This is a genomic window from Streptomyces anulatus (assembly GCF_000721175.1).
Classification (GTDB): domain Bacteria; phylum Actinomycetota; class Actinomycetes; order Streptomycetales; family Streptomycetaceae; genus Streptomyces; species Streptomyces anulatus_C.
In genome coordinates, this window is the sequence record NZ_JOEZ01000045.1 from 1 (window position 1) to 48,621 (window position 48,621).

General features: G+C 70.0%; 60 protein-coding genes and 2 pseudogenes. 50 read left to right on the top strand and 12 right to left on the bottom strand.

The genetic code is table 11. The features are described from left to right. The 11 genes and pseudogenes from IG90_RS40085 to IG90_RS0134895 all read left to right on the top strand — a co-directional run. Nucleotides 1-385 (top strand): annotated as a pseudogene (locus IG90_RS40085) (hypothetical protein); the annotation flags it as partial. Nucleotides 386-482: 97 nt separating this feature from the next. Continuing rightward, nucleotides 483-1,424: a hypothetical protein gene (locus IG90_RS0134850; protein ID WP_030593981.1), complete on the top strand. Its 942-nt coding sequence runs from the start codon at nt 483-485 to the stop codon at nt 1,422-1,424. Between the two features lie 247 nt (nt 1,425-1,671). After that, nucleotides 1,672-2,355: a hypothetical protein gene (locus IG90_RS0134855; protein ID WP_051860379.1), complete on the top strand. Its 684-nt coding sequence runs from the start codon at nt 1,672-1,674 to the stop codon at nt 2,353-2,355. 197 nt (nt 2,356-2,552) lie between these two features. Beyond that, complete coding sequence (locus tag IG90_RS0134860; RefSeq protein WP_030593985.1) at nt 2,553-3,176, top strand: hypothetical protein; 624 nt, start codon at nt 2,553-2,555, stop codon at nt 3,174-3,176. Between the two features lie 216 nt (nt 3,177-3,392). Then, entirely contained in the window at nt 3,393-3,857 is a 465-nt protein-coding gene (locus tag IG90_RS40090; RefSeq protein WP_033894938.1) for an RRQRL motif-containing zinc-binding protein, read from the top strand. 29 nt (nt 3,858-3,886) lie between these two features. Then, complete coding sequence (locus IG90_RS0134870; protein ID WP_030593989.1) at nt 3,887-4,360, top strand: hypothetical protein; 474 nt, start codon at nt 3,887-3,889, stop codon at nt 4,358-4,360. Nucleotides 4,361-4,364: 4 nt separating this feature from the next. Next, on the top strand, nt 4,365-4,652 hold the full coding sequence (locus tag IG90_RS0134875) for a hypothetical protein (RefSeq protein ID WP_411572662.1): 288 nt from the start codon (nt 4,365-4,367) through the stop codon (nt 4,650-4,652). 117 nt (nt 4,653-4,769) lie between these two features. Continuing rightward, on the top strand, nt 4,770-5,282 hold the full coding sequence (locus IG90_RS0134880; protein ID WP_030593993.1) for a hypothetical protein: 513 nt from the start codon (nt 4,770-4,772) through the stop codon (nt 5,280-5,282). Continuing rightward, entirely contained in the window at nt 5,279-5,629 is a 351-nt protein-coding gene (locus IG90_RS45355) for a hypothetical protein (RefSeq protein WP_030593995.1), read from the top strand. Before IG90_RS0134880 ends, IG90_RS45355 begins: the two co-directional genes overlap by 4 nt. Further along, complete coding sequence (locus tag IG90_RS0134890; protein WP_030593997.1) at nt 5,626-6,585, top strand: ATP-binding protein; 960 nt, start codon at nt 5,626-5,628, stop codon at nt 6,583-6,585. Before IG90_RS45355 ends, IG90_RS0134890 begins: the two co-directional genes overlap by 4 nt. Nucleotides 6,586-6,798: 213 nt before the next feature. Beyond that, nucleotides 6,799-7,572, top strand: coding sequence for a hypothetical protein (locus tag IG90_RS0134895; RefSeq protein ID WP_030593999.1), 774 nt, complete (start codon nt 6,799-6,801; stop codon nt 7,570-7,572). 226 nt (nt 7,573-7,798) lie between these two features. On the opposite strand, the gene IG90_RS0134900 is transcribed toward IG90_RS0134895, so the two are convergent. Continuing rightward, on the bottom strand, nt 7,799-7,999 hold the full coding sequence (locus tag IG90_RS0134900; protein ID WP_030594001.1) for a hypothetical protein: 201 nt from the start codon (nt 7,997-7,999) through the stop codon (nt 7,799-7,801). A gap of 62 nt (nt 8,000-8,061) precedes the next feature. Between IG90_RS0134900 and IG90_RS0134905 the strand changes: the two genes are divergently transcribed. The 14 genes from IG90_RS0134905 to IG90_RS0134975 all read left to right on the top strand — a co-directional run bounded on the left by IG90_RS0134905 (nt 8,062) and on the right by IG90_RS0134975 (nt 15,788). After that, on the top strand, nt 8,062-8,337 hold the full coding sequence (locus IG90_RS0134905) for a DUF4097 family beta strand repeat-containing protein (protein ID WP_157847100.1): 276 nt from the start codon (nt 8,062-8,064) through the stop codon (nt 8,335-8,337). Between the two features lie 119 nt (nt 8,338-8,456). Further along, the gene (locus tag IG90_RS0134910) at nt 8,457-8,702 is read left to right on the top strand and encodes a hypothetical protein (protein WP_030594005.1); all 246 of its coding nucleotides are present in this window, start codon (nt 8,457-8,459) and stop codon (nt 8,700-8,702) included. Between the two features lie 23 nt (nt 8,703-8,725). Continuing rightward, entirely contained in the window at nt 8,726-9,502 is a 777-nt protein-coding gene (locus IG90_RS0134915; RefSeq protein WP_030594007.1) for an NUDIX domain-containing protein, read from the top strand. 340 nt (nt 9,503-9,842) lie between these two features. Next, entirely contained in the window at nt 9,843-10,331 is a 489-nt protein-coding gene (locus IG90_RS0134925; protein WP_051860380.1) for an ATP-binding protein, read from the top strand. Further along, the gene (locus IG90_RS0134930) at nt 10,328-10,645 is read left to right on the top strand and encodes a hypothetical protein (protein WP_030594011.1); all 318 of its coding nucleotides are present in this window, start codon (nt 10,328-10,330) and stop codon (nt 10,643-10,645) included. The genes IG90_RS0134925 and IG90_RS0134930 overlap by 4 nt, the downstream gene beginning before the upstream one ends. Before the next feature lie 109 nt (nt 10,646-10,754). After that, nucleotides 10,755-11,444, top strand: coding sequence for a GGDEF domain-containing protein (locus IG90_RS0134935; RefSeq protein WP_030594013.1), 690 nt, complete (start codon nt 10,755-10,757; stop codon nt 11,442-11,444). Continuing rightward, entirely contained in the window at nt 11,441-11,884 is a 444-nt protein-coding gene (locus IG90_RS0134940; protein ID WP_030594016.1) for an ASCH domain-containing protein, read from the top strand. The genes IG90_RS0134935 and IG90_RS0134940 overlap by 4 nt, the downstream gene beginning before the upstream one ends. Further along, nucleotides 11,881-12,159, top strand: coding sequence for a hypothetical protein (locus IG90_RS0134945; protein WP_030594018.1), 279 nt, complete (start codon nt 11,881-11,883; stop codon nt 12,157-12,159). The genes IG90_RS0134940 and IG90_RS0134945 overlap by 4 nt, the downstream gene beginning before the upstream one ends. A gap of 52 nt (nt 12,160-12,211) precedes the next feature. Then, complete coding sequence (locus IG90_RS0134950) at nt 12,212-12,760, top strand: WhiB family transcriptional regulator (RefSeq protein ID WP_030594020.1); 549 nt, start codon at nt 12,212-12,214, stop codon at nt 12,758-12,760. Nucleotides 12,761-12,763: 3 nt separating this feature from the next. Next, nucleotides 12,764-13,597, top strand: a complete 834-nt coding sequence (locus IG90_RS0134955) for an Lsr2 family DNA-binding protein (RefSeq protein WP_030594022.1) — start codon at nt 12,764-12,766, stop codon at nt 13,595-13,597. 3 nt (nt 13,598-13,600) lie between these two features. Then, nucleotides 13,601-14,092 carry a hypothetical protein gene (locus IG90_RS0134960; RefSeq protein WP_030594024.1) on the top strand — a complete coding sequence of 164 codons (492 nt, stop codon included), beginning with the start codon at nt 13,601-13,603 and terminating at the stop codon, nt 14,090-14,092. Nucleotides 14,093-14,203: 111 nt separating this feature from the next. Then, nucleotides 14,204-14,599: an HIT family protein gene (locus tag IG90_RS40095; protein ID WP_078585513.1), complete on the top strand. Its 396-nt coding sequence runs from the start codon at nt 14,204-14,206 to the stop codon at nt 14,597-14,599. Then, the gene (locus IG90_RS0134970) at nt 14,596-15,117 is read left to right on the top strand and encodes a nucleoside 2-deoxyribosyltransferase domain-containing protein (protein WP_051860381.1); all 522 of its coding nucleotides are present in this window, start codon (nt 14,596-14,598) and stop codon (nt 15,115-15,117) included. The genes IG90_RS40095 and IG90_RS0134970 overlap by 4 nt, the downstream gene beginning before the upstream one ends. After that, nucleotides 15,114-15,788: a hypothetical protein gene (locus IG90_RS0134975; RefSeq protein ID WP_030594030.1), complete on the top strand. Its 675-nt coding sequence runs from the start codon at nt 15,114-15,116 to the stop codon at nt 15,786-15,788. The genes IG90_RS0134970 and IG90_RS0134975 overlap by 4 nt, the downstream gene beginning before the upstream one ends. A gap of 368 nt (nt 15,789-16,156) precedes the next feature. On the opposite strand, the gene IG90_RS0134980 is transcribed toward IG90_RS0134975, so the two are convergent. Both IG90_RS0134980 and IG90_RS0134985 read right to left on the bottom strand, forming a co-directional pair. Further along, nucleotides 16,157-17,356, bottom strand: coding sequence for a ParB/RepB/Spo0J family partition protein (locus IG90_RS0134980; RefSeq protein ID WP_030594032.1), 1,200 nt, complete (start codon nt 17,354-17,356; stop codon nt 16,157-16,159). Then, nucleotides 17,353-18,507 carry a ParA family protein gene (locus IG90_RS0134985; RefSeq protein WP_030594034.1) on the bottom strand — a complete coding sequence of 385 codons (1,155 nt, stop codon included), beginning with the start codon at nt 18,505-18,507 and terminating at the stop codon, nt 17,353-17,355. The genes IG90_RS0134980 and IG90_RS0134985 overlap by 4 nt, the downstream gene beginning before the upstream one ends. 145 nt (nt 18,508-18,652) lie before the next feature. Here IG90_RS0134985 and IG90_RS0134990 point away from each other — a divergent pair, with 145 nt between their 5' ends. After that, on the top strand, nt 18,653-19,546 hold the full coding sequence (locus IG90_RS0134990; protein ID WP_030594036.1) for a PIN domain-containing protein: 894 nt from the start codon (nt 18,653-18,655) through the stop codon (nt 19,544-19,546). A 334-nt stretch (nt 19,547-19,880) separates the two neighbouring features. Further along, on the top strand, nt 19,881-20,933 hold the full coding sequence (locus IG90_RS0134995; RefSeq protein ID WP_051860382.1) for a hypothetical protein: 1,053 nt from the start codon (nt 19,881-19,883) through the stop codon (nt 20,931-20,933). 107 nt (nt 20,934-21,040) lie between these two features. Here the strand turns inward: IG90_RS0134995 and IG90_RS40960 are convergent, their stop codons facing one another. Next, on the bottom strand, nt 21,041-21,754 hold the full coding sequence (locus tag IG90_RS40960) for a hypothetical protein (RefSeq protein WP_051860383.1): 714 nt from the start codon (nt 21,752-21,754) through the stop codon (nt 21,041-21,043). Between the two features lie 211 nt (nt 21,755-21,965). Continuing rightward, on the bottom strand, nt 21,966-22,271 hold the full coding sequence (locus IG90_RS0135005; protein ID WP_030594042.1) for a hypothetical protein: 306 nt from the start codon (nt 22,269-22,271) through the stop codon (nt 21,966-21,968). A 360-nt stretch (nt 22,272-22,631) separates the two neighbouring features. Here IG90_RS0135005 and mobF point away from each other — a divergent pair, with 360 nt between their 5' ends. The 6 genes from mobF (at nt 22,632) to IG90_RS0135035 (ending at nt 28,639) form a co-directional block, all read left to right on the top strand. Next, nucleotides 22,632-24,581, top strand: coding sequence for a MobF family relaxase (gene mobF, locus IG90_RS42925; protein ID WP_030594044.1), 1,950 nt, complete (start codon nt 22,632-22,634; stop codon nt 24,579-24,581). A 140-nt stretch (nt 24,582-24,721) separates the two neighbouring features. Then, nucleotides 24,722-24,919 (top strand): hypothetical protein, encoded by a 198-nt coding sequence (locus IG90_RS0135015; protein ID WP_030594046.1) that lies wholly within the window; start codon nt 24,722-24,724, stop codon nt 24,917-24,919. Between the two features lie 811 nt (nt 24,920-25,730). Next, on the top strand, nt 25,731-26,144 hold the full coding sequence (locus tag IG90_RS40105) for a hypothetical protein (RefSeq protein WP_030594048.1): 414 nt from the start codon (nt 25,731-25,733) through the stop codon (nt 26,142-26,144). Nucleotides 26,145-26,601: 457 nt separating this feature from the next. Further along, entirely contained in the window at nt 26,602-27,831 is a 1,230-nt protein-coding gene (locus tag IG90_RS0135025; RefSeq protein WP_233436169.1) for a replication-relaxation family protein, read from the top strand. A gap of 111 nt (nt 27,832-27,942) precedes the next feature. After that, nucleotides 27,943-28,227, top strand: a complete 285-nt coding sequence (locus IG90_RS0135030; RefSeq protein WP_030594052.1) for a hypothetical protein — start codon at nt 27,943-27,945, stop codon at nt 28,225-28,227. 109 nt (nt 28,228-28,336) lie between these two features. Next, a complete protein-coding gene (locus tag IG90_RS0135035; protein WP_030594054.1) occupies nt 28,337-28,639 on the top strand; it encodes a hypothetical protein in 303 nt (100 codons plus the stop codon). 10 nt (nt 28,640-28,649) lie between these two features. Here IG90_RS0135035 and IG90_RS0135040 read toward each other — a convergent pair whose 3' ends face one another. Continuing rightward, nucleotides 28,650-28,874, bottom strand: a complete 225-nt coding sequence (locus IG90_RS0135040) for a hypothetical protein (RefSeq protein WP_157846380.1) — start codon at nt 28,872-28,874, stop codon at nt 28,650-28,652. 87 nt (nt 28,875-28,961) lie between these two features. On the opposite strand from IG90_RS0135040, the gene IG90_RS0135045 reads away from it, so the two are divergent. After that, nucleotides 28,962-29,573 carry a hypothetical protein gene (locus tag IG90_RS0135045; protein WP_030594058.1) on the top strand — a complete coding sequence of 204 codons (612 nt, stop codon included), beginning with the start codon at nt 28,962-28,964 and terminating at the stop codon, nt 29,571-29,573. 39 nt (nt 29,574-29,612) lie between these two features. Here the strand turns inward: IG90_RS0135045 and IG90_RS46410 are convergent, their stop codons facing one another. Next, nucleotides 29,613-29,753 carry a DUF6233 domain-containing protein gene (locus tag IG90_RS46410; RefSeq protein ID WP_233436170.1) on the bottom strand — a complete coding sequence of 47 codons (141 nt, stop codon included), beginning with the start codon at nt 29,751-29,753 and terminating at the stop codon, nt 29,613-29,615. Nucleotides 29,754-30,145: 392 nt separating this feature from the next. On the opposite strand from IG90_RS46410, the gene IG90_RS40965 reads away from it, so the two are divergent. From IG90_RS40965 to IG90_RS44530, 4 genes are all read left to right on the top strand, one after another. Next, nucleotides 30,146-31,213, top strand: coding sequence for a hypothetical protein (locus IG90_RS40965; RefSeq protein WP_051860384.1), 1,068 nt, complete (start codon nt 30,146-30,148; stop codon nt 31,211-31,213). Nucleotides 31,214-31,464: 251 nt separating this feature from the next. Next, on the top strand, nt 31,465-32,325 hold the full coding sequence (locus tag IG90_RS0135055; protein WP_030594062.1) for a TIGR02391 family protein: 861 nt from the start codon (nt 31,465-31,467) through the stop codon (nt 32,323-32,325). A 72-nt stretch (nt 32,326-32,397) separates the two neighbouring features. After that, nucleotides 32,398-32,865, top strand: a complete 468-nt coding sequence (locus IG90_RS0135060) for a hypothetical protein (RefSeq protein WP_233436171.1) — start codon at nt 32,398-32,400, stop codon at nt 32,863-32,865. A gap of 5 nt (nt 32,866-32,870) precedes the next feature. After that, entirely contained in the window at nt 32,871-33,059 is a 189-nt protein-coding gene (locus tag IG90_RS44530) for a hypothetical protein (protein WP_030594066.1), read from the top strand. Between the two features lie 84 nt (nt 33,060-33,143). On the opposite strand, the gene IG90_RS46415 is transcribed toward IG90_RS44530, so the two are convergent. Continuing rightward, nucleotides 33,144-33,815: a hypothetical protein gene (locus IG90_RS46415; protein ID WP_233436172.1), complete on the bottom strand. Its 672-nt coding sequence runs from the start codon at nt 33,813-33,815 to the stop codon at nt 33,144-33,146. Nucleotides 33,816-34,115: 300 nt separating this feature from the next. On the opposite strand from IG90_RS46415, the gene IG90_RS0135075 reads away from it, so the two are divergent. From IG90_RS0135075 to IG90_RS0135095, 5 genes are all read left to right on the top strand, one after another. Next, complete coding sequence (locus tag IG90_RS0135075) at nt 34,116-36,017, top strand: pRL2-11 (RefSeq protein ID WP_030594070.1); 1,902 nt, start codon at nt 34,116-34,118, stop codon at nt 36,015-36,017. 134 nt (nt 36,018-36,151) lie between these two features. Next, nucleotides 36,152-36,964 (top strand): P-loop NTPase family protein, encoded by an 813-nt coding sequence (locus tag IG90_RS0135080; protein WP_030594072.1) that lies wholly within the window; start codon nt 36,152-36,154, stop codon nt 36,962-36,964. 180 nt (nt 36,965-37,144) lie between these two features. Next, the gene (locus IG90_RS0135085) at nt 37,145-37,423 is read left to right on the top strand and encodes a hypothetical protein (RefSeq protein ID WP_030594074.1); all 279 of its coding nucleotides are present in this window, start codon (nt 37,145-37,147) and stop codon (nt 37,421-37,423) included. A gap of 30 nt (nt 37,424-37,453) precedes the next feature. Further along, entirely contained in the window at nt 37,454-37,936 is a 483-nt protein-coding gene (locus IG90_RS40110) for a hypothetical protein (protein WP_033894942.1), read from the top strand. Between the two features lie 277 nt (nt 37,937-38,213). Next, the gene (locus IG90_RS0135095; RefSeq protein WP_030594076.1) at nt 38,214-39,272 is read left to right on the top strand and encodes a hypothetical protein; all 1,059 of its coding nucleotides are present in this window, start codon (nt 38,214-38,216) and stop codon (nt 39,270-39,272) included. Nucleotides 39,273-39,372: 100 nt separating this feature from the next. On the opposite strand, the gene IG90_RS0135100 is transcribed toward IG90_RS0135095, so the two are convergent. Then, the gene (locus IG90_RS0135100; protein ID WP_233436173.1) at nt 39,373-39,942 is read right to left on the bottom strand and encodes a hypothetical protein; all 570 of its coding nucleotides are present in this window, start codon (nt 39,940-39,942) and stop codon (nt 39,373-39,375) included. A 162-nt stretch (nt 39,943-40,104) separates the two neighbouring features. Here IG90_RS0135100 and IG90_RS42935 point away from each other — a divergent pair, with 162 nt between their 5' ends. The 7 genes and pseudogenes from IG90_RS42935 to IG90_RS40970 all read left to right on the top strand — a co-directional run bounded on the left by IG90_RS42935 (nt 40,105) and on the right by IG90_RS40970 (nt 43,867). Next, nucleotides 40,105-40,383, top strand: coding sequence for a hypothetical protein (locus tag IG90_RS42935; protein WP_078585516.1), 279 nt, complete (start codon nt 40,105-40,107; stop codon nt 40,381-40,383). Next, nucleotides 40,340-40,894 (top strand): DUF6879 family protein, encoded by a 555-nt coding sequence (locus tag IG90_RS0135105; RefSeq protein ID WP_030594080.1) that lies wholly within the window; start codon nt 40,340-40,342, stop codon nt 40,892-40,894. The genes IG90_RS42935 and IG90_RS0135105 overlap by 44 nt, the downstream gene beginning before the upstream one ends. 10 nt (nt 40,895-40,904) lie before the next feature. Further along, nucleotides 40,905-41,753 carry a helix-turn-helix domain-containing protein gene (locus IG90_RS0135110; protein ID WP_030594082.1) on the top strand — a complete coding sequence of 283 codons (849 nt, stop codon included), beginning with the start codon at nt 40,905-40,907 and terminating at the stop codon, nt 41,751-41,753. A gap of 99 nt (nt 41,754-41,852) precedes the next feature. Next, on the top strand, nt 41,853-42,035 hold the full coding sequence (locus tag IG90_RS0135115) for a hypothetical protein (protein WP_030594084.1): 183 nt from the start codon (nt 41,853-41,855) through the stop codon (nt 42,033-42,035). Then, nucleotides 42,032-42,400, top strand: a pseudogene (locus IG90_RS42940) (DUF6415 family natural product biosynthesis protein); the annotation flags it as partial. The gene IG90_RS0135115 and the pseudogene IG90_RS42940, both read left to right, overlap by 4 nt. Before the next feature lie 232 nt (nt 42,401-42,632). Next, complete coding sequence (locus IG90_RS0135125; RefSeq protein WP_030594088.1) at nt 42,633-43,346, top strand: adenylate/guanylate cyclase domain-containing protein; 714 nt, start codon at nt 42,633-42,635, stop codon at nt 43,344-43,346. Continuing rightward, nucleotides 43,343-43,867 carry a Pycsar system effector family protein gene (locus IG90_RS40970; RefSeq protein WP_030594090.1) on the top strand — a complete coding sequence of 175 codons (525 nt, stop codon included), beginning with the start codon at nt 43,343-43,345 and terminating at the stop codon, nt 43,865-43,867. The genes IG90_RS0135125 and IG90_RS40970 overlap by 4 nt, the downstream gene beginning before the upstream one ends. Before the next feature lie 260 nt (nt 43,868-44,127). On the opposite strand, the gene IG90_RS42945 is transcribed toward IG90_RS40970, so the two are convergent. From IG90_RS42945 to IG90_RS0135140, 3 genes are all read right to left on the bottom strand, one after another. Next, nucleotides 44,128-44,841 (bottom strand): adenylate/guanylate cyclase domain-containing protein, encoded by a 714-nt coding sequence (locus tag IG90_RS42945; RefSeq protein ID WP_078585515.1) that lies wholly within the window; start codon nt 44,839-44,841, stop codon nt 44,128-44,130. Between the two features lie 412 nt (nt 44,842-45,253). Further along, entirely contained in the window at nt 45,254-45,646 is a 393-nt protein-coding gene (locus IG90_RS0135135) for a hypothetical protein (RefSeq protein WP_030594092.1), read from the bottom strand. Continuing rightward, complete coding sequence (locus IG90_RS0135140; protein ID WP_030594094.1) at nt 45,646-48,057, bottom strand: DEAD/DEAH box helicase; 2,412 nt, start codon at nt 48,055-48,057, stop codon at nt 45,646-45,648. Before IG90_RS0135140 ends, IG90_RS0135135 begins: the two co-directional genes overlap by 1 nt. Nucleotides 48,058-48,621: the final 564 nt, after the last annotated feature.

Below are 48,621 nucleotides of genomic sequence, written 5' to 3' on the forward strand. Positions count from 1 at the left end.
GCGCAACGCCGGGGAGCGCTACACCTACGACCCCGACCGGTTCGACGACACCCCGGCCGCGCCCGCCGCGCCGCCGGTGAGCACCAGGAAGAAGGCCACAGTGCCCGCGCAGGCAACCGCGCAGGCGCCGGAGCCCGTGCCCGTCGCCGTCGAACCGGTCAAGCCGGGCCTGTCGGCGACCGGGAAGAAGGTCGTGGCGTTCCTCCAGCAGCACGGCAAGCCGGTCTCCCCGGCGATCATCGCCAAGAGCCTGGGGATGCCCGGCCCGCAGGTACGCACCGCGCTCAAGCGGATGAAAGACGACCCGACCATCCCGGTCGTCAACGTCGGCCACGGGGCGTGGGTCCACCAGGACCACGCCGCCGACTACATGGCCGCCGCCTGACCCGCCCGCCCTCGACCCACACCACGGCGAAGGCCGGCCCCGTACGTACCTGGGGCCGGCCTTCGCCGTGATCCCCCAACCCACCCTGGAGCCCCGCGTGAATACCGAGCAGCACCCGGTCGGCCAGGCGGCCGCCCACCTCACCCGCACACCCGCCGTTCCCACCGCGATCTGGCAGCCCGCCCCACAGGCCCCCGCCCCGGCGCCGGCGCTGACGCTCTACCAGGTGCCGGTGCCCGGTGCCGTCCAGGTCCAGCTGCCCGACGGACGCATCGCCTGGGGCCGCCCCGTCGACCACCACCTGGACCCCGTGCCCGCCCAGGCCGCCCCCACCGAGGCGATGCCGGGCTGGGCCAAGGCGGTCTCCCTCATCGCCGGAAGCCTCACCGTCATGGCCCTGGGCAGCGCCACCGCCCTCCGGATCGCCGCCCCCGCCCTCGGAGGACTCGTGGACCTGCTCGACATGCTCTGGAAGGTCGCCCTGACCCTCGCGGTCATTCTTTTCGGCCTCTCCCTCACCGGCCGGTTCCTCTTCACCGCCGCGCGCCGTACGGACACCGCCACCCCGGCCGCCGAACAGCAGCAGCCGATGGTGTTCGCCCCGCAGATCGACACCGGCGGCACCCGGGTGTTCGGCCGCAGCGGCGACGTCAACATCCAGTTCGGCGACCGCAACCACATCGTCCCCGCACCACGGGGCCCGGGGCGGAGACCGGGCAGGCCGCCCGGCCCCACCACCACCTGTCACGAAGGAGTCCACCTCTTGTCCCCCAACAGCGCTGCGGAGATCCGGTACTGCGAGCACGCCGCCCGCGTCATCCGCATCGAAGCGCCCGCCATCACCGAGCTCGTCGCCGCGATGGCCCACCTCGACAAAGCCCTCGCCGCCGACCCCGCCCGGACCACCGGCCACTACACCCCGCAGAACCGGCAGCACCTCGTCCCCGACTGGATCCACGGCAACGCCGACCAGATCCGCGCCCGGCTGGATGCCCTCACCAGCCGCTACCCCCGCCCCGACACCCCGCCCGCCTCCTGACCCGTCCGCACACCCTCACCGCACCGTCCGATCACCGACCCCTCGAAGGAGAGCAGTCGCTTTGGCGAAAGCCGCACCCAAGGTCATAGGCGTTCTGACCGCGCCCGCCCCGCCCACCTGGTGGGGCGCCAACCGCCTACCTGGGCACCCACAACGCCTCCACCGACGCCGCTTCCCGCGAGGACCGGCCCCGCCCGGCCCACACCGCACCCGACACCCGCCCCACCGCCCCGGAAGGCACCCGCCCATGAAGACGTCCACCCTCGCCTACCGCGGGCTCCAGATCCTCGGCTGGCTCCGGGACCGCGCCGACGACATCAGCAGCGCGTTCACGCTCGGCTGGTCGCACACCGCCCTGTGGCTCAAGGCGGCCGCAGTCGTCGGCGGCCTCGCCACGGCGGCCCTCCTGCTCGGCTGGGCCGGCGGCCTGGGCCTTCAGGCGGCCCACGCCCTGCCCTGGCCCACGCAGAAGGTTGCCGATCCCACCGGGCTGCTCGCCACGGTCGATCAGCCCGTGCGGCACTACCTGAACACCCACACCGCCCAGCTTCCCGTCACCGCCACCACCGCCTACGCCCTGTGGCAGGCCATCGGGGCGCTCGCCCTGGTCCTCGGCTTCTGCCGCTCCAGCGGCGGCCGGATCCTCTGGCTCCTGTGGGGCGCCTTCACCGTCGCCGCAGCCTTCACCGGCACCCCGGCCCCCGGCCGGGAAGTCGCCGCCGGGATCGCCGCCTTGGGCTGGGCCGCACTGAGCCTGCTCGCGCTGCGCGGCATCAGCCTCTCCCCGACCGCTCTTATCCACGTTCACGTCCAGGCCCCGCCGGCCCCGCCCGCACCGCAGGTCCACACCGCCATCCACGTCCCCCACCCGGCCCCCGCCTCGCCCGTCCTCAAGCCCTTCGACCCCCAGCAGCCTCCCTCCCTCAACTGACCGGACGCTCCGCCTGGTCCTCGCCCACCCCCACCCGGGGGCCGGGCCAGGGCCGGACAGGCCGCCCGGCCACCGCGCCCGCCCGGCGCCCGGCACCAAGTACGGCCGCCCCCCATTACCTGCCGCGCCCCGCAGACGGACCGTCTGCGGGGCGCGGTGCTGCCCGCACACCTCCCGCATGCGAAGGAGCACAACCCATGGCACTCAGCGACCTCTTCACCCGCAGGCCCGCCGCCCCCGCGCCCGCCCCGCCGACGGAGGCCCCCGAGCCGAGGGCGTGGCCGGAGATCGGCGAGACGTGGAAGCCCGAAGGTCTCCCCGTCGCCGAGCGGTACTACAACCAGGCCAACGCCGTCGTCCTCGTCGCCAGCACCGGCCACAACCCCTACGGCACCACCTACTACCTGGTCGCCTGCCTGGGCTGCCACTTCCTGAGCACCCGCACCAAGTACCACGACTCGCACATCCAGTACACGCTGACGACGGCCGCGGGCGCCGCCAACGATCACGCGGCAACCTGCCGGGCACTTCCCCGCGAGCTCCCGGCCCGCCCCGACGAGAGCGCGGCCCGCCGTCTCCTGCACTCCTGGGTGCGCACCATGCTGCGCCGCCGGGACCTGCAGTACACCGACTTCGACGTCCACGACCTCGACTCCGGACGCCTGGAGCTCCAGCGCACCAACGAGTGGATCCAGACCGAGCTGGAAGCGCTCGCGATCGAGGAGAGCGGCCTCCTGTCCGCCCGACCCGACGAGCACACCGGCACCGTCCGCTTCCGGATCCTGCCCCAGCTGCCCGCCGCCCGCACCGCGGGCCACTGAACGCCCGGGGCGGCCGCCGGCACTTGGCCCGGCCGCCCCGGAGCACCCCCCGCCCGGGGGCCGCGTCACCGCCTGCCCGCACCACATCGCGCTCTCTGGAGGTTTCTTCGTGCTCATCCCCCGCCCGCGCCGCCGGATCGGCCGTCCCCGCCCGCAGCGCCCCGGAACCCGCTACCCGCTTCCCCAGCGCCGCCTCCCCGGCACCTGGAGCCGGTAATGGGGCGCACCCGCAAGCAGCGGCGCGAGGTGGTCCGGGTGCCGCGCGGCGAGACGCTCCTGCCCGAGTACGACCGCGGCGCAGTGCCCGAGGGCCTCGTCACCCGGCGCACTTTGCGGGATATGGGACTGAGCCCCGGTGACAACGAGGGCCCGGTCGCGATCCTGCGGTGCCGACTGTGCGCCACCCGCCCGAACTGGTCCTGCCGCCACCCCACCCGCGGCTTCCTTCTCCGGGTCGACCTGGCCCGCCCCAAGCGCGTCCCGACGCTGGCTCAGGAGCTCGCGCTGGACCGTGCGATGGCCGCCAGGAGCACCTGCTCGAAGTGCTCGCGCCGGTACTACTACTGCCTCCCCCTGCACACCGTGGGCTCCTGTGACCCCTGCGCCCAGGGATACGAACCCACCCCCGGCACCTACGTCCACACCACCACCACGCCGGTCACGCACCGCCTGGCCGCCTGAACAACCACTTCTTGAAGGAGCAGCACACGATGACCGAGACCCTCACGCCGCCCGCCGCCGGCTCCCCGCTGGCGCTGCTGTTCGGCATCACCACCGCCGCGCAGCTGGCCGCCCGCGTCGTCCAGGACGAGGAGCGCGACATGGCGGCGACCGCGGCCGCCGACCACGTCTACGCCGCCTACCCGAACACCCTGGGCCGGGCGGTCGACCACGACGCGTGGACCGGCTTCCCTACCCTGCGGGACCACGGACTGCAGCCCAGCGCGGTGGCCTACCTTGACGGCGGGCTTTGGCTCCACCACACCATCCCCGCCCTCGGCGACTTCCGCGACGTCCTCACCCTGCTCGTGCCGTGCGACTGCGGCCACGGCTACGTCCCCTCGCTCCTCGAGGACGAGAACGACCTCCTGGAGCTCCTCAGGGAACTGCGCCTTGCCGGCGGGCGCGCGGTGCACCGTGGTGACACCGGCGGCCCGTACTGCGCCAGCATCCCGGCCCGCTGAGCAGGTGCGCACTCCGCCCCGCTCGCTGATGGCGGCCGTTGCGGTGCCTCTGGCGCTCGCAGCGGCCACCGCAGTCCTCAAGGCCGGTCACTGGAAGCTGTACGCCGACCGGCACCGCATCCACCTCACCCCCGTCGCCCGCCGCTCCTGCCCCGACTGCCGGGGCACGGGCGGCTGGTGGACCGGCGGGCCGTTCCCGGAGATGGAGGCGTGCGGCTGCTGGGCCGAGCGGCCCGAGCTCTGCATCCGGCTCCTGCCCCTCCCGGCCCCGGCCGACGAACCGCCGTTCTGAAACGGCCTCCGCCCCGGCCACCAAGGCCGGGGCGGAGGTTCGCGCCCGGGCGGCCGCAGCACCGGCAAAGGCCGGCCGCCCGCTCCCTCACCCCTTCGAGATCAGGAGAACCCCAGCATGCACGCTCACCGTCCCGCCGTCTTCGCCGCCCTGCTCGGCCTGGGCCGCGCCGGAAGCGCCATCGGCGATTTTTGGATGCAGAACGATTTCTGCGCCCGTGTGAAGGGCGCCTCGGATGACCACCCGGTCACCTACGAGGACCCGGCCACGAAGGAGAAGACGACCCACGGCACGGCTGCTGGCCGTTCCGCGTGCCTTCACCACTGCCTGACCTATACGGCCACGCAGGCGATCGTGGCCGGGGCCGGGGCCCGCGCGCTCGGCATCCGGGTCCACCCGGCCGCCGCCGCGGCCGCGCTCGCCCTCTCGTTCGGCACGCACTACGCCGCGGACCGCAGGGTCCCCGGCAAGGGACTGCTGGAGAGCATCGCCACCAAGACCGGCAAGGGCGGCTTCTACCAGCTGGCCTCGCACGGAATCAACGGGGCGTTCCAGCTCGACTCCGCCTGGCACCACGGCTGGGAAACGGTCGCCGCGCTGATCGCCACCACCAAGGCCACTCCGCGGTGACCGGCCGCTCCCGCACCCGCCTGGAGCGTGTCCGCGGCTCGCTCGGCATCGCCCAGCTCGCCCTCCAGCAGATCGAGGACGACCTGACCGCCGACGACATCGACGCCCCCGAGCTCGCCGCGATCCTGCACGAGCTCCAGGAGGACATCGACGTCCCCGGCGGCCTCTTCCCCGCGCTCGCGCAGCTGGTCTCCACCGCCGCCCACAAGGCGGAGCAGATCGAGCCGGACCGCGACGGCAACGCCTCCTGCTCCCTGCACGAGGCAGCCGCCCTGCTCACCGACAACGCCGGGCAGCGCATGAACTGGGCCGCCCGCGCCCTTCACCCGCAAGGAGAGCTCGCATGACCTCGCTGACCTATCCGGACCTGCCAGAACGCTGCCTCGTGGTCCTCATCGGTGCCTCCGGTGCGGGCAAGTCGACGCTGGCCGCGACCTGGCCCGCCTCCCAGGTCCTGTCCCTGGACGCACTGCGCGAAGCGGTGAGCGACGACGCCGGCGAGCAGGACGCGACCGGCGACGCCGTCGACGCCCTGCACCTGATCCTGGAGCGACGGATGGCCCGGCGCCGCTTCACGGTCATCGACGCCACGAACGTCTCCAGGGCGGCGAGGGAGCCCCTGATCGCCGCCGCCAAGCGGCACAACATGCCCGCCGTCGCGGTCATGGTCACCACCCCCGCCTCCGTCTGTGTCGAGCGACAGGACCCGCGGCCGGCCAACCGGACCGTCCCCAACGACACGGTCCACCAGCAGCACAAAGCCATGGTCCACTCGCACCCGCAACTCAAGGCGGAGGGCTTCAACGAGGTCGTCTTCGCCGACAGCCTCTACCGGCTGCTGCCCTTCCTGGAACGCCTCAGCCAGACACGGAACGCCGCCCTCGGTCTGGACGGCGGCGACGGCCTGGGCGACCTGCTGCTCGTACGCCGGACGTTCGGCGACGAGATCCTGCCGCTGTGGCAGTGGAAGCCCGGCTCGGACGTCGCCGGCGGCGACCGCGTCGCGGAGATCCGCCTCGGTCAGATGTACCTCACCCTCGCTCTGCGCACCGACGTGGACGGCGAGGGCGACCTCGGGTTCGACGTCATGCTGCCCTGCCCGCACGACGACGAATGCACCGGCTACGCCTGGGCGCCCGCCTACAGCATCAGCTGCCTCTTCCGGGCGCTGAGCGGCGGACTGGACGACGACGAGGACATCGTCTGCACCGTCCACGGCCCCAACGGCGAGGACGACCAGGACGACGACCCCGAGGGCCGCGCGGACCTGGAAGAGCAGTTCGCGGCCGCGGTCCGCGAGTGAGCCGCGCTGCCGACGGTCCGCACCCGCTCACCCCGGCCGGTCTCCCGGCCGGGGATGAGTGGGCGCGCGGGTGCCCGGACTGCCACCTTCCGATCCAGGGCGGAAGCGCCGGCCTCGCCGCGCACCGCCGCACCAGCGCGGGCGACCCGCGCCGCCAGATCAACATCCAGTTATGAGCGGCCCGGCCGCTCTCACCCCTTCACGGAGGCCCGCATGGCCCGCAAGCCCATCACCTGGTACATCGCCACTCCCGCCGACGGCATCATCGAGAAGTCCCGGCACGCCGGAACCCCGGTGAACCTCGCCGCCAACATCGGCCAGATCATCGACCACCCCCAGCCCTGCACCAACCTGTGGTTCGACGAGAGCGAGTTCTCGTACTTCCGCATGGTCAAGCGCGTCGGCGAGGTCCTGGAGGACACCGGTATCTGGCCCGGCACCTGGCCCGTGCGGCTGTGGATCGTGGAACCGCTCGGTGAGACCGGCAACTGGAGCCAGCGCTACTACCCCTACCGGCTGCTCTCCCACCAGATCCGCGTCCTCGAGGAGACCGACGCCCACCCCGCTCTCGGGGCCGCCGGCCGCGACGTCCTGAACGTCATCCAGCAGGAGATCCCCGAGCGCGCCGGGCGCTGGGCCGCGGACTGGGACGCCGACCCCGAGGGCATGCGCGACCGGACGTGGAACTGGGAGCAGTGCGGCGGCCCCACCTGCGGCAGCGGCCGGTGGGCGGACTCCATCGCCATGGCGGTATCGCACAACCGCCGCGAGTCGGCCGCCCAGACCTGGATCGAGCACCTCGCACGGAACACCGTCGACCAGGCCCTCGCCGACACCGACGCCAGCATGATGGCCCGCTGCTACGCCTACGGCCGCGCCACCGGCTGCGCGGTCGCCGCCCAGCACCAGGCCCGCTTCGAGCCGTACGTCCTGGACGCGCTGCGCGGCATCGGCCTCGACTCCCCCGCCCCGGCCGTGTCCGCCTGACCTGCACGAACAGAAAACGCATCCTCAGAAGATGCCAAACGCTTGAAACGCATCCTTCAAGGATGCATTATTGGTTGTGCGGGGGTCATTCGGCCCCCGCACTCTCCGACCAAGGAGCAGCTTTGAGTAGCGAGAAGATCCACCTCATGACCACCCGCGGAGCCGTCGATCTGGACCTCTCGGTCTCGGACGGCACGGTCAACGTCACCGTCGACCCCAAGGCCGTCTACGGCCGGATCCGCGTACACACCTGCGACACCGAGGGCCCCGTCGCCGACGCGGTGAACGACACGAAGATCACCGAGCGCGGCAACGAGCTCACCATCTCCGTCCCGGACGGCGGGATCAGCGGCACCAACGTGGTGCAGGTCAACGGCTCCAGGTACAGCTTCAACAGCGTCGTGAACACCGGGACCATGACCGGCATGACGATCAGACCTGGAGACCATCCGCTTCGACGCCCGCAACGGCTCGTTGCAGGCGGGCGGGATGAAGGTCCTGGAGGCGGAGACCCACAACGGCTCGGTCCTGGTCGACACCGTCGACGAGGAGATGGAGGCATCCACGCACAACGGCTCCATCACCGTCGGCGCCTACAACGGCCGCCGCGGCTCCGCCCGCACCCACAACGGCGGCGTAACCATCAGCGCCACCCCGGCCGCCTCCGGCCGCCTCGCCGCCCGCACCCACAACGGCAACATCCAGGTGCGCGGGGCCGGCCACCTGGACCTCAAGACGTCCACCCACCACGGCCGGGTCTGGTAGCTCCGCCCCGGGGCGGCCGCCAGGTCGCCAAACTCAACCGGCCGCCCCGGGCCTCCCAACCCGCTCCACGTGAAGCAGGGGGCAGACACATCGTCCCTCAACTCCCCCTGGAGCCCAGCATGAGCCCCCGCCCCGACGACCAGGCCCGCACCGAACTGCGCGACCTGGTCGCCAAAGCCGCCCAGCACCGCGACGCAGAACACGAGCGCATCGAGGCCGAGTTCTGGCAGGAGATCGACCGCCTGCAGAAGCGGTACCACGGCGCTCAGCAGGACGTCGCCGACGTCCTGGACGTCAAGCGCAACCAGGTCCTGCGGCAGACCAAGCGCTACCGGCCTGCCGCCCCGGACACCACCAACGACTGACAACGACTGACGGAGAAACCCGCATGAGCAAGACCACCGAGACCGTCGGGGCCGTCCCCGCCGCACTGCGTGACTGGTCGGTGAGCTGGCCGCAGTACACGCCGACCGACGCCACCCCCTCCGAGCTGCTGCCCGCGGCTCTGGCCCGCCACGTGCCCGACTGGGCCGAGGCCGCCCCCACCCCGGCCGACGTCCCGGACTGGGACCGCCGCCAGGCCAACGCGCTCGTCCCCTACCAGCTGGATGGGCGGGGCCGGCCGCTGAACCCGCACGGGCGCACCGGCCGCACCGGCCGGAACCTGGGCCGGTGGGGCGAGAACGCGGCCGCCGACCCGATCGTGGTCGCGGGCACCGGCCGGCAGCGCCAGGTGCTGCTGATCACCCGCGACGACATCCACGTGGAAGCCATCCCCGGCGGCATGGTCGATCCCGGCGAGACCGCCCCGGCAGCCCTCATTCGCGAGCTACGGGAGGAGACCGGGATCGACCTCTCCAACCACGTGCCGGAGATCCTCGGCCGGCAGCTCGTGGACGACTGGCGCAACACGGATTTCGCCTGGGTCGCCTCCACCAGCGCGCTCTACCAGCTGCCCGCCACCGTGACCGCGACCGCCGGAGACGACGCGCTCGACGCGAACTGGTGGCCGTTCGGCAGCCTCACCCAGCTCGACGCCGCGGTCACCGGTGCCGGGCGCACCCTGTACGACGCGCACCGGCCCCTGCTGCAGCGCGCCTTGGACCACCTTGACCAGGCGGCGGCCACCGCGCCCGCCACCTCGATCGCCGAGCTGGTCGCGTAGCACGCCCCGCACCTCGCCCACCTCACCGAGGAGCCCCTCGCCGCGACCGGGTCCGACCTCATCGACCAGCTGCGGGAGGGCGAGGAACGCCTCGTCCGGGCCGGTATCCAGGGCGGCGACGCGCTGGGCGTTGCCGCCGGGCTGCTGGACCAGGCGCTCGATGTGGAGCTGGACGGAGGTACCCAGCTGGACCAGGAGGTGTCCGTCGTCCACGCCGCGAGCCTGCTGCGCGGCCTCGCGGACATGACCGCCGAATACCGCCGCACAGCTGCCTGACCCCGGACCCTGAGCGGCGCCCCCGCCTTCCGGCCGGGGCCGCCCGCCGCACTGGAAGGAACCGATGAACCGCCTGACCCTCGCCGTCGGCACTATTTGCACGCTGATCGGGCCGCCTGGCTCCGGCAAGTCCACCTTCGCCGCCCAGTGGCCCGACTCCTGGCGCGTATCGCTGGATCTCTACCGCAAGCTCGCCGCCGACACCGAAACCGATCAGTCCGCGACACCGGTCGCCGTACAGATCCAGGCCCTGCTCCTGGACGCCCGCCTGGCCCGAGGACTGACCACGATCGTCGACTCCACCAACCTCCGCGCACCCGCCAGGGCCGGGCTGCTGGCCCGCGCAGCCCACTGGCAGCGCCCGACCGTCGCCGTCCTGTTCGACGTACCCCTGGCGACGGTGGAGGCGCAGAACGCGGGACGCGACCGGGTCGTGCCCGCCCACGTCGTGCGCGAGTTCCACAGCCTGATGCCCACCGCGGACCAGCTGCACGACGAGGGCTGGGACACGGTCCACCTCTCCTCTGCCTTCACTACCCGGCCCACCCGATGACCGGCACCGGCACACGCGAGGACCCTGTCGTCACCACCCCTGACACCGTGCCGCGCGGGTGCTCCTGGTTCACCGACCCCGACGGAGCGCTGTGCCTGGCACCGGGCTGCATGGCTCGGATCCAGGACCCCGACGCGCAGTGCCTGTGCGACACCCTTACTGCCCGCCTCGACCTGCTTACCGAACAGCTGCGGGACCTGGAGGAGCGCCAGAGGTACGCGAACGTCTGGTGGCACGCACTCACCTCCGTCGTACGCGACCACCCCGACGGGCGGGCCATCGTCACCGAGACCCGCACCCGCACCGGCCGCTGACGGCACGAAGACCAGCCGCACCACCACACCAAAACGCTCGGGACCGCCGACGCAACGGCGGTCCCGAGCTGACCCCACCCGTGTCTCAGACGAGAGAGGGAACCTCAGTATGAACTCCACCCTGCGCTTACCGGGCCGGATCGGCCCGAACGCCCTCCTGATTACCACCGCCGCCGTGCCGCTGACTGGCTGGGCCGTCCACGCCCTGACGCTCCACCGGCGCCTGGCCGACGCCCGCCGCGACCTGCTCACCGGCCTGCCGTGCCGACCGGAGTTCGTCGCCTACGGCGAGCGGCTCCTGCGAACCCGCCGCCGGCACGCCGACGTGAATGTCCTGATGCTGGACGGGGTCGGCTTCAAGGCCGTCAACGACACCTACGGGCACGCCGCGGGCGACACCGTCATCCAGACCCTGGGCCGACGCCTCGCCCGGTGGAGTTCGACCCGGCAGGCGCTCGCGGCCCGGATGGGCGGCGACGAATTCGCCGTCTGCGCCGTCATCCCGCCCTCTGCCGCCCTCGCGGAGATCACCGCGCTGCGCGAGCACCTGCGACAGCCCCTCCAGCACGAAGGGCACACCCTGCGCCTGGACGTCTCGATCGGCATCGCCCGCGCAGCGGACCTGCCCGGCGAGAGCATGAGCCAGATCCTGCGTGGCGCGGACACCGCCATGTACAGGGTCAAGACGGGCGGAGCTTCGTTCCCGTACTGCGCGACGCGGGACGACGCCTACGCGGAGACGGTCAACGGCCGCCGCGCCGGCCGCCGTGGGACACACTTTCTGGCGAGTGCCGCGTGAGCGCCGCCGGACTCGAGGGCGGCGACTGGATCCGGGGCATCACCATCCGCCAGCCCTGGGCGACCTGCATCCTGGCGGGCAAGTCCCCGGAGAACAGGCCCAAGCCCTGGAGCTGGCGAGGCTGGGTTCTCCTCCACGCCGGGAAGGCCAAGCCGCAACCCGCCCTGCTGCGCGACCCGCTGGTCGCCACCGCGATCTGTGGCCGCGAACTCCCCCTCGGTGCGGTCATCGGCCTTGCCCGGCTTGCCGACTGCCACCTGGACCAGGGGCCCGCCCGCTGCTCCAGCCCGTGGGCACAGCGCGACGTGCACCACCTGGTCCTGACCGACGTCCACCAGCTGCCGCTGCCCGTGCCCGCCACAGGCGCCCTCCCGGCCTGGAAGCCGACACAGGACCTCGTGGACCAGGTCCTCCAGCAGCTGCCCGACTTCCGGCCGTGACCCGCACCCGAGGCAAGAAGCCGTCGGTGGAGCCGGGACTGATCCCGTCCCCCGGCGGCCTGCTCGACTGGCGCGACGCCAGCCACTTCGACCGCTGGCAGGACCGCCCCTGCGCCCTGTGCGACCAGCCCACACCGATGCGCTCCCACGCGGGAGAGCCCGTTCACAAGTGCTGCGCCGAAACGTGGATCGCGGCCAACCCTGTCGAAGCCCGCCTCGGGCGGTTCGCCTCCGACGTCCAGGCCGGACGCCGCCGCGGCGACGACCACGCCTGACCCGCACCGCGCACACCACACCTTGTCTCGCTCCCCTTTGAGGAGGCTCCTCATGCCCGGCTCCCGTACCGGCACGGCGACGCTCGTCCCGGCCGACACCCGGATCCCCTTCCCCATCTCCGACCAGCCCCTGGCCTGCCGCACCAAGCCCGCCCTGTTCGCCATCGAGGACGTCAGCACGGCGGACGACCCGCGCGCCCGGGAGAAGGCCACCACCGAGGCCAAGCAGGCCTGCTCCGGCTGCCCGGTCGTCACCGAGTGCCTCAAGTGGGCGCTCGCCAACCCCGACCTGACGCCGACCGGGGTGTGGGCGGCGAGCACCAAGCGCGACCGCACCCGGCTCCGCAAGCAGCTCGTCGCCCGGCTCGGTGCCGACTGGCCCGGCGTCGTCGCCGAGCAGGAGCGCCGCCGACGCGAGCGTGAGCGCACGGTGCGCGTCGCCCCGCCGACCGTCCGGGACCGGGCGTTCGCCCGTCTGGAGCTGGAGCTCGTGCCCACTCGACCCGAGCCCTACAACCCGTGGAAGCAGCCGATCACCCCTCAGCAGGCGGCAGCCAACCGGCGCGTGCTGGAACTCGCCCTCACCGGCAAGGCGGCCTGAACGGTGTTCACCGACTGGTCCGAAGCCCTCGAAGCCGAGTCCCTGCCCCTGGACCCCACCTCCGCGCAGCAGCTCGCCGCCGCGGCCCGGGTCACCGCCCGCCACTCCCACGACAAGGACGACCTCGCGTTGCTCCTGGACGTCCTCGGGCTGCCCACCGGCCCCGACACCCTCACCGCCCTGCTCCCCCTCATCCCGGAAACCGGAGACGCACCCACCATGACGACCACCCCCGCCGCCCCGGCCGTGTCCGCGCACGAGGCCATGGCGATCTCCATGCACACCAACGGCGACACCGACCAGGCCATCCGCGAGGCCACCGGCCTCAGCGAGACCGAACTCAGCACCCTCATCGCCGACCAGGCCCTCACGCTGCCCCGCACGGCCGCCGCCACCCCGGCCATCGACGTCCCCGTCATCCGGCTGCCCGTCTCCAGCCGGGTTCAGGAGCTCCTCGACTGGGCCTCCGCCCACCCGGCCGCCGCGCTCCGTAACCGTGCCGTCCGCATCACCGCCGACCTCGCCGAGCTGACCGAGCGCCGCGACAGCGAGGCAGCCCAGCGCGAGGCCGAGGAGAAGGTCGCCAGGGCCAAGGCCGAACTGGAGCGGGCGCAGGAGGAGCTGCGCACCGTGAAGGCCGGCACCCGCACCACGACGGCCGCGCCCACGCCGATCCGGGCGGGGTCGGGCAGCGGCCGCACCCGGGAAGAGCTCGCCGCCATCCGGGCCTGGGCGCGGGAGACCGGCCACCAGGTCGCCGACGCGGGCATGGTGCGCAGGTCCGTCCTGGAGGCGTTCGACGCCGCGCACCAGGCGCCGGCCCGGAAGGCCGGCTGACCCATGACCACCACCGAACCGCTGGTCCTGGACGGGTTCCTGGACGAGGAGACCGTGCCCGGCGACCTCCACGGATCGACCGCACGGCTCCGCCTCACCGTCTCCCCCACCGACGAGCGCACCGACGAGATGATCCTGCCCTGCACCGTCACCGACCCGGAGCTGGCCCACGTCGTCATCCACGACCTGGTCCCCGGCGACAAGCTCCGCGTCACCGGCTACCTCCAGCTCCCCCGCACACCGGACGAGCCGATGTGGCTCGTCATCAGCACGCTCGCCGTACTGGAGACCGCACCGGTGCTGTCCGACCCGGCCACCGCCACCACGGCCGCGCTGGAGCGGTACGGGCCGTACGTCTGCTGGCTCGACGCCGACACCCCCGACGTGGAGGTGTTCACCGCAACCGGCGCCTGGGTCGGCACCGCACCCGAGCCGAACGCGATCAGCGAGCTCCTCGAAGCCTTCGAGCAGCGCCAGGCCACCAACAGCAACTGACCCGGCCACACCCACAGGGCGCCGCGACCACGTTCAGCGCGGCGCCCCGCTGCCCCGGTCTTCCGGCCGGGCAGCGCTCCTCACCCCATCCCATTTCGACCTGGAGGCACCGTGACAACCTCTGACCCGAACTGTGTCTTCTGCGCCATCGTCTCCGAGCGGGCGCCCGCCACGATCCTGCGCGAGTGGGACGACGCACTAGCCATCAAGCCGCGCGGCGGCGTCAACGACGGGCACACCCTCGTCATCCCGCGCACCCACGTCGCGGACGCCATCGAGGACCCGGAGATCACCGCCGACACCGTGCGCCGCGCCGCCCAGTACGCGGCCGAGACCGGCGCTGACCTGAACCTCATCACCAACGTCGGGCCGGACGCCACGCAGACGGTGTTCCACCTGCACTGGCACATCGTTCCCCGGGCCAAGAAGGACGGCCTGCTACTCCCCTGGACGAAGCCCGCCGCCTGCACCGCCTGTGCCACCACTCGAGCCGGAGGGACCCGATGAGCGCCGTTCGCCTCGTCATGGCCCGCGAGCCCATCCCCGCCGGCCCCACGGTGTTCCTGGCCGGACCCACCCCCGACAAGAGCACCCCGGCCCCGTCCTGGCGGCCGGAAGCCACCCGACTCCTGGCCGAGCAGTGGACGGGCCAGACACCGCTGACCGTTCTGAGCCCCGAATCCCGACACGGCGAACGCGCCGACCGGTACGAGACCCAGGTCGACTGGGAGACCGCCGCCCGCGCGGAGGCGACGGCGATCCTGTTCTGGATTCCCCGCGACCTGCGCACCCTGCCGGGCATGACCACGAACGTGGAATTCGGGCTGGACGCCACGACGGGGCGGGCGATCCTCGGCTGCCCGCCCGACTGCCCCAACCCCGAGCGCAACCGGTACCTGATCTACGTGGCCCACCGCCACGGCGTCCCGGTGTGCGAGACCCTGACCGACACCGTGGCGGCGGCCCTCGCACTGGTTACAGCAACCACCCCGGTAATCCGCCCCGAGCAGGAGACCGCCCGATGAAACTCCCCTCCTTCCGCCGCTGCGGCCACGCCCCCGGCCCCCTTACTCCCCAGGACCAAGCCGCCCTCGACACGTTCCGCGCTAACCTCGCGGCCATCGCCGCCGTGCGCGACCCGGAGCCCTGGACCCCCGGCCGCTATCAGGCCCTCGCCGTGAGGGTCGGGCCGTTCATCGAGCGGGCGCGCACCCGGCCCGGTGACGACCACGGCCCCGACCTCATCGCCGTCTCCCTCGAGAACTCGGGAGGCCCGTACGCGCCCTACGGTGCCCGCTACCGGAAGCTGGGGTGGCTGCGCTGCGAAACAACCAAGATCCTCGGAGTCTGGAACTCCGCCTACACGCCGCTCACCCACGCGGCGGCGGGACTGGACCTCCCCGACGACATCGGCATGGAACCCGCCCACTACGCCCTCTACATCGAGGCCCGCCGGCGCGACGGCAGCCTCGACGGCCACACCCTGCTGCGCCTCGGCCCGTACACCCAGACCCGCCACGCCCAGCAGGACGGCGACCGGCTCACCGCCGCACTGGACGGACGGGAGACCACCCTCGCGCCCGGGTTCCGCGTCACTATGAGGTTCGGGCCGTTCAACGTGAGCGACCACCAGTTGTTCACCGACCCGTACGAGACCGATGTCGTCGCGCTCCTGAACGCCGCCGTCGCGGAGTGAACGGGTGACCGCTCAGGCGCCCCGATGCTCACTCTGAAGGCCCGTACCCCGCCGCGAAAGCTGTGGCGGGGTACGGGCCTTCTTGCGTTTCCGTGCGGCTCCAGAACCTCTCTGAACGGCACCCAGGTGGCTGCAGCCCCTGCGGTGCCTGGTGTGCGAAATTTCCGACACGCTTTCCGCATACGTCAGCCGACGACCTCAGCGTCCACGAGATCCTCGGAACAGCAGCAGCCGTACCTGCGATCCGTTTTCCGGCCGCCACCATGAGCTTGTTGACCGCGGTCAACGCACGTGGACTTGTTGACCGCGGTCAACACACCGTGGTGCCTGTCATGACCAGGCCCATGATGTACGGGTCACGTCGTCCGCTAGACGTGCTCTCGAAGCGCCTCGATCAAGGCAGTCAGTTCGGTCGCAGAGAGAGCCGAAGCGATCGTTGCCGCTTGAGCTGCCGGAGTCTCCCCGAGCTCCTTCATAAGGACCTGCGCGTACTCCTCAGCCTCCCCGGTGTGCTGCGCCGAGCGGCCCTGGGACGGTACGGACGACTGAGCGGGCGGTTCGGAGACTGCGGAGCCCGAGTCGGCCGACCCCTTCCGCTCGGGCACCGGCGGGGGAGCGGAGGTGTTGACCACGGTCAACACCTCGGGCGTCTCCTCGTCTGGCTTCGCGGGTTCTGCCAACGGCTCCGACGTGTTGACCGCGGTCAACACTGATGGCTGCCCATTCGCGGGGCCACCCTCGCCGACGGTCTCCGTGTTGACCGCGGTCAACACGCCTCCGCTCTTGGCTGCCCGCAACAGCTTCTTCTCTTCGTCCCGCTTCTTTGCTTCCGCCTCCCGGTGCGAGGCCAGGTACTCCATGAGGGCAGAGATGCTCAACCCCGGGTATGCCTTGAGGTGACGAGCCAGCAGACGGCCTTCTCTTTCGGGCAGGACGCCAGCACTGAGCTTCTCCTGAATGCCTTCAGGCAGGGTGAGCAGGGCCAGCTGGTTGGTCACCCAGGCCTTGGACTTACCCAGCCGCTCAGCCGCCCGAGTCTGGGCGCCGGCATCGCCCTCCCCAGCGCAGACCTCTACCAAAGCTTGGACACCACGAGCCCGTTCAACGAGATCGAAGTCCTCCCGGTCGAGATTCTCCTTGAGGAGGAAATCGACGAAGTCTTCCCTCGACGAGGCGAGGTCGTTCCGCACGACGAAATCGAGCGCCTCGAGCCCCACGTGATCCGCACTGCGGTAGCGGCGCTCCCCGTTAACGAGCACGTAGTCGGCCACGCCGACGTGATCAGCGTGCTCGGGCCACAGAGACAGGTACGCATCGCGCGACACAGCGACACACGCTGCGAGCTGCACAGCCCGCAGCTCCTCACCGAACCGGGCCTTCTGATCGTCCGTACCGAAATTCCGGCGAGGGTTCAGGGGAGTGGGCGTCACCTCGCTCAGGCGGAGCCGCACCAGCTCGTAGGTCGGCACATCGCCCTGCGCAACAGCCTTGGCCCGCCCTCGGTCACTCCGACCACGCGGCACCTTGTTGAACGACGACCCATTCCCCAGGCGGTCTGCGGCCTTCATCCCTTCACCGCCCGAGCAACGGCGCGCATCGCCTCAGACTGCTCACACTCCGGCGCCGAGGACAGCAGCGGAGCTTTGAGACGGTTGGCCTCACGCTGCTCCTTCCGTTCAGGGACCACCGCCAGAACCGGCGGATCACCGATGCCCTTCCAGCTTTCGAGGGATGACGTAGCGATGAAGCCCTTGCGGCTGTCGTACATGTTGACGACGAACCCCAACTTGGTGATGGCCACGTCCAGGTCCTCCGAGAGATCCTCGATCTGGTCGTACAGCATGTCGTAGGCGTCAGCCGAGCTGTCCTCTGCCAACACCGGGATCACCACGCCTGACGCACTGGGTTCCTCACCGCCCCGCGTACGGGCGTAGTAGAGGGCCGTGTCCATGGAGTAGCCCAGGCTGGGCGGGCAGTCGATGACGATGAAGTCGAACTCGCTCTCCAAGGGCTCCAGCGCCTTCTCCAGGGCGATCTCCTTGATACGGACATGACGTGTCGTCGCCAGCTTCGCATCGAGCAGGAACGCGTCCTTGCACCCAGGCAGAAGGAATAGCCGGCCGCCGAAAGCACCCTCCTCTATCGGCACCAGCAGGTCACGCAGCGCGCCCTTTCCCTCGCCCAGCATGTGCTTGGCCAGACTGGGCTCATCGATGGCGAGCATCTCGTAGCCAAGCTGCTTAGTCAGGTGGCACTGGGGGTCGAAGTCGACGAGCAGGACGCGCTGGCCGATCTCCGCGAGAGCCTCCGCCACGCCGGCTGACGTCGCCGTCTTGCCGACACCACCCTTCTGGTTCCCGAACACGAGACGCCTCGCACCGGTTGTGCGGGGGACACGACGGGGCGAAGGGTGGCTGTCGAGCCACAGCCGGATCGACTGGGCGATGCCCTGGTTGAACGGGATACCCCGGGTCTTGCAGACGTCCTTGAACTCCCCGTACAAGCCCGTCGGGAGGTACGTAGCGAACGAACCGCCGCCCGACGTATCGACTTGAGGGCGAGGCGTGTCTGCGCTACGCCAGGCATGGACGCCTTCCGTGACGGCATCCTTGATGTCCACGCCCAACTCTGCGGCTCGGACCTTCAGTTCTTGCCGCAGTGGGGCTGGGAGCTTAGCAACTACCTTTTCCCGATCATCGGGACTGTATGGGGCGGTCATGCGGATACCTTACTCACCCATGTGCGGGTCCGATCGAGCAACACTCGTCAGGAACCGGCGATGGCCGCAGCACCCAGGAAGAAGCTCGCCTACGACTTCAAGCGAAGCGATGGCCCTCACCAGCTCAAGGGAGGACCATCAGCAGATGCCGAAGAAGTCCCCGCCGCCCACCTACGTCGACCAACTGCTGTCCGAGCTGGCCGCCATCGAATCCGCCTACGCCACCGTCCTGAGCAACTCGCAGGTGCGTGAACGGCAAATGGACCTGGGGGCGGTACAGATCTTCGGACATCCGTGGTCGTGGGTGCCGAGCACGCCCGAAGTTGAGGCCAGCCGGATGGAACTTCTGCGGCAGGTACGCGACTGGGCTCCGCGGTTCCGGCTGCTCTTTCCTCACCCCACACCAGCTGTGCAGCGAGGCATGGACGACGGACTCCGACTGCTGGAGGACTGGCTGGTCCGCGAGGGCCGGGTGAAGCACCGTGCACCCCAGGACATCCCGGAGGCGGTGACGCAGTTGAAGAACTCGCTGACGGCGCTGCGTGAGCTGGTACAGCTGCTGCCACAGGACGACTGGGCGGTGCGCGTGGTCGTCGACACCAACTGCTTGATCGACGACCCCGACGTCACGGTCTACCGGGACGCGCTGGGCAGCCCGCGCTACATGGTTCACCTCCTGCCTGTTGTGCTACGCGAGATCGACGACCTCAAGCGCGGCCACAACCGCCTGGAGGGCCGGGAGGCAGCGCAAAGGGCAAACCGGAGGCTGAAGGCAATGCGCGACAACGGGGACGTCCGTAAAGGCGCCCGCATCGCCGGCGACGTCTATGCCGTCTTCGAGCACACCGAACCCCGCGGAGAAGGCCTCCCCACCTGGCTGGACCTGGACGTCCCTGACGACCGCTTCATCGCCTCAGCGCTCTTGCTGCAGTCCGCCCACCCTGGCTCCAAGCTGTACGCCGCGACCAGCGACATCAACCTGCAGACCAAACTTGCGGCGGTGGGCCTCCCCTACGTCGAAGGCCCCGACGCCGTGTGAGATCGATGTCTGAGCATCTGCCACTGGGTGGGGCTGCGGTGGCGAGCACTGCTCACGAGACCACGGTGGCGACATGTACGCGCCTCGCCGCGATCAGGGCGCGTACACGAACGGGTGACGGTGGCACCCAACACGGCGGTCACTGGCTAAGCTCTGTCCAACGGCCGTGGTTGGGCCGGGCCCCCTGGACTGCTCTCGGCCCATTCGAGCGTCCCAAGAGGGGGTAAAGGAGGCCAGCTTCACACCACGGCAGTGCACGCACACGCATGACTCCGGTAGCGGCTTCGTCTCGCCGTACCGCAGGGCCGACGGTACGGGGAAACAGGACCTCCTCATGCGCCGTGACCGAATCAGCAAGCACACAAAACGCCGCACCCTCTACACGAACGAGACCTACACCCAGGCGCGCTCCTCCCTGCGACCTAACCAGCCGCCCATCCCGCCCGCAGAAGGCGATGAGCAGCGTCACTTCGAAGCCGACCTCTTCCACGAGGTACTCGAATCGCACACAGACTTCACGGAGTTCGCCTTCGGAATCCGCCGGGTGCAGCCGCAGCCGACCACCATCGAGCTGGTGGTGGAGAGCGACCAGCGTGCAGGCCGGCTGCTCAGCCGGATCCTGCCGTCGTACGAACCCGACGGCGAAGTCCACTGCATGCCAGGGCTGCGGATCCGGAAGTACACCCAGCGCGGCATCGAGATCCATGTCGCAGGACGCCGGACCTCCGCCTGGCTGACGGGCGTGCCGTCAGGGGCCTGGAAGCGGCATGAACTCTCTGCTTTGGGTCACCTGTCCGACATGGGATGGCGTCCACTGTGGCGCGGACCTCAGCAGTGGTCAGACGAAGAACTTGCTTTCGAGCAGCGATGGAACACAGGAAGCTGGAATCAGTACTGGCAAGCCGGTGCCTGGTGTAGCAGCGGCTTGCTGCGGCGCCTGGGGATCTTCCAAACGACCACCCCAGCTGACGCGGTCACCGGATACAAAGGACTCGGCATCAACGGGTACGAAGGACTGGGCCCCGTGCGCTGGTGCATCGACATCATCCACCGGAGCGGCATCCCGTACCGCAGGGAACCACTGGTGGCTGCACTCACTGACCCCGAGTTCGGCTTGCCGGTCGCCCCCGCGCGCCACCTCGACGCGATCTACGCAGAGCAGAAAGACACCTGCATCCGCTTGGACGACGAAATCCGCACGGGCCTGATCGAGCTGCGCTTCCAGACCTTCAACTACCCCGAGCTGCAGCTCCATTTGTGCGCGCCTGAGCATCGGAAGATCGCGGAAGGCATCGAACGACGTATCGATCAAGCCCTGTCCCACGGCACTGAGGCTCGCTGGTCAGTGCTACCCGCACTCGAGCCAGCTGCCGACTACCGAAGCTGACGTCCAGTATCGGATTCCCCGATCGCAGCTGAGCGCCGTTTCCAATGGAAACGGCGTGGGGCCCGGCCACCCCTCGGGGTGGCCGGGCCTTTCCGCGTTCCACCGGGTCAGCGTCCGGCGTCGATTCCCTTCCACCCGTGCCCGAGCCCGCGGCGCTGTGGCCGCGACGCCGGGCCGGAGGGGGGCGGGCGAGTATTCAGCGCGTCCGTTACCTGCCGGGCAGCCGTCAAGGTGAGCCCTGCGGTTACGTGCCCGGAGGCGAGAACCCGGGCGTACGTCCCCGGCCCGTAGGCGGCCAGAGCCACCGCGAGCGCGGCCGCAGCCGTCTCTGCCGGCCCGGCGCCCCATCGGGGTTCGTCTTCGGCGGCGGGTGCCTGGCGGGGGAGTTCGCGGCGTGCGGCGAGGAGTACGGCGAGGGCCTGGGCGCGGGCTGCGTCCAGAGTGACGGTCAGCAGGGCGGGGCCGAGCTGGTGGACCCGGTGCCCGGCGAGGTTGTGCGCGGCCAGAGCCCGCCGCAGGCCAGTGCTCAGCACCGCCGGGTGCTCCTCTGTGCGCTCGGTCAAGCGGGGCGGTGCGGCTGCGTCCGGCGTGGACTCGACGCGTTCACGAAGCGCGGCGACGGCGGCCGGAATGACCTCCAAGAGCTCTGCGGCCTCCGGGCTGAGCTCGGACAGCGCTCCAGCGAGCACCTCCAACGCCGTGGCCGCGTCCTCAACGGCGCCGTCGCTCCACCGGTCAGGACCGGAGGCGTCGGCAAGAGCACACGCGGCGACAACCGCGCTTTCGGCCAGCGGTTCCAGGAGGGTGGTGGAGAGTTTCATGTCCCGCCCAACGAGTACGGCCAGTCCGCGTGATGCTGGCACTCCATGATCGCGGCTGGTCCGGCTCGACGGCCACAGCGGCCCACCAACCACTGAGTGGTGGGCCGCTGGCGCGTGGGCTCATCGCAGGGGCGAGGTACTTCAACGCAAGCGCTCCCGCTCGATTCGGCCCGAACGCTCGCGTGCGGATTCGCACGCCGCGCCATCCGGATCAGGGCCCGGTGAGGATGTCGTGAGTGCCGATGCGGCGCCAGATCACGTGGGGGGTGTTGGGGCGGAGTGCAGGCCCGTATTGCCAGGTAGCGCGTCCTGCGGGTCCAGTGCCCATGGACCAGGTGAGCTCGTAGATGCCTGATGCGCGTTGGACGCGCTTGATGCGGAGGCCGGTGCGGAAGCGTCCTCCGGTGCGCAGGTCGTCGACGAAGGCTGTCACGGTGCGGCGGAAACGGTGGCGTTGTTCTGGGGTGAGGCGGTCCAGGTCGGTGGTGAAGCGGGTCGTGGTCTCGTAGGTCGGCACGTCGGTCCTCCAGGAAGCACGAAGCCCCCGGGGCTGCCGGGGGCGATGGGTGGCCTACTCGTCGTGAAGGGAGTCGGTGACGTGGTGCAGTGCGCGGCGTTCTTGGCAGTTGGGTGGGGGAGCGGTGCGTAGGTGTACGTGTTGTGGCGGTAGAGGCGTCTGCTGTCGAACTTCGGGGCGTGTGAGGTGTGTGTGACTGGGTACCGCGCAGCATTTACATGGCCTTGGTGGTGTCCGCCGGGCGGGCACGACGTCGCCGCGAGTGCCCGCCGTAGGGGATCGGCCGTGAGGTTCCGGTGAACTCTCCCGCCCCACGGGATCGGTCTTTTGTGCAGGTCAGAGCCGGTGTCCTCTGTGGGGATGCTGAGTGTTGCGAAGGTGCAGAGGCGGAACGCGTGGCGGTACTACGTGCGCGGGGTGGCGTACGGGGACGGTCGCCGTCCGGTGGGCCAGTCGTTGAAGGACGCCCAGGCGGTGGCCGGTCTCCCGCCCGGGAGGTGGTGGGGACGCGGCCTGTCCGGCCTCGGGCTGACCGAGGGCGCGGAGGTGTCCGAGCGGCAGCTGGAGCTGCTGTTCGGGCAGGGCCGGCACCCGGACGCCGACCGGATCGAGCGTGGCCTCCTGGACGACGGAGCCGACCCGGCCACGGCACGGCTGGCCACCGTGCTCGGGCAGCCGATCGAGGAGATCGAGGCCCGCAAGCAGATCCCCCTGCTCGCTCTCGACTTCAGCTACCGGCCGCAGGCGTCCCTGATCGTGCTGTGGGCGCTGGGAGATGCTCACACGCGGCGGGTCATCGAGCGGGCGCACGAGCGGGCCGTCGCCCAGGCGCTGCGCTGGCTCGAGGACGAGGTAGCGGAGACTCGGTGGTCCTCGGGCCGCGGCCGCGCGAAGACCCCGGCCCTCGTGGTCGCCGCGTTCCGGCACTACGACAACCGGGACGGATTCCCGCTCCTGCACGACCACTGCCTGATCCTGAACCGCGTGCAGCGCAGGGACGCTGACGGCGAGCCGGTGTGGGGCGCCCTGGACACCCGCCGCCTCTACCGGCATGTGGTGGCCGCCGGAACGCTCTACACCCTGACGATGACGACGGAGGTGTGCGAGGAGCTGGGACTGGCAACGGCCCCCAGGGAAGTGACGCCGGGCCTGCGCCCGGTGATGGAGATAGCCGGTGTCGACTCCGAGCTCATCGGCTGGTCCTCCACTCGCCGCCAGCGGATCGAGGACGTCCTGGAGGGCCTCACCTACACCTACGTTCAGGAGCACGGGCGGCTGCCCGGCGAGAAGGCCCGGCACGGTCTCGGGTGGTGGGCGGCGCAGGACACCCGCCCCGAGAAGAAGACCTCGCGCCCCCTGGAGCAGCTGCTCGCCTGGTGGAAGGCGTCCGCGCTCCTCAAGTTCGGCCGGCAGATGGTCGACGGGCTCCTTGAGCGCTGCCGTACGGCGGGAGCGGCGATCCGGGCCCGGGTCGATCCGCACGTGGACGCCGTACTCGCCGCCGTTGACGTCGCGGCGGTCGTCTTCACCGTCCGAGGTAAGTTCGCCCGCCGCCATGTCCTGGCCGAAGCCCGCCGGCATCTGCTGGAGACTCTGCGCGGCCAGGAGTTCAGCCGCGGCCTGGACGACTACATCGCAGACCGTGCCCTGGCCGCCCACGGCCGTCAGTCCACCGTCGTCCAGCCCGGCCGCCGGACCCCGGCCGCCGACCAGCTCTTCTACACCGCCGACTTCGCCGAGCCCGACCGGTGGTGGATCGCCGGGACCGACGGCAAGCCGCCCCGGGAGTCGAGCCGGTACGAGCGGGCCCGGGTCGCCAGCCTCGCCGTCCAGAACGCGATCCGCGCCGCCCGCCCCGCACCCGCCGCACAGGACGACGCCCCGGCCGCGACGGCCGCCGCGCACTCCGGCGACCACCAGCACGACCAGACGTCGGACGCGCCGCACGCCGTCGACCTCACGGCCCGGGATGCCGCGCTCACCCCGGCGCAGCGGGCCGCCGCCATCCACACCCACCAGCAGGCCGCGATGCCCGAGGAGTACCTGGAGGGCCGTACGGCCGCCCCGGCGACGTCGCGCACACCGCAGGACCCGGAGGGCCGTACGACCGACCCGGAGACGTGGGCGCGCACACCGGAGAACCTGGAACGGTTCGCGGCCTTCACCCGAGAGGCCAACGCCCGCCGCCGCGCCATCGAGGAGCGGGAGCTCCCGGCCGCCGCCGATCCGCCCGGACCGGCCGACCAGCGCCGCCAGGAGCACGAGCAGCAGCACCAGCAGCCCGGCCAGGGCCAGGGCCTCCAGCCGTGACAGCCCGCCTGGGCCCGTCGGGCGGGACGGGCGGCGAAGTCACCGGGCCAGACGCCGGGACGCAACCGGTCCGCCACCGCCGAGACCACGCAGGAGCAGCGAGGGTGAGGGGGACCGCTCCCTTCGAGCACGGAGACCTCATGGTTGCCCCGACGCTGCCGCACCTGTCACCGGCGCAGCGTGAGCGTCTGGAGCAGCTCGCCGAGGCGGCCCGGCTGCACGCGGCGCTCTACCCGGTACCGAAGCCACCAGCCGTCCAGCGCCGTTCCCGCTCACGGCAGTACCCCGGCGGCCGGCCGAGCCCGTGGCGCACCGCACGGGGCCGCCGCCGGGGATGAGTGGCCACGGTGGAGTTCACCGCGCGCCCTGTGAGTGGATCGTTGGCCGGGGGAGTGGAGACCACGGTGGAGCGCATCGGGTGGCCCACTTGGTGCGCTCCACCCGGTGGGGGAGTGCGGAACAGCCCGGCATCCGGTGCGCTCGGTGCGGTGCATCGGGCGCACCGGTGCGCCCGCCGACGATGCCGTGCACTCCCACCCACCGCACCGCCGCACCGCACGCTCCACCGGCGCGCGTCGGAGTGGCCGCCACTCCCGCTCGCTCCACCGGATGCGTGCACAGAGGGTGACGGCGAATCGGATGCGGTGCACTCGATGCGGACCCCTTGACCAGGTCCGCCGCCGGATTCCACCCAGCCCATCGGGTGGAAAGCAACCCTTGTCCAGCTACGAGTTCCCGAGCGATCTTCGACGTTTCTCCTTGACCACGTCCGCTACCCCTTCGCGGGCGGCACGCACCGAGCCCACGATGCACGGTGGCGGAGGGGAGATCTCTCCCTCCCGGCACGCCGCTCACCGTCACCGTCCGTAGGAGCGGTGCGCGGCGCGAATGATGCCGTGCGCGGTGCGTTCCACCGGGTGGAAGCGCACGACATCGTCCGCATCGAGTGGAGAGTGGAGGCCATCGCGAAGCGCACCAGAGCGGGTGGAGTCCACTCGGTGCGCTCCTCTGGGTGGGGGAGTGCGTTACATCGCGCGCAACTCAACGCACCGTGCGCGCGCCGGTCCGCACTCCCATGCCACCGCCTGGGACCTCCGGTGCGCGTGGCGCGTGCCGCCCACCGCACGGCCCGGCCTCTACGATCCGCGCGTGGGACAGACCCCGGCACAGAAGGCCGCCAAGGCGGCACGCGGGCAGCAGCCGAAGAAGCGGCCCGGCAAGGCGGAGCGCGAGGCGATCAAGCGGGCGCAGGCGGCGAAGAAGAAGACGGGCGGCGGGAAGCCGGCGGCGAAGAAGACGGTGCCGCTGCCGCGCGGTTCGGTACGGGCCGCGTACCCGGGCACCTGCCCGGCCTGCTTCAAGGGCTACGCCAAGGGCGAGATCATCACGAAGGTGACCGACGGCTGGGGACACCCCGGCTGCGCGCCCAGGAAACTGTCGGCAGCCGAGCGCGAGTTCGCCCGGAACAAGGCCCGCATCGAGAGCGGCGAGACATTCCGCGGCCAGAAGCCCTCGGACTGGCGGCGTGGATCCTCGCCGTCCAGCACCCGGCCCGCCCGCTGAACTCCAGCCGGAAGATGTGGCGTCGGTCACGGATAAATCGCCAAGGGCAAGGCGTTTCTGGGGCATAGAAGACGCCGATCGGTGCTGAGCGTCAGACAGCGGACAAGGGGGTCTTTCCGACGGTGGCTTCGGCTCGTGCGCGCATCGGCGTGCGGGCCGGACGCTCACCGTCCCGGCCAGCCGGCCGGAGAAATGCGAGGACACCGTGCCCGCTGACTTCATGCCCGACCCCGCCCGCGAACCGCACGACACCGGCCACCAGGCGCCCGCCGGCGACGTCGACCAGGTCCCGCAGGCCCCCTCCACGGGCCCCTCCATCACCCCCTCCACGCACTCTTCGCCCGCCCGACGTGTATCCGCAGGTCAGCCCCGGCGGAACAGGGCTCGCGTCGCGTTCGACAACCCGTCTAAGTCTTCTAAACAGACATGGAAGCCAACCCACACCCGAAAGAAGGAAGTGCTGAAGGCTCTCGGGATCTTCCAGAGGGCTACCGCTGAACACCTGTGGCGGATGCTGCGCCCCGGAGACAGCCACGACCGGATCACGAGGGACACCCTCAACGCCCTCAAGGGCGACGGGAAGGTCCGGGTGGAGACGCGGCTGGAGTCGAACCACCAGCTGTGGGTGCTTACCGAGCGAGGACACAAGGAAGCCAAGCAGCTGCTGCCGGGAACCGTGCGGGTCTCCGCGCTGCGCAAGCTCGAGTTCGACGACGACGGGGAGCCGGTCACCGGCGAGGGCTTCGACGAACACGCGGCCGCCGTCACGATGACCGCAGCCGTCCTCACCGGGGCCGGGTACGGCACACCGCTGTCCTGGCAGACCGAGATCGCCCACCGCCTCCCGTACGGGTACACCCAGTACGCCGACCTGACGATGCGCGCCCCGGACGTCGACGTGCCCGCGATGCTCCTGGAGGTCGACCGCGTGAACGAGCCCGTCGACGTCCTGGTGGCCAAGGTGCGCCGCTACACCGAATGGTTTGAGCTCCTGGTGCCGAAGGCCGACAAGGCCAAGGCGCACGCGGCCCGGCGCGACGGGGCGACGGTGCATGACTTCCGGCTGTGGTCGCGGATCTACCCGGCGACCGGCCGCGAGGGCTATGTGCCCCTCGCGTTCGTGTTCACCGGTAAGACCAAGGCGCAGCGGGCCAGCAGGATGCGACGGCTGGAGCAGGCCGCTCGTTCCTACTTCGCCGGCGCCAAGTACGCGGGCGGTGACATCACGGCCGTCGACTACCACCAGGCGCTGCCCGTGGTCGTCACCGAGTTGGAGCGGATCACGGCCGATCCGAAGGGGGCGGCGGGGAAGGTGTGGCGCAGGCTCGGGCGCGAGAAGTGGCAGACGCTGACGGAGGCCCTGGACAACCCCGACGGTGACCGGCTGTACGTGGTGCAGGCGGAGCAGTCCCGCGAGCGCCAGAAGGAGCGTGAAGCCGCGGCACGTGAGGCGCAGCGGCCCGTGTGCAGGCGCTGCGGAGCGAAGTTCACCGACGTCCGGTGGCAAATGGTCCGGCAGTACCGGGCTGAGCAGTTCAACGAGCTGTGCGGGCCGTGCCTGACCGAACACCATCAACAGGAGAAGGCGGAACAAGCCGCGGAACGCCGGGCGGAGGAAGCCGCCGCCCGGGAGGCGGCCGAAGCGGAGGCGAAGAAGAACCGCGGCCTGTTCGGCCGCCGCCGGTAGGCGCAGGACGCGACGCTAACGAACTCGGTGCTCTACGTTCTCGCCCGCTTGGTCCCGCGACCGCGTCTCCAACCGGGAGACCAGCGGGGCCGGGCGGAAAGGACCGTCACCATGACCTTCATTGAGCCCGGCCTGTACGTACGCAACGGCTTCGCCGAAGGGCCGCTCGCCGACGCCGCGCTGTCCCGCGCGGCCCGCGCCGGGCAGCTCCTCGACGAACTGCAGGAGCGGGCGTCCACGATGACCGACGGCCAGCTGCGCGACGGCGTCTACCGGGCACTGCGCCGCTTCACCGAGGAGCAGCCGTCCACGTGCCAGGTCGACAGCATCACCGCGCTGATCCGCCACGGGGTGCGCATCGACTGGCCCGCCTCCGACCGTCTGCCCTGCGCCTGACGCCCGCCCTGCGGGAAGGGCACCCCTGCACCCTCCCGCAGGGCGGGAGGGGCCGGACTGTCGGTCGCCGCCGGCCTTCCGCTGTCGGGGTGGCTGGGAGGCTGGTCGGATGAACGCCGGTGATGAGCAACTGCTGCGCGGCCGGGTGTACGGCCACGACCACGACGACCCCAACCCGGGCCCGCTGCCGCACCAGACGTACGCCGTGCTCGTCGGCGGGCCGCTGGACGGCCTGCTGCTCGACATCACCGGCTGGCGGCCGGAGGAGATCCAGGACGGCGTCGCCCTGATGACCGAGCTGGGGCGGTGGCCCGGCGGCCGGGCACTGTACGACCCGCTCTCCGGCGAGCCGCGCCCGCCGGGCGGCCCGGGTGTGGTGTGCCGCTTCCACTACTCCGGCGACACACCCTGACGCCCGCTGTCTACGGCTTGCCTTCGGTCAGCGGGCCGGCGGTGTTCTCGATCCACAGCAGCGTCCACTCGACTCCGGCCCGCCACCCGGGTTCCGCGCTGTCGTAGCGGCCTTCGGCGTCGGCGCGGATGTTCGCGGCGAGGGCGCGCAGGTCTTTCTGCAGGGCCTGCCGCTTGGCGGTGTCCATCGCCTGGATCATTTCGTCGGTGATATCACCGGGTCGCAGTGTGCTCATCGCCCCACTTTGGACGACGTCCCCCGCTGATGGCCACATCTTCAGGGCGCTGACCTGTGACGTGCGGTGGCGATAGCGTCCTGCCTCATGACCACCACCGACACGATCGCGGCCCTGGCTCTGTCCGTCGCGGTCGTCGCTGCCGTTGCCGCCATCGGTTCCTGGAGGGCAGCGCGCAACTCCAACGGGGCCGCGCAGACCCTGTCCCGGATCGAGCAGCAGCGCCTGCACGCCGATCTCACCCCGCACTTCCGCTGCATGGTCGTGGCCAACGAGGCCCGCTCCACCGCCATGCTGCGGGTCCACCTCGAAGGACCGCCCGGCCTGCTGTCCCACGGCGCCATCGAGATCACCACTTCCCTGCGCAACGACAACCCGCACCGGGGCGATGGACCTCACCTCGCAGGCACCCCGACTCCCGAAGAGGTCCGCGCCCACATCTGGGGGCCGTGGAAGTTCAGCGCGGACGGCCGCGACGACACCGGCCGCACGGTCGCCCCGCAGCAGCTGACGATCGGTGAGTGGACGCGCTACGGCCTCACCCCCACTACGCCGCCGTCGTGGTCGGCGGACACCGCGGACGCCTGGCGCCGCGACTACGCGAACGAGCCGGTACGCCTGAGCATCACCGCCAGGTCCAAGGGCAGCGAGTGGACCGTGCCGCTGGAGGTCCCAGTCACCATCGAGGCCGCTTCCTGAGCACGGCGGGCCAGGAGTCGGTGATGTGGTCGAAGCCGCTCATCGTCGGCGTGAGATCGTGAGCGCACCCCACAGCGTGCACAGCCGCGTCCCCGGGTTCTCCGCGAGGTTCAGCGCCTGCTCCACACTGAGCAGCGGCGCGCCCTGCGGCGCTTCCTCGCAGTCTGGCGCGTGCAGCACCCCCGGGCCGGGCCCCGCCCCTCCCGTACCTTCGCCAGCACCCAGTCCGAAGGCCGATGCTCCCCGAGGACCTCACGGACCACCGACTGGGGCGCTGGCGGAAGGTGCTCGCGCCTGGTCGTAGTCGACGCTGTCGACCGGCTGCACATGGTCGGGAGTTCTCACCCAAACCCGGTACTCCGCCGTCTCTAGGCTGCCGTCCTACTGATGAAGAGGCGGAACTGCGTCCGTGCATAATTCGGCCTTCCGTGGTCATCGGCGGCTGCTACGGTTCCGGCCTGAGCGAAGTGGCTGGGGGTGCCCGTGTCCAAGACTTCGGGTCGATCGAGCTTGGCATCGGCTCATCGTGCGGTGCGTGCAACTGCGGGAGAAGACGTTAGAGAGGGGTGGGTATGAGCGGCACCCATCTGCCGGGCGCACGAAGTGGCGAGGACCCGAAGCTCCCCGGCGAGCGGCAACAGAACGAGGAACTGATCCGGTTGGTGATGAGCGACCCTGGCCCGGCGGCCGAGCTTGCTTACCCTGCCCTCCTGAACGGCATCGACTACCTCTTCAGTGTTATTGACCTGCTCGACGGCCCCGACCCGGCGCCTCGCGCGCTCAAGTTCGCCGTCCTCCACCTTCAGGCTGCGACGGAGGTGCTGTTGAAGGCGTGCCTCGCGGGCATCGATTGGCGACTCGTCTTTACCAAGCCTGAGGAGGCGGACGAGATCAGCTACAAGACTGGGGACTTTGCGAGCTGTGGAATCGCCGACACCGTCAAGCGGCTGCGCCAGCACGGAGTGACCATCTCGCCAGAGGAGAAAGGGGCGATCACCGCCTTCTCCAAAGAGCGCAACAAGCTCCAGCATTTCGGCGCCACGCTTAGCGCGGCCGCGATCGAGGCCCGTGCCGGCGTCGTCCTCGAAATCCTCATGCGTTTCATCGACACTCACCTGTGGCGAGGGATCGACGCCGATCATGTCGATGCGTACTTCGAAGACATGAAGACGATCCGTGCCAGTGTGCCCCGGATCCGGGGCTACGCCACCGCCCGGATGACTCAGCTCACTCCCGAGCTGGAGCCCTTCAAGAGCACCACCCTGCGCTGCCCCGCCTGCGGCATGTGGGCAGTGGTCGCGGAAGTGGATGAGAGCCACTGCCGCCTCTGCTTCACCCACTGGGAGTACGACACGGCGCTCCTCGTCGACTACGCGGTCGGCGTCCTCGGCCTGTCGGTGAAGGACTTCCTTGACGACGACGGGGGCGCCCAGGCTTGCCCGGAGTGCCAGAGGCACAGCCTGCTCACCGAAGCGTACTTGGCCGACGCGCCGGACAAGCCGCGCTCCTTTTGCTTCAACTGCGCGAGGCCCTTCGACGGCCTCGTCACGTGCACCCGCTGCACCCTGCCCTTCCAAATGGAAGGAAACGGCGACCTGGTGTGCAGCAACTGCTTGACCGCTGCGCTGGCTTCGGACTGATCAAGGACACAGAGAAGAAGAGTCATTCCTTGTCACGTTCGGGCTGCGAGGTAGAGGGTCCAACTGTCCCGGAACGACGGCAGCCCCCGCGAGGGACGCCCAGCCCGTTTCGCTGCCGCCGCCTCCACAGCCGCGCGACGATCTCCTGTGCCCCGGGCGGTCGGCAGGGGGCGTCACGTTCCTACCGTAAGCAGCTGCTGTGTGCAGCCTTCTAGGCTCCAGGCAGACACGATCCAGAGGAGGGGGTAGGCGTGACGACGTACAGCGCTGACTATTTGAAGCGGCTGTGGGCCGCTGTGGAGCGGTTCGAGGAAGTCTTCGGGCGTTGGACGGAGACCCAGGAGGAGTTGGATCACGCCCAAACGCGCGGGCTGTTCCCCACGGTCCGGCCCAAGGACGGGCAGGACCAGGCGGTCATACGCAGGCTCGAGCTGGACGTGGCGGAGGCTGCGGGGGCCGCTGCCCGAGCGGTCAGCGTCACGGGGGCGCAGATCGCCGTGGCTGGGGTCGGCGTCCTTGACCCGATCGAGAACTGGTCGCTGATGTCGGCCCCCAAGGCGCTCTTCACACCCCAGGAGGTCCGCACCACGGCGGCCAGAGTCCGGGGCCGTCTGAGCATGATGATCAGCGAGGCGGAGGCAGCGGCGGAGTCAGCGACGCCAGGATTCGCCCCCTCCGAACTCCATGAGGTCATCTGGACGGCGGCAGCTGCCCACTGGACGACCCACCAGTACCGGGTCGCGGTGCGCGAGGCGTCGGAGGCGCTGACCGTGCACTGGAAGAAACGCCTGGGTCGCAACGACGTGGACGACACCGTGTTCTGGCAGCAAACTCTCTGTCCAGGCGAGCCTGAGCACGGTAGGCCCAAACTCGCATGGCCGGGCGACCCCACGGACAAGACGAACAGAAGCATGCGAGGCGGGCTGGAGCCTCTGGCCAAGGCACTCAACCATTTTGCGACCGGACTGAACCTCACAGTCAGGAACGTCACGACGCACACCCGCGATGAGCTCACTGAACAGGAAGGGATGGAGCGACTCGCGGCGTACAGCTACTTCGCCCGCCTGCTCGATCAGTGCGAGATCCGTCGGAGCGAGGAGGCGGGCACCTGACCCGGCCTTTGCTGGCCACGCCCACCTCCTATGAGCCGGACGGCGCCCCCGCTCGGCTCATAGGCTCTCGGCATGACGATGACACCGGCTGAAATCGAAGCGCAGACGGACACCCTGGAGCTCCTCAACAACGAGGTGACTTCGCGTCTGGCGCGGCAGTCGGAATCGCTGGCGAAGATCGACACCAAGGCAGTTTTCCTCATCGGTTTTGCTGCGACCGCCGCGCAGTTCCTGGCGACGCACCAGCGCCACGAGGTCCTCGCCTACTGCGCCTTCGCCGCGTACGCCATCGCCTTGGTCACGGGTGTGCTGACGTTCCGGGTAGCGGAGCACAAGGATCTGGAGCCCCGCCCGATGCTGGCGGCACACGTCGGGTCCCCCAAGGGGCGGGTCATGGCTGAGCTGGCGGCGTCCCGGGCGGTCATCTTCGAGAAGAACAAGGAACGTCACGAGGAGAAGGTCCGGTACTGGGCGGTCAGCCTCTGGTCGCTGGGCGCAGGCCTTTGCCTGTCGACTGTCGCGCTGCTGCTGCACACTTGAGGACCATGAGCAACGAACCGAACCAGGGGAGCGGCCAGCCCGACCCCGCGCCCACCGCACCCGCCCCGGCGCCTCAGCCGGACTTCGTCGACGCCTTCGCCAACCAGGCGCTGATCGGCACCGACAAGAAGAGCGACACCAACCCCACCTTCACCACGGCGGTGCGGCCGCAGGGGAACACCGAGACCCGCTGAGACAGCACCTCAAGATCGTCGGGCCCGGACCTCCACAAGGAGGCCCGGGCCCGACGCGTGACCGGCAGTTCCGGCCTGCCGCTGTCAGAGCAGGCGAGTGATGTGCCGCTCCCACCGATGCTGCCAGTCGCCGTGCTCACCCTCGCCGGGGGCCGGTACGGACTCCAGGTCCTCGGGCAGGGTGATTTCTTCCGGTGCGTACGTGCCGTCGTTGAAGTAGCAGGCCCATACGGCCTGGCGGCCGGAGTTGATGACGACGGCCGCCACCGCACCGTCGTCGGTGAGGCCGCCTTCGTCCACGGCGGTGCGCCCGGCCTCGATTGCCTTACTGCTGCTGCGGAACACCTGGACGGACCTGCCGTGCGGGTGGCGCTTGCCGGTCAGGAGGTAGAGAGCCCAGTGGGTGCCGACAGCCTCCGGCCACCGCTTGCGGGCGGCTTGCCGGGTGATCCCGGCCGCTTCGCCCAGCTCCGCGTAGGAAGCAGCAGCCCGGCCCGCACGGGTCGCGGCGTCGTTGGCCAGCTCCCGCGCGGAGATACCGGCTTCCGTGGCGACCTCCAGGTAAGCGAGGTGCAACACCTTGGCGGCCGCAGATGCAGGGGCGAGCGCATTCGGGCTGGTAGGTCCCCCGTCTTCGCTGAGACCCAGGAAGCTCACGCGCCGCCTCGTCTCGTTCCACACCAGATCACGCACCTGCGCCCGGAAGGCGACCTGCGCCTCGAAGGACTCGCTGTCGAGCTCCCACATATCAACCATGCTGAAACTATACGGCACGTAAGTCTGATGCGACAATTAAAGTTTCGGACAGGTTGGGGCGGCAGTAAGCGAGGAGCACGTCGGCAGGGCAGGAGTCGGTGTGCGATGCACACGCACCGAACGGCCACCACGGACAGGCATTCGCCGTGGCCGTCGCCCTGCTCCTTGCGGGGCCGCCGTCCACAGATCTGCAGCTCAGGGCTCGCCAATCGCCAGAACTTATGCACAGGGCGGAGCTTCTACGGTCGGTGTCCGCTTCCGGGTGTGAGGTGCCGGGACGCAGACCGAAAGGGCACGGCCATGGCGCAGACGAAGTTCGACAAGCAGGTGGATGAGTCCGCCGATTCCCTCGCGCGCGGGATCGCCCGGGTGCTGGCCGGCCGGGACCTGGACGGGGTCCGCCGTACGGATGCGACGTTCTGGCGGTCGGGTACCCGGGTCCTGCCGAAGGTGGAGGGCAAGGTCCGCCGCCGCTCCTACAAGCCGGGGTGGCGCCGGTTGTCTTTCCGGCTCGCTCTCGGTGGCGGTGTCGCGGAGAGCGGCTACCTGACCACCCGGGACCTGGACGCCACCCGCGAAACGCTCCAGGAGTTGTGGGAGAACCGGGAGACGGCGCTCGCGACGCTGGAGCCCGGCGGGATTGCCGCGGCCTCCGTCCTCACGGTGGGCACCGCGACGTACATGGTCCTGACCCGTGAGCGCCGGGAGCTGATGCGCGAGTGGGTGGGCCCGCTGCATGAGGCCCTGCATCAGCCGCTGGGTCTGGCGGAGCAGACCGACCCGCGCCGCTACCTCCACATCCCGAAGAACTTCTCCGACGACGACGCGCAGATACGCATCGACCTGCCCACCCGGCTCGGGTTCTCCCGCGACGTGGTGGCCGACCTCATCACCCAGAAACTCGCCCTCCAGGGCGTCACGTTCTCCTGGCACCCGGAGGGCCGCAAGCCGTACGTGCTGGTGAAGAAGACCCGCAAGCCCCCGGCCACGGCCCTCTTCAAGGACCCCAAGATGCGGGACCTGGTGGCCAAGGCCAAGGAGTCCGCGCCGATCATCGGGTTCGGGGCCGGCGGGCGGATCGTCTCCGTCGACCTGGACGCCGAATCCCCGCACATCCTCGTCAACGCCAGTACGGGTGGCGGCAAGTCGGTGGTCCTGCGGTGCATCGCGTGCCAGATGCTCCACCACGGCTCACGCGTGTTCGTCCTGGACACCAAGCGGATCTCCCACCTCTGGGCGCGCGGCCTGCCCGGCGTCACCTACTGCGCCGACGTCGCCGACATCCACGACCAGCTCATCGCCCTCGGCAGGGAAGGCCGGCGCCGCACCCAGGTCGCCGACGACCTCGGTATCGGCGCCGACCCGAAGGCCATCGGCCCCCGGCTGCTGATCCTCCTCGAAGAGGTCAACGCGACGATGAAGCAGCTGGCCCGCTACTGGGAGAAGATCCGCGAGTCCGGCGACCCGAAGGTCTCCCCGGCCGTCGACGCCCTCAACGAGATCCTCTACATGGGCCGCCAGCTGCGCATGCACGTCCTCCTGGTCGCCCAGTCGGCCACCGCCCGCGCACTGGGGGGCCCGGAGGTCCGCGAGCAGTTCTCCACCCGCATCCTCGCCCGCTACAGCGTCAACGCCTGGCGGATGCTCGCCCCCGAGGTCCACCCCGCCCCGAAGTCCACCAAGCACGCCGGCCGCGCCCAGGTCGTCACCGGCGGCAGCGCCACCGAGACGCAGGTGCTGTTCTTCACCGAGGCCGAAGCCCACGAATGGGCCAGCACAGGCAAGACGACCGCGGCCGAACCGCAGCACCCGGGCCTCCCCGAACAGCCTGGTCCACCCGTGTTCCACAAGCCTGCCCCGCCCGCCGACTCCCCGCCCCCCGACGTCTGGAGCAGCGACGCTTCCCTGCCGCCGATCGCCCCCGACCCGGCCCTGGCCGCCGAGCCCTTCACCGTCCCGGCGACGCCGCCCGCGGATCCGGCACCTGATGACGACGACCAGGCGGTGGGACTGCGCCAAGCCGCCGAGCACCACCTGCCCGGCATCACCCTGGCCGCGCTGCGCTTCGCCCGCGCCAATGACCCGACCTTCCCCACCTCGGCCGCCAAGCGCGGCACCGAACTCCTCTACAGCGTCCACGACCTCAAGAGGTGGGCCCGCAACCGGCCCCGCGCCCCCACCGGCACCACCGACCTCGACTGACCCCCGGGACCACGGCGGGTCAGAAATCTGACCCGCCCCTCGATCCGGACCTGTCCGCTTTCACCGACACGATCCCCAGGACCCGGAAGAACCCCGGGCTCTCCCCGGCACCACACAGAATGGAACACCGCCCCATGAAGAAGACCGCGCTGCTCACGATGCTCAGCTTCGCCGACCCGGACCTGCGCCAGCAGATAGAGGTCATGCCCGAGGGAACCGCCCTCATCGGCATCAGCACCACCGGACAGGCCATCGCCGTCGACCTGGACGGCGAATCCCCGCACGTCCTGGTCTGCACCGCCAGCGGCGGCGGCAGCACCACCATGCTGCGCTCCCTGACCGCCCAGTTCCTCCACCAGGGCGCCCACGCCCTGGTCCTGGACACCAAGCGGATCTCCCACCTGTGGGCGAAGGCCCTGCCGACCGTCACCCACCGCGGCAACATCGCCGGCATCCACGACGCCCTGGTCCACCTCGCCACCGAGCTGGAGCGCCGCCTCGACCTCGACGGCGACCTGGACACCGTGCCCCGCCTGATCGTCGCCATCGACGAAGCCAACGCCACGCTGCCCCGCCTCGCCCGCTACTGGGAGACCTTCCGGCAGAAGGACGACCCGAAGACGTCACCGGCCATCGCCGCCCTGGAGCAAGCGCTCTGGGTCGGGCGCGCGGCCCGCGTCCACGTCATCTTCGACGGACGCCCCCAGGCCACCGTCCTCAAGGGCGCGGCCCGCGAACTGTTCGCCACGGTGATCCTGGCGCGGTTCACGACCGACACCTGGCAGGTCCTCGCCCCGGACGCCGGACCCGCCCCCAAGCAGCGCCACCCCCAGCAGGGCCACTTCCACGTCATCCAGCACGGCGAGGTCGACGAGACACAGGCGATCCGGATGACCGACGCCGACGTCGTCACCTGGCTTACCGACCCGGACGACCCCACCGCCTGACCGAACGACCGAAACACCACGGGCCCCGGGGGATCGCCACGACACCCCCGGGGCCCGGTCGGGTTCGCACGGTTCAACAACAGTGGAGCTCCCCGCCGGTCACGCGTTCCGCGACCGCCTGCGACACGGCCGGACCGGAGCAGGGGGAATGAAGCGCCGAACCTGCTGTACACCAGAACCATGGAAACCACCCAGGAAGTGTTCTGCGTCCGATGCGGCAGCGCAGACACCCGAGTTACCCGCCTTGACCCCACCAGCGCGGAAGGCACCTGCTTCCGCTGCGACAAACCCTTCCACGCCACCCCGTGCCAGAACTGCGGAGGCTTCCGCATCGACGGCTCCTTCGGCGTCTCCGGCACACGATTCGAGAACCTCCCCGAAACGGTGCGGTGCTGGGACTGCCCCCACCCCAACCCGCTGCGCGACCCCGGCCCGGAGGAGACGGCGGGCGCACGGTGACCTGAGAGGAGATAAGTCGGTTAGCCCGGCGTGACGATCACGCACCTGCCCGCCGGGCCCACCGACGATGTTCCCTACCAGCCGTGGGACGGCGAGGAAGAAGCACTCGCCGCGGCCGCAGCAGCCGGCCGCCGTACGGCGGAATGGATCCGCTCCCTGCCCCAGGCCTCTGCCCCCGGCCCGGTCGGCACCTGGCTCCTCAGGGACCTGCCGGAGACGATCGAGACGGCGACGGCCTCCCTGGACCCACAGGACTGCGACCGCATGGAACCCGACGGCGTGATGGTCGACGGCACGGGCGGCATCGATGAAGAGACCCGCAGCGCGCTGGCGGCCGTGCCGTGCGCGGTCCAGGACGCGCGGTGGCTCACCGCGGACCAGCAGATCCGGCTCGTGGCGGTCGCCTCCCTGATCACGGGGGCGGCACGGCTGCTCGCGGAAGACCCCGGCACCGCCATCACGACCGGCGAACTGTCCCGGATGTGGGACCTCCTGGATCACGCCATCGCATAGGCCCGGCGCCTGAAATGTTGTGCCCAGATCCGCACCCGTCCGGCCCTCAACAAGCGGCAGGGAGACATCCACGAGGCAGGATCTGGATAGCCGACGCGAACGTCGTCAACCCGCTCATCGGCCCGGAGGACACCGAGCGCTGACTTCAGGCCGGGCCCCCGCCGGGGGAGGCGCCCACCCCCACGACGGGCACCCCCACGGCGTACTGGAAAACAAAAGACCCACTGTCGGACCCGGTCCGTACCCTTGGCTGAGGTACCTGAGACAGGAGGGCAACGTGGCCCGCAACGGCATCAACAAGCGCGAGCTGGACAAGTGGGCGAAGAACTTCGTCAAGGAGTCCAACAAGAGCCTGGAGCGCGCTCAACGGCAAAACCCTCTTCGTGTGTCTGCCCAGCTGAATGCCACTGCCAGCGTCAGCGCGGGCCCCGGCGGCGAGGCGATTGAGGGCAGCGGGCTCCTGGCCCGGCTGCTGCTGTGGCTGGACGTGCGGGCACAACAGAATCCGCACTACATCAACGTGAGCCAGTTCCTCGCAGAAGCACAACTGCCTGACGAGGACCCTTCGGTGCTCGCCTTCGAGCTGGAGCAGCGCGATCTCGTCAAGGTCCTGCGGAACTGGGGAGGGCCGCCCGAGGTCCATCTCACCGACGCCGGCCGCGCCGCGATCCACCGGATGAAGAAGCTCCGTCTGGACCGAGCCGCCCGCCTCCGATACACCATGGACGCCTTCCACCGGTGGCTGTTCGACACCGCGGCCGACCAGGCACCCGTGACCCCGGAGCTGTTCCTCACCACGCACGCCGCCTACTTCGCCGGATCCGAGATCACCGAGACCGAGCTGGACGAAGCGCTCGCCCACCTGACGCAGTACGAGCTGGTCGAATACCTCGACACCGAACCCGTCACCGTCGCCATCACACCCCAGGGCGCCAGCTGCGCCCTGACCGGAGGAAGCGTGCAGGACCACATCAACCAGCCCCGCACCGGCACCACGTACAACAACTACCTGCCGAACGCCAAGGGCGTCATCATCGGCGAGCAGCAGCACTTCACCCAGAACAACACCGACGGCATCGACCCCACGCTCTTCGTCCAGCTCGCCGGATACATCGGCCAGGTCAGCCCCATCCTGGGCCTGCCCGAGGCGGACCGCGTGGAACTGGAGCGCGTCGCCCAGGACCTCCACGATGAGGCGACCTCCGACAACCCCGAGCAGGGCCGCCTGCGCCAGTTCGCCACCCAGCTCAAGGACAAGCTCCTGGAGGGCGCCTCCACCATGGCGGCCACGCAGGGCATCCAGATGGCTGAGCAGGCACTCACCACGCTCATGTAGCCGGCGGTTCCACACCACCACGGGCCCCGGGGAATCAGTCATGACTTCCCGGGGCCCCACTTACGGGTTCAGACGGGTCAACGACGCCGCGCCCCAGGCACTACGTCGCGGCCAGCTCCGGCACTTCGAGAACTTCCGCCACCCGGCGAGCCATCAAGGCCACCTGCGGCGGCAGATAGCTGTCCAGCGAGTCGACGTCCTCGCACAGCCGCGCCTTCAGCCCGTGCAGGACCGCCTCGGTGAACAGCCTCTGCGGGTCGTCCTCCGGACGCTGCGCCCGCTCAGCCTCGAGCTGGCCTTCGCGGTGCTCCTCACGGTTCGTCGACGCTCGCATCGCCTCGTACGAGAGCGCCTCGCCCAGCAGGCCCGCTACGTGCGCGCGGCTTTCCTCCTGCGGTCCGGCGGAACGGAGCTCCTGCTGACCGACCTGGAGGTAGCTCTGCAGCGTCTCGGGAGCCATACCGGTGCGCTCGCAGTACGCCGCGATCAACATGGCCACGAAGTTCATGGTGTCGGCCGCGTCCGTGGCGCGGTACAGCGTCATCCGCTTCCAGGTGTGCGCCTGGTCGGGCTCGGTGTACCGCAGCACCTCCTGGCAGTTCTGCACGCCCTCGGAGACCAGCTGGTGGATCGCCCGGCGCAGCGGCTCAGGCATCGGGGTGGTGTTCATGGCCGCACGGTAGGGGGAGTGCCTCTCACCTCACGGTAGTTGCGGCCCCCGGTCACCCGGACGGATCAGAAGCACCGGGCAGCCGACGCGCTCTTGACGTCCGCTGCCCGGCGCGGGACGGTCGGCGCAACTACGCGCAACTGAGTCCCAGGGGAGTACGTGATGACGTTACGGTTCGTCGGGATCGACCCCAACACCGGCGGTGAGGGATCAGCGACGGTGTGGGTGGAAGAGGAGAGCGCGGACCTGGTCCTCCAGGGCGAGGAAGCCGACGCCCTCCTCAAGTCCCTGGTCGGCTCCACCGAGTGGGTGCCCGGCCACAAGACGGGGATCCCGCCGCACGAGCGGGTGATCCGGATTCCGTTCCACATGGTGCAGATCTTGAGGGAGGCGTGCGATGCCGCTGAACGCGCAGCAGCTGAACACCGCGACGTTCGCTGAGCTGCTCGCCGACACCCACCACACGGCGGTCCACCTGGAGATGCGTGACCTGTACGCCGTCGGTGACGAGACGGACGACTACGCCGCCTTCCTGGCCACCGGCGTCCCCAACCTCGACCCGGCCCGCTCCTTCTGGCCGCAGTGGATGCCGCTCGTGAAGGACGCGGTCGCCCGCGGCGTGGTGATGCGCCGGGCCCGGATCGTCTCCGAGCCGGTCACCGACTACATCCGCTACGAGCACGCCATCACCCCGCTCAACCTCCAGGCCGGGGAAGACGTGCGCTGGCTGCCCCGCCGCCGCGCGAGCGACATCGCGCTGCCCGGCAACGACTTCTGGCTCCTGGACGACCGGCTCGTGCAGTTCCACCACTTCACCGGCACCGGCGACTGGGCCACCGACGGCAAGGAACGCACCACCGACCCGGCCGCCGTCGCGCTCTGCCGCGCCGCCTTCGAGACCGTGTGGGAGCGCGGTGTCCCGCACGAGAAGTACACCGTCCAGAACCACTGAGCAGAGCACCGTGAGCGCATCCCCATCGTCCAGCGCACAGGCCGCCCGCGAGGCCCTGGCCGTGCGCCTCAGCCACCTGCGCAAGGACGCCGGCCTTTCCGGGAAGGACCTCTCCGCCCGGTGCGGCTGGCACCCGGCGAAGACCACCCGCATCCAGAAGGCCGACGCCCCGCCCTCCGACGCGGACATCCGCGCCTGGTGCGCGGCGTGCGGCGCGGACGACCAGGCCGACGACCTCATCGCCACCGCCCGCGCCGTCGACTCCATGTACCTGGAGTGGCGCCGCCTCCATAAGGACGGGATGCGCAAGGTCCAGCAGAACTGGAACACCCTGCACGAACGGACCCGCCTCTGCCGGGTCTACGTCTCCAACGTCTTCCCGGGCTTCTTCCAGACCCCCGGCTTCGCCACCGCCCTGATGAGCCAGATCACGACGTTCCAGGGGACGCCGAACGACGTCTCCGAAGCCGTCGCCGCCCGGGTCGCGCGCTCCCGGTACCTCTACGAGGGCGGGCACCGCTACGTCGTGCTCATGGAGGAGTCCGTCCTGCGCTACCGCACCGCCGACCCCGAGGCGATGCGCGGGCAGCTGCGCCACCTCCTGGCGGTGATGCCGCTCGCCTCGGTCTCGCTGGGCATCATCCCGTTCACCGCACAGCGCACCGTCTGGCCGCTGGAGGCGTTCTACCTCCACGACGACACCGTGGCCGTGGTGGAGACGCTGACGGCGGAGATCAAGGTGACGCAGCCGCGCGAGCTCGCTGACTACGCCAGGGCGTTCGCCGGCCTCGCGGAGTTGGCCGTGTACGGCGACGCCGCCCGTGACCTCATCGCGGCCGCGACCGACGCCCTGGAGTGAACTTCCGCAATTTCCAGCAATTTTCTTGAGGCCGGAGCGGCAGCCTCCGTAGCGTCGAACGACACCGACGCGACCACTCAGCACACGGAGGCGGTGCCCATGAGCGCACCCACACCCGCCGGACCCGCACCCGACGGACCCGGCCTCCAACCGCCCGACTTCGGCCGACCTTCCCCCGCGCTACTCGAGCGCGCGGTACGTGGCTACGCGCGCTTTCTCACCGACTCGGCCGCCGGCCCCGGCGACTACGACCAGGCCGACGACGCGGCGGACATGCGGTGAGCGGGGCCCACGCCGCGCTCCACGACCCCCAGGGCCTGCTGGACGCCGAACTACCGCTGGACCGCGCCCCGCACGAGGCACTCGTCACGGCCGTCCTCGCCTGGAAGGCCCCGGACCTCGCACCCCGCGATTATGAGCAGATCGCCCTCCAGCTCACCGGGCACGCCCGCGAGCTCGCCGCCGACGTCCGGCGTCTCGTTGCCGTCCTGCCCAAGAGTGACGGCCGCGGCGCCCTCGCCGAAGTCGTCCTTCGCGAAGCCGACGGCCGCCTCTCCGCCCCACTCAAAGGCACCGCGTGCTGCGTCCAGAAGCGCGCCCGCCTCGTACAGGCTCTCTACACCCGGCTGGACCGCCTCACCGCCCCCCCCGGCCACCCCCTAGCGCCGCCGGAGGACCGTTGGCAAGGATTTGCAGGGCTGGTCGCGAGACGGACATGTCAGGGCTCCGCCGAACGTGCCGTAGTCGGCCGTTCGCTCAAACAGGGTGAAGCTCGTCGGTGGTGAACCAGGGATCTTCGGTCTGGCGAAAAGGAGGACCGCTGTCAGTGCGGGCGAGTACTTTCCTGCCAAAGCGCACGCAAGAGACAGAAGGTCATCCATGGCACTTGGCGACGACATCCGCTCCGATCTGGACAAGATGGTGGGCAACCCTTGGAGCATCCGGAACGGCAACGTCGTTCCGGGCACGGACGACGTAGGGCTCTACAACAACGACGCGGTCAAGCTGGAAGCCGTCTACCTCTACGCCGACCTCCTGGGTTCCACCAAGCTGGCCCGCGACTTCACCCCCGAGGTCGCCGGCAAGGTAATCCGTTCCTCGCTGCGCACCGCGTCCACGATCATCAAGAAGTTCGACGGCGAGATCCGCAGCTACGACGGCGACCGCGTCATGGGGATCTTCATCGGCGACTCCAAGAACACCAACGCCGGAACGGTTGCACTGAAGATCAACGCCGCGATGCAGGAGATCGTCCAGCCTGCCCTCTACGCCAAGCTGCCGATTCTGCAGAGCAAGGGCTACCTGCCTCGAATGTGTGTCGGGGTCGCATCCGGGGAGGCGTTCATCGCGCGAGCCGGCGTACGGGGCAGCAGCGACCTGGTATCTATCGGCCGAGCCCCGAACGTTGCCGCCAAGCTCAGTGACATCCGCGAGCCGGGGCACTACCGGACGTACATCACCACGCAGGTCTACCACAGGCTTAGAGAAGACGTGAAGTTTTCCGAGGGCGCCAACATGTGGGAGGAGCGCAGTGCCGAGGTCGGCGGGGAACAGATGACGATCTTCCGATCCAATTACCGGTGGTCGGTATGACTGCGCCAGAGCTGGCCCCGGCCGAGGCTCACGCGAGAGCCGTCGAGACTGCCTGGCGGATCCATGCGGAGCTCGGCAGTTGGACAGCGAAGGTGGACGCTAAGGCGTCCTTCGCGCTCACCCTTGAATCGGCGGCAACCGCTGGCGTCATCGCGCTCTCAACCGACGACCACGTCCTCGCAAACCTTCACGGATGGGGTACCCGCTCTCTTCTTTGGATCGGGACCATTCTCATACTTACCTCTGGCGTCTTTTCGATGCTGGTCGTTGTCCCCCGCCTCCGCGCCCGAAAGGTCAGAGCGGAAGCCCCCTCGAACTTCATCTACTTCGGCCATCTCATGCACCGAGAGTCCGCCGAACTCACCACAGCCCTGAAGCAGGCGGACATACTTCCGGTGCTGAGCCGCCAGCTCATCGCAATGAGCAAGATCGCGTGGGGCAAGCACCGCCATGTCCAGATGTCCTTCAGCATCTTCGCAGTGGGCGCCACCCTCGTCTTCCTTGCAGGGTTGCTTAACTGACCCGATCACCACAACAGGCCACGGCACGCCGCTCGTCGCGGCCTGGATGAGGGAGCGGCCCGAAGATCCCAGGCCCTACGCACTCGCACTGGGACGCGATGCCGTGGCTCGGAACCCCCGGCATCGCGTCCCAGTGCGTGTAGGGCCTGGGATGGGTGCCGCTGCCCCGGGGTCCTTCGCCGATCTCTCGCGGTTGATCACCAGTCATCGCCGGTAGGGCCAGCAGGAGCCGGGCTAGCTCTGTAGGCCATTGGCTTCGCTCACGGAGTCCTCGACCAGGTCGACTTGTATACGGTGATCGTCTGTCCGCCAACCTCACGGGTGTACGGACCTGCCCACATCAACTTTTTCGTACTGGAGTATTTGGCACTGTCCAACATGCCGTTGAAAACGTCCTCGGTAATGTAGCTGTGGTTGTTCCCGTTGCGGATGTCGCTGAGTTTGGCTGCCACATTGGGCGCACGGCCGATAGAGACAAGGTCGTTGTTCCCACGCACGCCGCCTCGGACAATTAGTGCCGTACCGGTGTCGATACCGACGCAGTGCTTAACCTGAAACCCCCGAGTTACGATTGAGGACAGGTTGGCCTCGACTTTGGGGCGAACAATTTTCGTCACTACGTGATTGATCTTGAGCGCGCAGTCAGCGGCGGCTGTGTTCTTGGTGCCCCCCATGAAGATTGCCATGACCCGGTCCCCATCGAAACTGCGGATCTCGCCCCCACACGCCCTGATGACCCTACAAGTGGCATCGAGATAGGCCCGGATGACTTTGGCTGCGGTTGTGCGGCTAAAGTCCCTGGCCAATCCAGTGGAATCCGCCAAGTCTGCATAGAGGTAAACGGCATTGACCTCGACGGCACCGTTCCCCAAAGCGACGGTGTCGGTGGAGGGGACTGCTGTCCCCTTGCGGCTGTTCCAGTCGGAACAAACAACCTTCGTGACAGCCGCGCTGATGTCGTCAGCGAGCCCCATGGTGCCCCCAGCCTGAGACGAAACAAGAGGGTGAAATCTAACAGGAACCGCTGACAACACGGCAGTTGATGCAATATGCAGCCGTTTCCACACCCATCACACGCCCGAGTGTGAAGACCGTTCGGCCTGCTGGCAGGCATCGCCTGCTGAGTTCCAAAACCGTGCATACTTCGCCTGGGCCCTCCGCTCGCGGCTGGCCCATCCACCGAACCGCTCCGGGCCCAGATAGCTCCGCCGGGGCTGAGCCCGAAACCCCAGGGGTTACACGCACACCAGTGCGATGCCGCAGCTCAGAACCCCCGGGCATCGCACCCCAGTGCGTGTAGGACCTGGGAGCGGCACCATGGCCCCGGACAGCGAAGTACCTCGAGCGCCCGTGCGCCCGGGGTCCTGTCGCCTCTCTCACCGCCGCTCACCAGCCGTCAGGAGCACTGCCCACCCACGCGATCGGCCGGCCCTCGCTGGTGCGGCCCCAGTGCGGTTCCTCCATCGACGTCTCGTGCCCGTCGGGCAGGACGCAGATCCGCCCCCAGCGGCCGTGCTTGCCCGCACAGAGCCCGGCGAGGCCGCCCGCGTCGCCTTCCGCCACGGCCTGGTCGTAGCGGTCCTGGAACGGCTGGAGACGGGCGCCCAGCTCCATGCCCATCTCCGCCCTCTCCACCCGCTCCCGCGCCTCCTGGACGCCGGGGTCGGACAGCACAGCCGAGATGACGTCCTCCGCCTCCGCGAAGGCCCTGGTGCGGGCGTGCCGCCGCACGGCGTCCCGCACCCGCTGATCCCCGGCCTCGTGCTCGTCCGTGCTCATCACGCCGCTCCTTCCGTGGCCGCCCACTCCAGCCCGAGGCCGGCGAGCGCGGCGAGCTTGTCGACGGTCAGCTTGGCCCGGCGGCTCCTGCTGTTGGACAGGAACACCCCGAGCTTGACCTCCGTCCCGTCCGGCAGCGCCTCTAGGTGGGCCCTGGGGACCGTCACAGAGCCCGTACGGGCCTTGTACTGCGCCAGGGCCGCAACGCCCCTCTCGAAGGCGCTCACGGGCGCCGTGGACGCCTCCGGCGGCGCGGCCTGCTCCACCGGGGCCGGAGCGGCGAGCGGGGCGACGCCGACGGCCTCCAGGCGCTCGCGCTGCCCGTCGGCCAGGGCCGCCCATACCTCGGGCTTCCGCTGCCGGGCCAGCCACTTGCCGACATCCATGCCGTGCACGGTGAAGCCGGGCAGGACCTCCGCCGGGCCTTCCTCGTCACGCACCAGCTCGCGCAGCGCGGCGTAATGCCGCTGCCACTCGGTCGGCCACGACGGGTTCCAGTCCTCGTCCACGGCCAGGAGCGCGGCCTCCCACTCCGGGTGCCCCTCCAGCGCACCCGGACGGCGCAGGTTGCTCAACCACTGCCCCACCGGCTTGTCGAGCGCGGCCGCCGCCCGGGGAGCGCACAGCGTCCAGTGCTCCGCGAAGTACACCCGGGCCGCCGCCAGGTTCTCCTGGAACCGCGCGTCGGCCGCCGACCAGGCCATGCCCAGCTTCTCCAGCCGCGCCGCCCGCCGGCCGCTCATCTGCCCCGCCCCGAACGCCCGTCGCTGCTCCGCGACCCACTGACCGAGCGGGAACGCGCCCTCCTTGTGCTCGTACGGCACCCGGGCGTGGCCCTCGCGTTCCGCGTAGTCCTTGAGCTTTGCCCAGCCGCGCGCCCAGTCCTGCCGCTCGGTGTCGATCACGTTGAAGGACACCCAGTTCGCGACCATCACCGGATCACGCGGAGCCGCGAACCGGAGCAGGAGACGGGTTTCTTCCTCGTTATCGGCGGGCGCGGCACCGATGTATTCGGAGGGCTGCGCGATGTCCTTCTGAGGCTCCTGCGGAATGGCCAGCAATTCCACGGCCTCTTCGTCGTGAGCCCGAAGACCCTCAAGGACCTTCACCAACGGCTTATACGAACCGGAGGTGAACATGTCTTCCGGGCTTTCATCGGGCTGGAGAAATACCGGCACGATCAGAGAGGCCAGCTTTCCCTGTCCGGGCTTCTGGCGCAGTGCGCGGCCGATGGCCTGGACGATGTCGTGCGGCGCGCCCTTGGGGTCCAGGAGCGCCACGGAGTCCACGGCCCGGATGTCCACGCCCTCCCCGAGGACGCGGCAGTTGGAGAGCACGGCCCGCCGGGCGGTGGAGCCGAACTTCCCCAGCACGTCCCGCCGGCGCTCGGGGACGTGCTCCCCGCACAGCCAGTCCGCCCAGATCTCGGAGGGGTACTTCTCGGGCTGGTCTGCGTGCAGCCGCTTGGCCACGCGCTGAAGGCCCTCCGCGTACGCCGCGGCCTCTATGGTCCGGTGGTGGAAGGTGATGCAGCTCTGGAGGTTGTGCTGCTCCATCGTGTGCAGGAGAGCGGCCTGGAGCGCCCCGAGGCGCTGCCCGCGGACTTCCTCGGTGTGCCGCTCCTCGCCCATCAGACGCTCGGGCGTGACGACCGGGTCCTGGAGCTCCAGGACGATGATCTGGTACCGCGCCAGCAGCTTCCTGGACACCGCCGACGCCAACGAGAGCTTGTACAGGACCGGCCCGAAGACGTGCTCGTCATCCATGGAAGCCGCCATCTCGCGCGGCAGCGGGTCACGCACCCCCTCGGCGACCTCGCGGTTCAGCCGCTCCTCCCAGATCCGCGGCGTCGCCGTCAGGTACAGCCGGCGGTGCGCCGGGATCTTCGTCTGGTCGTGGATGTCCGCCCACGCCTTACCCATCGAGCCACTGGTCCGGTGCGCCTCATCGACCACCGCCAGGTCCACCGGCGCGAGCTTCTGCCCGTAGGCGCCCTCGAACGCCTCCACCAGCACGCCCAGCGACGCGTAGGTGGCGTAGATGGTCACCGGCCCGGTGCTGTGCCACAGGGCCAGCTGCACGGGGTTGGTGGTGCTCCGGACCCCCAGATGGAACAGCTCCGGGTCGTCCAGGGGCGAGCACACCATCACGGCCGGCCCCTTGTGCCCGGCGTCGCTCCACGCCTTCACGGTCTGCGCCAGGAGATCCAGGGTCGGCACCACCACGAGAATGCGGCCCTTGGGCACAATGCGCTTTGCGGAGGCCGCCGCGATGATGGTCTTTCCCGTCCCGCAGGCGGCGTGCACCTGCCCGCGCAGGCCATTCCAGGGAATGCCGCCCGGCGGGATATCGAGGCCGCGCACGATGGCGGCTACGGCCTCAATCTGGTGTTCACGCAGTTTCACGGCCATTCCCGTGTTCTCCTTTTCGCGGAATGCGACGCGTAATAGGAATGAGAGTCCGGCGCGGTGTCTGGCGGGCCGGGGTGGTGGTGTCTGGTCCCAGACTCTACACACTCAGCACCCGTGATGCATCACCCACGCGACAGCTTCCCCCTGTAGGCTGATACTTGGCCGAATATCGCCCCACACGCACGGTTCCTAGGGTATGCTGGCGGGGTATTGGTGAACGTGAGCGGTCGGTTTCGAGGGTGGGGGAGTGGTCAGGGTGGAGCGCAGCGGAGCCCGTCACTGCGGTGGGGCCGGCACCCGATCGGGCCGACGGTCCGTCACTCTCGTTGCGGGGGTGGTGGGCAGGAACCCCCAGCCCTACACAGGCCCGCGCGCGATGCACTTCCCCTCGTAGCCAGCCCGGGTGATCGCGCTTGCGCGGTCGCCTCCAATTCGCGCTTGCGCGAATTGGATTCCGTTCGGAATTCCGCTTGCGGAATTCCATTCCCCCGCTTGCGGGGGAATCCGAATTGCGCTTGCGCAATTCGCGCTCTATGCCCCGGCTTGCCGGGGCATATCCCGCTC

Excerpts from the sequence above, each read along its gene's own strand:
- IG90_RS0134880 (WP_030593993.1), top strand. The coding sequence starts at position 4,770 with ATGCACGCTCACCGTCCCGCCGTCTTCGCCGCCCTGCTCGGCCTGGGC.
- IG90_RS0135060 (WP_233436171.1), top strand. The coding sequence starts at position 32,398 with ATGACGATGACACCGGCTGAAATCGAAGCGCAGACGGACACCCTGGAG.
- IG90_RS0134910 (WP_030594005.1), top strand. The coding sequence starts at position 8,457 with ATGAGCCCCCGCCCCGACGACCAGGCCCGCACCGAACTGCGCGACCTG.
- IG90_RS0134895 (WP_030593999.1), top strand. The coding sequence starts at position 6,799 with ATGGCCCGCAAGCCCATCACCTGGTACATCGCCACTCCCGCCGACGGC.
- mobF (WP_030594044.1), top strand. The coding sequence starts at position 22,632 with ATGCTGAGTGTTGCGAAGGTGCAGAGGCGGAACGCGTGGCGGTACTAC.
- IG90_RS0135030 (WP_030594052.1), top strand. The coding sequence starts at position 27,943 with ATGACCTTCATTGAGCCCGGCCTGTACGTACGCAACGGCTTCGCCGAA.
- IG90_RS0134930 (WP_030594011.1), top strand. The coding sequence starts at position 10,328 with ATGACCGGCACCGGCACACGCGAGGACCCTGTCGTCACCACCCCTGAC.
- IG90_RS0135115 (WP_030594084.1), top strand. The coding sequence starts at position 41,853 with ATGAGCGCACCCACACCCGCCGGACCCGCACCCGACGGACCCGGCCTC.
- IG90_RS0134980 (WP_030594032.1), bottom strand. The coding sequence starts at position 17,356 with ATGAAGGCCGCAGACCGCCTGGGGAATGGGTCGTCGTTCAACAAGGTG.
- IG90_RS0134935 (WP_030594013.1), top strand. The coding sequence starts at position 10,755 with ATGAACTCCACCCTGCGCTTACCGGGCCGGATCGGCCCGAACGCCCTC.
- IG90_RS0135125 (WP_030594088.1), top strand. The coding sequence starts at position 42,633 with ATGGCACTTGGCGACGACATCCGCTCCGATCTGGACAAGATGGTGGGC.
- IG90_RS0134970 (WP_051860381.1), top strand. The coding sequence starts at position 14,596 with ATGAGCGCCGTTCGCCTCGTCATGGCCCGCGAGCCCATCCCCGCCGGC.
- IG90_RS0134855 (WP_051860379.1), top strand. The coding sequence starts at position 1,672 with ATGAAGACGTCCACCCTCGCCTACCGCGGGCTCCAGATCCTCGGCTGG.
- IG90_RS0135100 (WP_233436173.1), bottom strand. The coding sequence starts at position 39,942 with ATGAACACCACCCCGATGCCTGAGCCGCTGCGCCGGGCGATCCACCAG.
- IG90_RS42945 (WP_078585515.1), bottom strand. The coding sequence starts at position 44,841 with ATGGGGCTCGCTGACGACATCAGCGCGGCTGTCACGAAGGTTGTTTGT.
- IG90_RS0135085 (WP_030594074.1), top strand. The coding sequence starts at position 37,145 with ATGGAAACCACCCAGGAAGTGTTCTGCGTCCGATGCGGCAGCGCAGAC.
- IG90_RS0134915 (WP_030594007.1), top strand. The coding sequence starts at position 8,726 with ATGAGCAAGACCACCGAGACCGTCGGGGCCGTCCCCGCCGCACTGCGT.
- IG90_RS0135035 (WP_030594054.1), top strand. The coding sequence starts at position 28,337 with ATGAACGCCGGTGATGAGCAACTGCTGCGCGGCCGGGTGTACGGCCAC.
- IG90_RS40970 (WP_030594090.1), top strand. The coding sequence starts at position 43,343 with ATGACTGCGCCAGAGCTGGCCCCGGCCGAGGCTCACGCGAGAGCCGTC.
- IG90_RS46415 (WP_233436172.1), bottom strand. The coding sequence starts at position 33,815 with ATGGTTGATATGTGGGAGCTCGACAGCGAGTCCTTCGAGGCGCAGGTC.
- IG90_RS0134905 (WP_157847100.1), top strand. The coding sequence starts at position 8,062 with ATGAAGGTCCTGGAGGCGGAGACCCACAACGGCTCGGTCCTGGTCGAC.
- IG90_RS40965 (WP_051860384.1), top strand. The coding sequence starts at position 30,146 with ATGAGCGGCACCCATCTGCCGGGCGCACGAAGTGGCGAGGACCCGAAG.
- IG90_RS0135140 (WP_030594094.1), bottom strand. The coding sequence starts at position 48,057 with ATGGCCGTGAAACTGCGTGAACACCAGATTGAGGCCGTAGCCGCCATC.
- IG90_RS0135075 (WP_030594070.1), top strand. The coding sequence starts at position 34,116 with ATGGCGCAGACGAAGTTCGACAAGCAGGTGGATGAGTCCGCCGATTCC.
- IG90_RS40090 (WP_033894938.1), top strand. The coding sequence starts at position 3,393 with ATGGGGCGCACCCGCAAGCAGCGGCGCGAGGTGGTCCGGGTGCCGCGC.
- IG90_RS0134975 (WP_030594030.1), top strand. The coding sequence starts at position 15,114 with ATGAAACTCCCCTCCTTCCGCCGCTGCGGCCACGCCCCCGGCCCCCTT.
- IG90_RS40960 (WP_051860383.1), bottom strand. The coding sequence starts at position 21,754 with ATGAAACTCTCCACCACCCTCCTGGAACCGCTGGCCGAAAGCGCGGTT.
- IG90_RS0134870 (WP_030593989.1), top strand. The coding sequence starts at position 3,887 with ATGACCGAGACCCTCACGCCGCCCGCCGCCGGCTCCCCGCTGGCGCTG.
- IG90_RS0134900 (WP_030594001.1), bottom strand. The coding sequence starts at position 7,999 with ATGCCGGTCATGGTCCCGGTGTTCACGACGCTGTTGAAGCTGTACCTG.
- IG90_RS0134890 (WP_030593997.1), top strand. The coding sequence starts at position 5,626 with ATGACCTCGCTGACCTATCCGGACCTGCCAGAACGCTGCCTCGTGGTC.
- IG90_RS0135045 (WP_030594058.1), top strand. The coding sequence starts at position 28,962 with ATGACCACCACCGACACGATCGCGGCCCTGGCTCTGTCCGTCGCGGTC.
- IG90_RS0134985 (WP_030594034.1), bottom strand. The coding sequence starts at position 18,507 with ATGACCGCCCCATACAGTCCCGATGATCGGGAAAAGGTAGTTGCTAAG.
- IG90_RS0135040 (WP_157846380.1), bottom strand. The coding sequence starts at position 28,874 with ATGAGCACACTGCGACCCGGTGATATCACCGACGAAATGATCCAGGCG.
- IG90_RS0135015 (WP_030594046.1), top strand. The coding sequence starts at position 24,722 with ATGGTTGCCCCGACGCTGCCGCACCTGTCACCGGCGCAGCGTGAGCGT.
- IG90_RS44530 (WP_030594066.1), top strand. The coding sequence starts at position 32,871 with ATGAGCAACGAACCGAACCAGGGGAGCGGCCAGCCCGACCCCGCGCCC.
- IG90_RS0134960 (WP_030594024.1), top strand. The coding sequence starts at position 13,601 with ATGACCACCACCGAACCGCTGGTCCTGGACGGGTTCCTGGACGAGGAG.
- IG90_RS0134950 (WP_030594020.1), top strand. The coding sequence starts at position 12,212 with ATGCCCGGCTCCCGTACCGGCACGGCGACGCTCGTCCCGGCCGACACC.
- IG90_RS0135105 (WP_030594080.1), top strand. The coding sequence starts at position 40,340 with ATGCCGCTGAACGCGCAGCAGCTGAACACCGCGACGTTCGCTGAGCTG.
- IG90_RS42935 (WP_078585516.1), top strand. The coding sequence starts at position 40,105 with ATGACGTTACGGTTCGTCGGGATCGACCCCAACACCGGCGGTGAGGGA.
- IG90_RS0134925 (WP_051860380.1), top strand. The coding sequence starts at position 9,843 with ATGAACCGCCTGACCCTCGCCGTCGGCACTATTTGCACGCTGATCGGG.
- IG90_RS0134995 (WP_051860382.1), top strand. The coding sequence starts at position 19,881 with ATGCGCCGTGACCGAATCAGCAAGCACACAAAACGCCGCACCCTCTAC.
- IG90_RS0134990 (WP_030594036.1), top strand. The coding sequence starts at position 18,653 with ATGCCGAAGAAGTCCCCGCCGCCCACCTACGTCGACCAACTGCTGTCC.
- IG90_RS0135080 (WP_030594072.1), top strand. The coding sequence starts at position 36,152 with ATGAAGAAGACCGCGCTGCTCACGATGCTCAGCTTCGCCGACCCGGAC.
- IG90_RS0135135 (WP_030594092.1), bottom strand. The coding sequence starts at position 45,646 with ATGAGCACGGACGAGCACGAGGCCGGGGATCAGCGGGTGCGGGACGCC.
- IG90_RS0134860 (WP_030593985.1), top strand. The coding sequence starts at position 2,553 with ATGGCACTCAGCGACCTCTTCACCCGCAGGCCCGCCGCCCCCGCGCCC.